The organism is Boseongicola aestuarii, from assembly GCF_900184815.1.
Classification (GTDB): domain Bacteria; phylum Pseudomonadota; class Alphaproteobacteria; order Rhodobacterales; family Rhodobacteraceae; genus Boseongicola; species Boseongicola aestuarii.
Window position 1 is genome coordinate 112,868 of sequence record NZ_FXXQ01000011.1, and the last position, 56,234, is coordinate 169,101.

Genomic DNA, 56,234 nt, shown 5'->3' on the forward strand with positions numbered 1-56,234 from the left:
GACGGTGGCGAACTGGCTCATCATTCCCTGCCCGAGGAAGCGCAGCAGAAAGATGATGAGTATCAGGCCGATGATCGTCGTGTTGGCTGCCATCGCCAGACAAACAAGGGCCAAACCGGGGATAACGCCCCATGCGAGGGTTCGGACGCGATAGTTGTCGGTGAGTGCGCCAGCCCAGAACATGACGATGGCAGAGGCCGTGGTGGACAGCGTGTAGATACCTCCCCATTGTCCGTCGGTGAGGTTGTAGGCGGCCATGATCTGAGCGGCGAACAGGGCGATGAAATAGGTTTGGCCGTAGGAAGACGAGAACGTCAGAAGGACTCCGGCGGACAATTGGGCGCGGTTTTCGCGGAGGAAGTTCGCGAGGGACATGGAGTGGTTTTGTGCCTCTTTTGGCCGAATGGAAAGCGCGGATTTCGCAACGTTCGATGTGTTGCGGGGCCGCTTCTGCGCGCGGTGGTCGATTCGGCGTTATTAATCAGGGAAAACAGGCGAAATCGCACGTCGGTATCGCGTCGGTATGACGTCGGTATCACGTCGGTGCGACCGTACGCTGCCCGCTATGGTTAACGGGGCGAGCGCCCGTTTTGTGAAGAAAACCCTAACGGATAGAGGCGTGGGCCAAAGACGTTGATCGCGAGGCCGCTGAGAACCAGGGTTGCGGCGACGAACTTCCAGGGCTCGAGGTTTTCACCGAGGACAAGCGCCGAGGAGAGCATGCCGAAAATCGGTACCAGTAGCGCGAAGGGCGTGACGGTGGCGGTCGGATAGCGGCTGAGGAGTGTGCTCCAGACTGTGAAGCCGATCCATGTGCTGAAGTAGACGATGTAGGCGAGGGCCGCGAAAGTGATCCATTTCATGCCGGTGAGCGCGGCGAGGGCCTGTGCCGGGCCTTCGAGGACGAGCGACAAGACGAGCAGTGGCGGGAGCGTGGCGAAGCTGCCCCAGACAATCAGGGCCAGCATGTTCACCGAACCGATTTGCTTGGAAAGCAGGTTAGCGGTGCCCCAGGACAACGCGGCGAGCAAAACGAAAGCGAGGCCTGCGGCGGTGATATCGCCGCCGCGCTGGGTGGCGACGAAGGCGATGCCGGTGAAAGCAAGGGCTGCCCCGATGATTTGGAAGATGTTGGGGCGTTCGTGCAGGAAGATCACCGCCAGCATGATGGTAATGAAGACATGCACTTGAAGGATGAGCGAGGCGAGTCCGGCCGAGAGCCCTGCCCTCATGGCGATAAAGAGAAAGCCGAAATGGCCGGCAAACATGAAGGCTCCGTAGAGGATGACGTTGCGGACGGATGTTTTGGGCGGGCGGATGAAGAAGATGGCGGGAACGGCAGCGAAGAAGAACCGCAAGACGGTCGCGAAGATGGGCGGGACGTCGCGGAGAAGGATGTCGATCGCGACGAAGTTCGTGCCCCAGATTGCGGCGACGAGGAGGGCGGCGAGAGTGTGGAAAGGGGTCATTTCGGGTGCGCCGCCGAGTGGTTGATCGGGCAGAACATTGGGGGTTGGCGGGGGTTTGTAAAACGAATGTTTGTGGGGCGCAGGATCACGGGGCGTGATCTTTAAGTTTCCAGGACCAGTGGGCAGTGGTCGGAAACCTCGGGAGAATAGATGACGTCGAAGCTGCGGACTTTGGTGACGGAATTGACCATCATGTAGTCAGCAAAGCGCGATTGCTTCTTGTAGAGCGAGCTGCGCGTGCCGGGGAAGTCACGGGTGGTGACGAGGTCGGTGAGGCCTGCGTCTGCGAGGATGTCGAAAGTTTCGCTGCCGGGTTCGACATTGAAGTCTCCGCAAACGATGAGCGGATCATTCGGTTCGGCGACGCTGGTGGCGAGGTCTTTCAGGCGGCTCGCTTGCGCAGCACGGTCGGGCGTGTCCATTTTGCCGGCGAGATCTCGCAGCCCGTGCATGTGGGCGATTGCTACAGGCGTGTCGTTTGCGAAGTCATAGACTCGGAACGCGTGCGCCGAGCGGGATCGGGGATGGTCGCCGTAGCCGTCTGGTGAGAATTCCTTGTGAACGAAGGCTTGGCGCTGGGCGATGATCGGGATGGACTTGTGAACGAAGGTTGCGAGACCCCATTGGGATGGGATGCTTTGATCGTCGTCCCAGAGAACACCCCGGGCAGCCGGGCAGAAGGTTGCAACGTGACTCGGGAGTGCTTGCGCAACATCGCGAAAGAAGTTGGCGCGTTGCGGCAGCACGTGATCGCCGTCGCGGTAGGTCAGCCAATCTTTGTCGGTTGCGGGCGAGTGGACGACTTCTTGCAAGCAGAGGACGTCTGGGGTTGTGTCATGCAGAAAAGGGATGAGGCGGTCGTGAAGTTTGCCGCCCCATCCGTTGAGACACATGATCTGCATTTAGAGTACGTAGCGCGACATGTCCGCGTTTGCGGTGAGTTCGCCGAGGTTTTGATCGACGAAGGCCTTGTCGACGGTGACCTTTTCACCAGCCTTGTCGGGAGCGTTGAAGCTGAGTTCTTCGAAGACGCGTTCCAGCACGGTGTAGAGGCGGCGCGCGCCGATGTTTTCGATGGACTGGTTCACGTCGGCGGCGATCTTGGCGAGCGCTGCGATGCCGTCCTCGGTGAAGGTGACGGTGACGTCTTCGGTGCCCATGAGAGCGGTGTATTGCAGTGTCAACGCGTTGTCGGTTTCGGTGAGGATGCGCACGAAGTCTTCCTCGGTGAGCGCGCGCAGGTTCACGCGGATCGGCAGGCGGCCCTGAAGCTCGGGGAGGAGATCCGAGGGTTTCGCGATGTGAAACGCGCCGGATGCGATGAAGAGGATGTGGTCAGTTTTAACAGGGCCGTATTTGGTGCTGACGGTGGTGCCTTCGATGAGCGGCAGCAGATCGCGCTGGACGCCTTCGCGGGAGACGTCGGCGCCGCGCGCGTCGGAACGCGCCGTGACTTTGTCGATCTCGTCAAGGAAGACGATGCCGCTTTCCTGAACGGCCTCAAGCGCCTTTTTCGTGACTGTTTCGTCATCGAGAAGCTTGTCGGCTTCTTCGCCGATCAGGATTTCATAGCTTTGCGAAACGGTCATGCGCTTTTTGACGGTGCGCCCGCCGAAGCCTTTGCCAAAGAGTGCGCCGAGGTCCATGCCCATGCCACCGCCCTGCCCCGGCTGCATGCCGGGCAGTTCCATGCCCTGGAATGGGTTGGATGTGTCCTGGAGTTCAAGTTCGATGACGGTATCGTCCAGTTCGCCACGCTTGAGTTTGTCGCGGAACATCTGGAGGGTCTGTTCGCGGGCGTTTTCGCCTGCGATGGCGGCGATAACGCGGTCTTCGGCAGCTTTGTGTGCGTTTGCCTTGACCTCGTCGCGCATCAGTTCGCGGGTCATGGTGATGGCGGATTCAACAAGGTCGCGGATGATCTGTTCGACGTCGCGCCCGACGTAGCCGACTTCGGTGAATTTCGTGGCTTCGACCTTGAGGAAGGGCGCTTTGGCCAGCTTCGCGAGGCGGCGCGAAATCTCGGTTTTGCCAACGCCGGTAGGGCCGATCATCAGGATGTTTTTCGGATAGACCTCATCGCGCAGGTCGTCTGCGAGTTGCTTGCGGCGCCAGCGGTTGCGCAGAGCGACTGCAACGGCGCGCTTGGCGTCCCTTTGGCCGATGATAAAGCGGTCGAGTTCGGAGACGATCTCGCGGGGGGTCAGGTCGGTCATTTGGGCAGGCTTTCCACGGTGAGGTTGCCGTTGGTGTAAACACAGATGTCAGAGGCGATGGCCATGGCTTTGCGGGCGATGGTTTCAGCGTCGAAGTCGCTGTCCATGAGGGCGCGACCAGCAGCGAGGGCGTAGTTGCCACCCGAGCCGATGGCGGTGACGTCGTGTTCGGGTTCGAGCACGTCCCCTGCCCCGGTCACGACGTAAAGGTCGGTGCCGTCGGTGACGATCAGCATGGCCTCGAGTTTCTGGAGGTATTTGTCGGTGCGCCAGTCCTTGGCGAGCTCAACAGCGGCGCGCTGAAGCTGGCCGGGGGTGGCTTCGAGTTTGGCCTCCAGGCGCTCAAGGAGCGTGAAGGCGTCGGCGGTGGAGCCTGCGAATCCGGCTATGATGTCGTAGCCACCGGGGCTCAGTCTGCGGACCTTCTTGGCGGTGCCCTTGATCACGGTTTGGCCCAAGCTGACCTGACCGTCGCCTGCGATGACGACTTGGCCGCCTTTACGGACGCCGATGATCGTGGTGCCGTGCCAGCCGGGGAATTGGTCGTCGGCCATAGTGGACTCCTGCCGTTTGGTGTTCGGGGGTATATGATTGTCTGTCGCCCAGACTGCAAGGTTTTGGGGGCGCTGCCCCCAAACCCCCGGGATATTTACGGGCCAATAATGAGCATTGGGCAGGAAAAAGGCCGCCAAAGTGGGGCGGCCTTGCTCAATGGGCGTGATGTCCGGTTCAGATCGACTCGTCGATCCAGCTTTTCAGCGCGGCCTTTGGCGCGGCGCCGGTCTTGTTTGAGACGACTTCTCCGTTCTTAAACAGGAAAAGCGCCGGGATGCCGCGCACGCCAAGTTGGGCTGGCGAATTCGGGTTTTCGTCGACGTTCACTTTGGCGATCTTGACGTTACCGCCGTATTCCTCGGACAGCTCTTCAAGAGCGGGGCCGATCATTTTGCAAGGGCCGCACCATTCGGCCCAGAAATCTACGACAACCGGGACGTCCGACTGGCGGACCTCGGCGTCGAACGTGTCGTCTGTGACGGCGGTAGTAGCCATGTCTTTCTCCTTGGCAGCGGGTCAGTTCGTGAACCTAGGAAGCCTTGTGGCTGAGGTCAAGATGTAGTGGCTCTGGCGAGCGCTGGCCTCACGATGCCGTGTGGAAGGTGCGTGAGCGACGGAGTTGCGGTCCAGAGGATTGCGAGGTCGATACGGTGGGACGGAAAGATCTGTTCGAGGGCTTCGAGATAGGCGGCCATTTGGCGCAAAAGGCCGTCCGGCGTTGTTTCTGCGGTGTCGGGGACGATCTGGTTGGTTTTGAAGTCCACCGCCAGAACGTGGTCTTCGGCGATGATAAGGCGGTCGACGGTGCCCGCGAGTGTTCCGTCGAGAGTGGGAAGAGAGGCGGAAAGGTCAACTTCGGCGAGGCTGTCTGGGGCGAATACTTCGGGAAAACTGAGGATTGACTGGCGCGCCTCGTTCAGGAGGTCGCCGCGATCTGCGGCATTTGGCAAGAGGCGGAGCGCGGCGGCTTCCCAGGTTTCCTCGGGAAGCGCAGGGAGTGCTTCGAGCAGTAGGTGGATGTCGGTTCCGCGCTGCATTGCGGCTTGGCTGAGGGCATCGTCGACAGTGCCGCCGACGATCTTGGCACCACCCAGTTTGCTGGGGTTGAGGGGTTTTGGCTTGGGGGTGCGCGGCTTCACCGGTTCGTAGAAAAGTGCGGGCGTCTGGGCAAAAAAAGTCTCTAAATAAAGCTTTTCGGATGGTATATGCGCGGGCCAGGCTCCGAATTCGAGACGCAGGATTTCGGCTTCGTCGTCAATGACGCGCTTGGCTCCCGCAGCCAGGAGGCCTTCAGCGACCGCTTTATGCCAGCGGTTGTCCCCTTCCCCGGACGCCTTTTCGACACCGCCTACGATCAGCCAGTTCTTGGCGCGGGTCATGGCGACATAGAGAAGCCTCTGGCGTTCTTCGGCGTCGGAGGCTTTCTGGGCGTCCTTTGCGTCGGCAAGGCCATCGGGCGCAACGTCCTGAGCGACGTTCCAAACCGGCATGTCCGAGCTGTCAATCACGAAGGCGTCGCGGCTGGCGCGATCGTCGCGCATCGTATCGGGCAGGATAACGATCGGCGCTTCGAGGCCTTTGGCACCATGTACAGTCATGACCCGGATGAGGTCGCCGGATGTTTCTGATTGTCGTTTGATATCAACGTCGCTTGCGCTTGCGCGGGTCACGAAGCCGGTCAGGCTTGGAACGTCCTGCTGTTCATAGAGGATCGCCTGATTGAGAAGCTCGTTGATGCCGTCCTCGGCTTCGGGGCCAAGGCGGGCCATGAGGGCTTTTCGCCCCCCGTGGCGCGTCAAGATGAGTTCGAGTAGTTCAAACGGGCGCTGAAAGTCAGCGTCCTTCCGAAGTCGGTCAAGGCGTGCGTGGGTTTCGGGGTGGTCTGCTTTGTTTTCGCGCAGGGCCTGCCACAAATAGCCTTTTCGGGGCTGCGCAAGCGAGAACAGGTCTTGTTCGCCCCATCCGAATAGGGGTGATCGAAGGGCGGTTGCCAGCGAGAGGTCGTCTTCGGGAAGCGCGAGGAACGACAAGAGTGCCAGTAGATCTCGGACCGCGAGTTCGGCGCTGATCTTGAGACGATCCGCGCCGGCAATGGGCAAGTTGGCTGATTTGCATGCGGCGATAATGTTGTCGAACAATTGCCCGCGCCCCTGGACAAGGATCAGCACATCGCCAGCGGTTGCGGGGCGTATCTTGCCGTTTTCTTCCTGTATAGAGACTGTTTGTGTGATTGCCGTGATCTTTCTGGCGATGCGCTCGGCCAGTTTGACGGTAGGTGAATCGGCGGACAGACGGTCAACGGGATTGTGCCAGTCATGATGCTCGGGCGTATTGGGGCGCGGCTGAAGATCCCACAGATCGACCCGGCCGGGCAGAGTTTCGTTGAACGCCCTGTGCTCGATTGCGCCTCCGAGACCGTCGGCGCCGTCCTGAAATGTATGGTCCACCGCGCTGAGTATGGCGGGCGATGAGCGGAAGGAATAGACGAGCTCTTCGCGCACGAGTTTGCCTGCGTCTTTGAGCTTGGTGGCGAATTCGGCGGCGGTGGTGTCGAACCGGCGGGCGTCTGCGCCCTGAAAGCTATAGATTGACTGTTTCTTGTCCCCAACCGCAAAGATTGTGCGCGATCTGTCGGGGCGCGCGCCTTCGCCAGCGGTGATTTCAGCGGAAAGGGCCTTGATGACCTGCCACTGTGTGGGGCTTGTGTCCTGCGCTTCATCGACAAGGATATGGTCAATGCCGCCGTCGAGTCGGTAGAGAACCCAGGCAAGGCCTTCGTCGGTCAACAGATCGCGCGCCTTGGTGATCAGGTCATCGAAATCGAGTACGCCGCGGGCGGTTTTCGCGGCGGTATAGGCGGGGATCAGGTCGGCGGCGAAGGCGTGGAGGGCGTGGGTCTTGTTGGCGGCTTCGAAGGCAACACGCGCGGGGCGGTTTTCTTCCAGCGTCTCCATGATGGACTGGAGTTGCGACGCGTGGGGCGCGAAGGGGCCGTTTCGGAAGCCCTTGGTGGGAAGCGAGCTGGTTTTGGCGGTGAACGGTGCTTTTGTTCCCGGGCCAAAGAGGAACTTGGATTCGAGGGCGGAAATCAGGCGATAGCTTGGCGTTTGTGGCAGGTCGGCGAGCCATTCACCAAGCTTCGTGTCCGTGGGTTTTGCGGATTGGGCAAGGATGGGCGGCAGCGACTTCAGGAATTGCAGGTCGGCCAAAGTCAGGGTCGCGTTCAGGATGCTTGCGTGGGTTGCCTGTGGATCGGCGTTCATGTGCTCGAAAATGTCTTGTCTTGAAGGCGGTGGAGCGTGTGCAGGAAGGAAGTTCTCGGCTGACCCGGCGATTGAGACGGCCAATTCAACGAGGGATTCGCCAGTAAAATAGCTTATTAGAGCCTTTAACGAGGGCGCGTCACTTTTGGCGAGACCATCGAGAACGTCAGAGAAGATCTCGGCACGGGCGATATCGTCAAGCTCGCGAAATTGGGTTGAGACGCCAGCTTCTACCGGGAACTGGCGCAAGAGGGCCGCGCAGAAGGAGTGGATTGTCTGGATTTTCAGGCCGCCGGGGGTTTCGATGGCGCGGGCGAAAAGCGTACGCGCCTGATCGAGGCTTGGCGGTGAGTCTTCGCCAAGGTCGGAAAGTCCCGCGCGCAGGGCGTTGTCGTCGAGCATTGACCATTCGCCGAGGCGCTTGAAGAGACGGTTCTGCATCTCGGTTGCGGCGGCCTTTGTGTAGGTCAGGCAGAGAATGCTTTGGGGGTTGGTGCCGTGGAGCAGCAACCGCGCCACGCGGTCGGTGAGAACGCGAGTTTTGCCGGAACCGGCGTTGGCCGAGAGCCATGTCGAGGCGTTTGGATCGGCGGCCCTGTTTTGCGCGATGGAGGCGTCAGTGAGCTTGGTCATTTGAGGGTCACCTTCACCGGATCCTGTGTTTCGTCCCATTCGCCGAAACGGGCAAGGTGGTCAAAGTCGCCGCTGAAGCGGACGCGCTCCATGGCGCGGCGGGACATGTAGCCTTGGGATTCCTGCTGGAAGTGCTCGAGGAGTTGTCGCAACTCAGCTTCTACTGTGGCTGTGCGGTAGTCGATCTGTTCCGTTTTGGACGCCTGATAGAAGTCGAGAGCCACCCCGGTTTGCTTCAGGGCGCGGTTCATGCCGATGTGATCGACGCGCGCGACTTTCGCTGCGGGAATTCCGTCAAACGCGCCGTGTTCGGCCATGACGGCCTCCACCAGGAGCTGGCGCTTGTAATAGCGCATTTCCTTTTCGGAAGGGGGCGTGCCGGTTTTGTAGTCGTAGATGACAAGCTGGCCGTCAGGTTGTCTGTCGATGCGGTCTGCTTTGCCTCGGAGGCGGAAGACCGAGCCGGGGAGCGTAACATTTCCAATGATTTCCTGCCCAAGCGGCGTGGCCAGGGACTGGCGATGGTTTTCGTCCGCGATGAATTGTTCCGCAATGGCTGACAGATGTCCCAGCCATTGCGCGCGGACAGATGGCCAGGGGACAGTTTTCGCGAGTTCGTCGGACGCAATATCGAGAAAACGTTTGGTATCCGAGGCTGCGTCGGACAGCGGTTGCGACAGGAAGACCTCGGCGATTTCGTGGAAAACGGTTCCGCGCAGGGCTGCAGTCGGTTCGGGGCGCAGCGGTTGAAGGGCCTTAAGGCCGAGGGTGTAACGGGCGTAGATGGCGTATGGGTCGCGGATGAGTTTTTCGATATCGGTGACGGTGTAGGACCGCGTTCGTGTGTTGAGAGGCGGCGCAGGCGCTGGGCGTTTGGCGGGCGCTGGCTTGGTATCAGGCGCGTCCAGTTCGGCCGCGATTTTCAGGTAGCGTGAGCCGCGTGCGCGCATCTGTGAAATGGGCGCATCGAACTTTTCGCCAGCCAGACCTGTCAGGAGGTTCGTGAGACGGTTTACCCAGCGGGCGGGTACCGTTTCTGCATCGGCATCCCTGCGGGCACGCGACAGGATAACGCGCGGAGCGGCGATGGCTTGTTGGTAATCGTGGGCAGAGAGCCCGATTTCGCGTTCGGGCGACAAAAGCCCGACGGTCCGGCGCATCTTGCGGGACAACCACGGGTCCGGGTCTGGTCTGGCGGGCCAGACGCCTTCGTTCAGGCCGCCGAGTATGGCCAGATCGACGCCCATTACGCGGGCTTCGAGCGTTCCCCAGATAAGAACGTCGGGGTGGGATGTGTCCGTCGCGCGGGTATTTCCCGCCGCGAATGTCGTCTCGAATAAGGCGCGGTAGTCGTGAAGGCTAAGCGCTGTTTCGGCGATGACGGGGTCCTGGAGTGCCTGGATAGCCTCAAGCGTGTCGCGACCCGCCTCTTTTTCCCAAAGCTCGCCTGTTCCGGTGCCGTCGGGACCCTGAGCGATGCTTTCCGCAATGGCGATATGAGCGCTGATCGCATCACCAAGTGCTTCCGGGATTGGCGTGGAAAGCTGGGTGAGAACGGACTTGAGCCATGCGGCCCAGTCAGTGAATTCGGGCTTTCTTTTGGGATGTGTGAAAGCGTCAAGGACTTCGTCTGTGATCGTGACGGACGCCCTGCGGCGCAGGAAAAGCTCTAGCTCGCGGGTGGCGCGCAGATGGACGCCCCGATCTGTTCCGTCGGTTCGGGTGATCGGGTGTTTCAAAAGGGCAATGACGTCTTCAGATGTCGATTCCGCCACCATAAGAGACAAAACGTGGCGCAGAAAACGGCCGGGAGGCGTCAGCGAAAGGGGGCGTCCGGCGCTGTCATCGGGAATAATATCCCAACGCAAGAGCGCGGCAGCAACGCGGCGGCCGAGGGTCCTGTCCGGAGTAATCAGAGCCGCTGTTTCCCCATTTTCAAGGGCTTCGCGTAGAGCCACAGCGATGGCAAGAGCCTCTTCGCGTGGCTGCGGGGCTTCGATGAGGGAGAGGTTGGCGGTGGCTGCTGCGAGATCTTTGAAGTCCGGACCTTCGGTGCGCCACTGGCTTGTGACGGGCGCAGGGCGCAGGGACAGCGACACCAACTTGTTGCGAAGCGGGTCAGGGGCTTGGCCAGACCAGTTGGGGATGTCGGTTTTTGGATTGAGATTCAGTGCTTTGGCCAGAACGGCAAAGCGGTACTGGGGATGGTCCTCAAGGACGAAGCTGGCGGTGTCGTCGGCGCTATCGGTCAGAGTTTCCCATACGCCATCTGGCAGATCGGGGTCGAAGCCTGGGAGAACGACAGCCCCCTGGGGCAAACGGGCAACGGCCGTCATCAGGTCGAACGTGGTGCCGCGCGATCCTGTCGAACCTACGACGAGAACCGGAGTTTGGGGTGGCGATTTGGTCCAGTTATCGACCAAAGTCCGGGTCGCGGCCCGAAGACGGGCATCGGGATCGGCCTGCGCGGTGCCGCTGAGGTCAACATAGGTTTTGACGATCTTCAGGAAATCGAGGCTTCGGCGCCAGTAATGAGATTCGTCCTGCACTTCGAGGGCAAGGAGCTTGTCCGGGTCGACGGATTCACCGTGCAGCTCATCAAGAAGCCCGGCGAGACTGTCGGCGAGGTCGAAAAGGGCGCTTTTGGGGGCGGGTGCACCGGGTGCATTCAGAAGCGGCTGGATCAGGCGGGCGAGTTCCAGTTTGCGGTGGAGCTTAGGCGTCACGGCGGGCAGGGGGGCGCCGAGGATCAGGCGGTCAATGGCCGTGACGGGGTTGATCCGGGGCAGGAGGCGGGGCGCGCCGTCGGAAAAAAGCTCGACAAGGCGGCGGCGCATCCGTTCGGTATTCACGATGATTTGGAGGTGCGCGAGCGCCTCGGGGGGCTGATCGGCGTAGGCTGCGAGGCAACGCTTGACGATTTCGGCTGGAAAATCCGCGCCGGGCGGCACTCCTAGGACGCGGGGTTTGTCCGATGGGTCAAACATCAGGAGCCTCATTTGCCCTTATTAGGGACTGTTTTGTGCCGATATCCGCCCAATGACCGGGATAGATGGTGCCATGGAGATCGCCCGAGGTGGCGAGATGGTCCCAGTAGGCATTGAGAGAGAACACGCGATCCTTGATGGCGTCGAGCCTTCCGGTTCGGACGAGCTGTGCGCCGGTGTAGATCATATTGCCGCCGCGCTTGAGTTGGGTGCCGGAGAGAGTGAAATCACCAGGCGGAGATCGATTTTCCGCACGTCCGATAGGGACAAGAAGCAAAAGCGCCTGCATATCGTCCTGCCAGTGATTGAGCAGGTGGGTCAGTGGGTTTGGACCGGTCCAGTCACAGTCAGGGTTGAGCGTGAGTGTGGGGCTGGTGAGACGGTTTCGCGCCGCTTTCAGGCCGCCGCCGGTGTCGAGGATATTGGGGGTTTCGTGCAAGACCTCGACTCCGTGGCTTTTGAGATGAGGCGCAATGTTTGCGTGGAGGTGATGAGTATTGGCCAAAATAGTCTCTAAACCGGCGCTTTTGGCGATCTTCAGGCTGTGGTCGATCATTGGCTGACCGCGAAGCGACAACATCGGTTTTGGTGTTTCCTTCGTGAGATCGCCCATGCGCGTGCCAAAGCCTGCCGCAAAGATCATCAGGGAGACATTGGCGGGGATCATGTGGTGAGGCCTTCGAGGCGTTCAGGAGAGGGCGCGGGCAATCCCGCCGCGAGGTCATCCGCAAGGTGGGCTAGGGTCGCGTGCCGGCAGCAGTCGTTCAGATAGCGATAGACGCGGGGGAGGGCAGGCACGTGGTGGGCCTTGCCCTCTCGGCGGGCGGCGCGGGCGAATATTCCAAGGATGCGGAGGTTGCGTTGGACGCCGAGGGCCGCGAAGGCGGCCCCGAGGTCTGCAGGGTCATCGCCAGTTCTGCGCGCGTAGGCGCTGATGAGGTCGTGCTGGAGTTGGGGCGCTACGTCGGTGCGGGCGTCGGTCAGGAGCGACATCAGATCGTAGGCCGGTGAGATGAGGAAAGCGTCCTGATAGTCGAGCAGCCCGGGTTGACGGAGGGGGTGTCTGTCGGCCAGCCACATGATGTTGTCTGCGTGGAAGTCCCGCAGACTGACGGTGCGGGGGCCTTGTAAGAGCTGTGCCAAAACAGGCTCTAAACCAGCTCGAAAAGCGTCTAAGTGAGCCGGTTTCGCATTCGGGTACCACTCGTCTGCGAGCGTCGTCGCGTCGCAAAGATCTTGAACGGTTGGTTCGGGAAGTTTTGGTGCGGGGGCGTTGCGGATTGCAATGAGCGTGTCCAAAATCACTTCGTAGTACCGTCTTTGGCTGGCCGGGTCTTTCGAGATGAGCGTTGTGAGCTTATCGGTTCCGAAGTCTTCAAGAAGAGCGAAGCCGCTCTCAGTGTCGACTGCGAGGATATCCGGGGCAGAGAGAGACTGATCTTGGAGCCAGCGGGTCATCTTGAGGAAGGCGGGTAACGAAGTATCTGTAGCCGGATCGCAGGTCATCAGAATTGCGGTGGCGTTCGACTGGGAGAGCCGGGTGTATTGCCGCGTGGAAAGATCGCCCGCGACGGGTGACGGCGTGGCGTTTGCCCATCCCGCATTGGCCAGAAATGATACGCGCGCGCTATCCATTTTCGGCACCGAGCAAGGAAAGGCGCGGGTCGTCCCAAGTTGCCGTCAGGGTGCGGGCGTCGCCGTCCATGGCAAGGGTGATCTGAAGTGCGCCGTCTGGCGTGAGATTTGCTAGGCGGTCAGGCCATTCGATCAGCGTGATTGCGGTTTCAAAGGCTTCATCTAGGCCAAGTTCGATGATCTCGTTTGGGTCGGTAAGACGGTAGAGATCGGCGTGCCAAATCTCGCTGGTTTTGTCTTCATAGGTTTGGACAAGCGTGTAGGTGGGCGATGGAACATCTTCCCAAAGCCCTGAATCCGATAGTCTTTTCTGGATCAAGGCGCGTGCGAAGTGGGTCTTGCCCGTGCCAAGCGTTCCGGTCAGCAAGATGCAATCGCCTGGGCGCAAGTGCGGCGCCAGACGCACCGCCACGGCGGCGGTGTCGTCGGGACCCGGAAGCTTGAGATGCAGGGGCATTTGCGCTGGCATAACCCCACTTTGGCGACGCGGGCGCGGAGCCGCAAGCGTGATTAGCCCACTTGGCGCAGTCGTTCGTCCTGAAGGGCTTCGTCCGCACGCGCGACCTGGAAAATGATCTGCGTGCCGCCCCCGACTATGGGAATGAAGCGGCAATCGACAACCCTCCCATCGGTGAGGATAATCGGAGCGGCCCATTCGGCACGGTCTTCGGCTTGAAGCGCGAATTCGCGGAGATCTCCCCAGACCGGCGTTGGCAACGAGCGTTCGTGCCAGAGGTGGCTTTCATCAAGAATTGAGGTTTCGGTGAGGAGCGAATCGGAATCGACGCCCCAGAGGTTGCGGTAGGCGCTGTTGGTCTGAAGCAGGACGCCGTTGGGAGAAAAGAGCGCGGTGGCGTCTTCCATATTGTCGAGCAGGGCCTGACTGAGTTCGATTTCCTGTCGAAATTGTCGTGTGAGCGACATCTCGGCGGAGATGTCTTCGAACAGAAAGGCAATTGCGCCGTCAGGATGCGGTCGGCCTGTGACGCGATAGGTCAGGCCACCGGCCAACGACCATGTTTCGCAGTAGTTCCCGTCTTCTGCGGCGGATTCGAGGTCAGCAATGGATTTGCGCCATGCGCGGTAGTCGCGCGGTTCCGGGATGGCGCGGGTTTCGCGGAGTTTGTCGAGGACTTCGACAAGGCTTGGCCGTGAGGCGAGGAAGTCGACAGGCAGGCGCGTCAATTCGGTAAGCGCCGGATTGAAAAGTGCCAGGTTGCGGGATTTATCGAAGACCGCGAGGCCCGTTGCGAGCTGTGCGAAAGTTTTCGCCAGCGTTTGCATCAGGTCTTTTAGCTGGGTTTCGGCGTGCACCGTGGAATTGGCGTCATAGGCGGTAAAAAGTGTGTCTTTGGTGACAGGTATGCTGGTGATGTCAAACCAGGTGGAGGGTGCGCCGGATCTTTCGGGCAGGGCGAGCCGCGACTGACCGCCAGGCGCCAGATCAGGGAAAAGTCGGGGAAGAGGCCACTGGGTTGCGCGTTTGTCGCCGAAGACGGCTCGAACCGCTTCCAGATAGGCACGATTCACCCAAAATCGGCGTCCCATCGCGTGTCTCCCGCCAGACCAGATATGGTGCAAGGTCGGCGGTTTCGCGCAGGGTCTCAAGCTCGGCATCCATGGCGGAGAGGCGATGAATGTCCTCGGCCTGAAGCCTGGCGGCGTCGAGGCTTTGAACTTTGAGCCGAAGTGCGTCGGAGGTATGCTCGGCGATGATTTGGAACATGCCATCGCGTGAGACGAGCCGCTGGTCTTGTTTGTTCTCGCTGTTGTCAAACAGAGAGGCCACGTTGTCGAAGGCGCTGTGGAGGCCTCGTGAAAGTGCCTCCAGTTCAAGCCCCGTTGCGCCGAAGTGGGAGAGGAAGCGTTTCCCGGGAAAATTGGCGTCAACGACTGTATTATCGCGGATCAGGAAGATGAGCGTATCACCGTAGAGATCAGTTGCATTTGCTTCGGGCGGATTTTGGTGGCTTGCATTGCGCCGGGCAATGATCGAGATGGCGGCGAAGGCTGAAAGAAAAGCGCTCGATCCATAGAGAAGCGGCGAAATTAGGTTGAGACTGAGCAAAAGCTATCCCCCTATAACACAGCCTCAATGATCATCCGAAGAGAGTTAATGGCAGGTTAACGATTGGGGTTTTCGAGCGATTATGCGGTTTCGATGCGGATATTTTCGCCAAGTGCGGGGCGATCACTTTCGGTGGTTGCGCCAATCCGGTCCAGCGGCCAACGGGCCTGAACGATGGCGCCCGAGCGGATTTCGTTCTGTGGAGCTTCGCTTTCCGCATTGGCGCCGTTGGCAAAGCTGAGCTCCGCCCCGGAGCGTTCCAGAAGGGTTTTGGCGATGAAAAGCCCGAGGCCCATGCCTTCGTATCCGGGGCGACGAATGGATGAGCTCTTGCGGCGTTTGCGCACGAAGGGATCGCCGATGCGGCCGATCACCTGTGGCGAGAATCCCGGTCCGTCGTCCGAGATCGTCAGAACGACGCTCTTGTCGTCCCAGAAAACGTCGATCCAGACATTTGCGTTGGCGAAATCGACGGCGTTTTGAACAAGGTTGCGCAAACCGTGGATGATCTCTGGTCTGCGGTCGATTGTGGGCTGTCGCGGACCTTCCGCAGTTTGCGGAGCAATATCGTAGTGCACTTCCTTGCCGCGATTCTCGTGGGGTTCGGCGGCTTCGCGGACCACCGCAGAGAGCGGTGCTCGGCGCATGTGAAGGTCATCTTTTCCAGCCTGACCCATCGAGCGCAGGATATCGCGGCAGCGGTCGGCCTGGTCACGGATCAGGATCGCGTCTTCTTTGAGGTGCGGATCGTCCAGTTCGTCGATGAGTTCGGCGCTGGCGAGTTTTATCGTGGCAAGGGGCGTACCGAGTTCGTGGGCGGCGGCGGCAACAACGCCGCCGAGGTCGGTCAGCTTTTGTTCGCGCGCCAGTGCCATTTGGGTCGCGGTCAGGGCGTCGGACATGGCATGCACTTCGGCAGTGACGCGGCTTGCGAAGATTCCGAGAAACATGACGCCGATCACCAGGGCGGTCCAGAAGCCAATCACGAAGTCCTGCGGCATCCGCATGATGAAGCCTTGCTCGGTTCGCAGCGGCAGGTGCCATATCGCGACGATGCTGATGGAGGCGATGGTCGCTGCGCCGAGGAGTGCTGTGGTGCTGGGCTTGAGCGCGGTTGCGGAGATTGTCACCGGCGCCATGATCAGCAGGGCGAAGGGATTATTCAAACCGCCCGTGAGAGACAAGAGGAAGGCAAGTTGCGCAATGTCGAACAGCAGCATCCAAGCGACCTCGCCTTCGTTGAGGCGTTTGTTTTCTGGAAAGACGAAAATTGCCACGAGATTGGCGACGATGGACGCGCCGATGGCCAGAAAGCACAGTCCCAGGTTCAGGTTGAGGTCGAAGAGCCGCTGCGCGACTGTGATGGCGGCTAGCTGGCCGCCGATGGCCACCCAACGCAAGACGATCAGGGTTCTGAGCCGAACCCAGTTCGAGCGATTGATTTTCGGGTCGAAACCCTGTTGTTCGACCATCACGACCTCGTGTGTGCGGCAAGCTACCTTCTTGTAGGCAGCTTTGGCATGTCGGATCAATGCGGCCGAACGGCCCCTAGGAGTTAATCAGATGAATCGAGTGTATGTTGGTGCAACGTCGGCGGTGTTGGCCGTTTTGATTGGCGGTGCGGCGCTTTGGACCACGCTTCGAGAAGAAAGCACCTGCGGCGGCAATGCGATAGCGGGTGGAAATGTTGCGATTGGTGGGCCGCTTGAATTGTTGAACGGGACGGGCGAGCTTGTGACAGATCGGGACGTGATTGACGGGCCGACGCTGGTCTACTTCGGATACACATTCTGCCCGGACGTTTGCCCCTTTGATGTGGCGCGCAATGTGATCGCCGTCGATATGCTTGAAGAACAGGGTTTGGATGTCACCCCTGTTTTCATCTCGATTGATCCCGAGCGCGATACTCCGGAGGTTGTCGCGCAATATGCCGAGGACATGCATCCGAAGATGATCGCCCTGACCGGGAGTCCCGAACAGGTCAAGGCGGCGAGTCAGGCTTACAAAACCTATTACGCGCGTGGGACGGGCGAGGGTGAATTCTACCTGATGGATCACTCGACGTTCACTTATCTGATGTTCCCGGAAACCGGTCTTGCCTCGTATTTCGGGCGTGATGTGTCTCCGGAGGAGATGGCCGAGGAGGCAGCCTGTCATATCGCGGCAAGTTGAGCGCGTTGACGGTGCGTGGTGGGCGTCCTACGTTCGCCTTAGGCGGGGCAGGAGGACGACATGGTCGATCAACCACTTAAAGGAATTGGCGCGGACAAATCGCTTTTGATCGTGGACGATGATGAGCCGTTCCTGCGGCGATTGGCTCGGGCAATGGAAAAGCGTGGTTTCGAGGTTGAAACGGCGGAAACCGTGGCTGCCGGGACCGCAATCGCGACTGCGCGTCCGCCCGCCTATGCGGTTGTCGATTTGCGGCTCGGGGATGGCAACGGATTAGATGTCGTCGAGCGTATCCGCGAGCGGCGCGAGGATAGCCGTGTTGTTGTACTGACAGGGTATGGCGCGATTGCGACCGCAGTGGCTGCAGTGAAGATCGGCGCGACGGATTACCTTTCGAAGCCAGCGGACGCGAATGATGTGACGGCTGCCTTGTTGGCGACCGATGATGAATTGCCGCCGCCGCCGGAAAACCCGATGAGCGCGGATCGTGTGCGCTGGGAGCATATTCAACGGGTTTATGAGCTTTGCGACCGCAACGTCAGCGAAACGGCGCGTCGCCTGAGCATGCATCGTCGAACGCTTCAGCGGATACTGGCCAAGCGGTCGCCGCGATAGGCTATAGCCCGTCGAGCAAGGACTTGTGGCGCGCGACATAGGCTTCGCGGACTTCGACGGGTGGGCGCAGAACGATTTTCAGGCCTTGGGCAACTTCGTCGTCTGGCGTTCCGAAAAGCTTGTTTGCTTCAGTCAGAGTGAAGCCGGCAAGTTGGACAGCTTCAAGCCATGCCGAGATTTTATCGGCTTGCTTGATCTTTTTCTTCACCCATGCCGGGATCGTGGCGGGCAATCCAAAGCGAATGTGAACGGCTGCCGCAAGGCGGTCGTCCAGTTCTCCATAACCCGGCCCAACAGCGGCTTTGACTGGCGAAATCATGTCTCCGATCACGTATTCCGGCGCGTCGTGCAAAAGCGCAGCAAGACGCCATTTTGCAGGAGCCTCCGGGTGAATTCGGGCAAAGATCTCTTCGACTAGAAGTGAATGTTCGGCAACGGAATAGGCGAAATCACCTTTTGTCTGACCATTCCACCGGGCGACGAAGGCCAGGCCGTGGGCGATATCTTCTATTTCGATATCGACGGGCGTCGGGTCCAGCAGATCGAGGCGTCGTCCTGAGAGCATCCTTTGCCAGGCGCGCGGGGGAGTTTTCTTTGCGGGCATAGGGTGGATGTGCTGCAAGTTTGGCTGGGGCGTCAAGGCGTTCCGGCATGGAAATACCTAAATTCAGATCCGCTTTCGGGCACAATTTGCGCCTATCGAAAAAATTGAGAAGTTAAAATGCCCGATAAAAAGGGCGGCTTCGGTTATCAATTGGAAACAATCAACACCGTATCAGTGATCGAACGACCGGGAGGAGACACAGGCAAGCGCGGCCAAAGCCGCAGAAAGGAGACATGATGCAACGCATCTTGATTAGCCTGACTCTTGTGGCAGCATTTCTGCCAACGACGATCCAAGCCCAGACTGCCTGCGCACAGCGGGAGATGGTGGTGGAAAAACTGGAAGGCCGCTATGGCGAGGTTTTTGCCGGCGGTGGACTGCAGAATTCTTCGTCTGTTTTTGAGGTTTGGTTTTCCGAAGAAAAGGGAACCTGGACGATACTCATGACACGACCAAATGGTGTTTCCTGCATTATGGCTTCGGGAACGAACTGGCGTGACGCCGGTCCGAACTTAAAGACGCCTGCAGGTATAAAAAGCTGACGTTGGTTGCCGGGCGGGTGACCCGGTGCTATCTGGCCCGTTAAATACAGTAAGGAGCGGGTCTGATGGCCAACGACTACATAGTAAAAGACATTAAGCTTGCGGAGTTTGGCCGTAAGGAATTGGATATTGCCGAGACGGAAATGCCCGGCTTGATGGCGCTTCGCGAAGAGTTCGGCGAAAGCAAGCCATTGAAAGGCGCGCGGATTGTCGGGTCATTGCACATGACCATTCAAACCGCCGTTCTGATTGAGACACTTGTCGAGCTTGGCGCGGATGTGCGCTGGGCGTCGTGCAACATCTTTTCGACGCAAGACCACGCGGCTGCCGCGATTGCCGCAGGCGGAACGCCGGTTTTTGCGATCAAGGGCCAAAGCTTGGTCGAACACTGGGATTATCTCGACAAGTCATTCATGTTCGAGGACGGACCGAACCTGATACTTGATGATGGCGGTGACGCTACGCTTTACATCTTGCTTGGCTCACGGGTTGAGAACGGTGAGGAGAACCTCATTTCCATCGCGAAATCCGAAGAAGAAGAGGCGATTTTTGCGCAGATCAGGAAGCGGATGGCACAAAGCCCAGGCTGGTTCACCAAAATGCGCGGGCAGATCAAAGGCGTTTCCGAGGAGACAACCACGGGCGTTCACCGTCTTTACGAATTGGTCAAGCAGGGCCAGCTCCCTTTCCCGGCGATCAATGTGAATGACAGCGTCACCAAGTCGAAATTCGACAACAAGTACGGCTGCAAGGAATCGCTGGTGGACGGTATTCGCCGCGCCACGGATACGATGATGGCCGGCAAAGTGGCTGTGGTCATGGGCTATGGCGACGTTGGCAAGGGCTCTGCGGCATCGCTGCGTGGAGCAGGGGCGCGCGTCAAGGTGACCGAGGTCGATCCAATCTGTGCGCTTCAGGCCGCCATGGATGGATATGAAGTCACGCTTCTTGAAGATGAGGTGGCCAAGGCAGATATCTTCATCACGACTACTGGCAACAAGGACGTCATTCGCATCGAGCATATGCGCGAGATGAAAGACATGGCGATTGTCGGGAATATCGGCCACTTCGACAATGAAATTCAGGTGGCGAACCTGAAGAACCACAAGTGGACGAACATCAAGGAACAGGTCGATATGATCGAGATGCCGTCAGGCAATCGTATCATTCTTCTGTCGGAAGGGCGTTTGTTGAACCTCGGAAATGCGACCGGGCACCCGTCTTTTGTGATGTCGGCAAGCTTTACCAATCAGGTCCTTGCGCAGATCGAGCTTTGGACGCGCGGTGATAAGTACGACAACACCGTGCATATTCTGCCAAAGCATCTGGATGAGAAAGTCGCGCGACTTCACCTTGCCCGGATCGGGGCGAAGCTGACCGAACTAAAGCCGGAACAGGCGGAATATATCGGCGTTGCGCCGACTGGGCCGTTCAAACCCGAGCACTACCGCTACTGAGTTGAAGGGCGCCCGCTGGGCGCCCTTTGCATTTGATGCGTATTCCATTCTTTTCAGCTTTTCTCACGGCGAGCGTATTGATAGGCGCGCTCTCCGTTGTTGCTGTCACGCATCCGGACACGCCATTGCCGCGGGCGTGGAACCCGACCGTTCCCTTGAAAGTATCAGCTCCGTACTCTGCGCTGACACTGTGGAAGGCCTCGGTTGCGGAACGGAGTTTGGCGACCTGTCTTGCCGCGCTGGACACGCCCAGTGTTGTGCCACTGGAGCCATTTCGAGAAAGCGACAGCTGCGGAATTGAAGACCGGGTCCGTATAGACGGGGTTGGGAGCGCTGAGTTGGCGGCGGTTGAAACGGATTGTGCCATCGCCTTGCGGCTTGCACTTTGGGAGCGGCACGACCTTCAGACGCTGGCCCGTGTTACGGTTGGAACGACGGTTTCCCAGATACGGCATTTCTCCAGCTATGCGTGTCGCGGCATTCGGACGCCAGAGGGAGAGGGGCGGCGGATGTCTTTGCATGCCATGGGCCGGGCAATAGATATATCGGGGTTTGGGTTTAGTGACGGGCGGACACTGGCCGTTTCGGATGACTGGAAGGGCGATCCGATTGCGCAGGCCTTTCTGAGGGGCGCGTGGAAGTCGGCCTGCCGATGGTTCGGTGGTGTGCTTTGCCCGGATTACAACGCGCTTCACGAGGATCATTTTCACCTTCAGGTGCCGGGCCGTGGCTTTTGCAGGTGAGGCCATTGTCTCGGGCAAAGTCTCGGTGCAAGAACGGTCGATGTGGAGTTTCCTGCCATGAGCCGACGCGAAGCTGTACGACTGAAACTGCTGTCGAAAATGCCGAAAGGTGGCGTTGCTGCCGAAATAGGCGTTTGGAACGGCGGATTCAGCGCGCTCATTCTGGAGCAGACCGAGCCCAGCAAACTGCATCTGATCGACCCGTGGCTGTATCAGCCGGATTTTCGCAACACCGCCTTTGGTCGGCCGCGTAACGAAACGCGCATGGACGAGATGTATGAAGAGGTGGCGGCGAAGTTTCTGGACGAGCCAAGGGTCGACTTGCATCGTGGGCTTTCACAGGAAGTTCTGGCCACATTTCCCGACGATTATTTCGATTGGGTCTATATTGACGGAAACCACAATGCGCCGTTCATTGATCGGGATGTGGCGCTTGCATTCCGCAAGGTGAAGCCCGGCGGCATCATAAGTGGGGACGACTATCTCTGGACCACCGAGGATGAGCGCCCGGTAAGATCTGCCGTCACGCGATTTCGGGAAGCCTTTGAGGTGGGTCCCGATTTCCGTCTGTTTGGTCAACAGTGGATGGTCCGGTTGCCGGGCGAAAAGCCCGATGCCCTTGACTTCGAAGTCTAGTTTTAGAGAAGCGTCAGGACTGCGCCCATCAGCGCCATGCCCACGGTTGGATAGACGCCGTCCATCCAGATCAGTTCACGGTCTCGCTGTGAGAACATGACGTTGGTCGCAATCCACGGAGCCGCGACGAAGAGACCAAGACCGAGACCGGTGAGCAACCCTTTTCCGACCGTATCCACGCCCGATGTCACAAGGACATGCCGGGTCATTCCCGCGACGAGGAGCGTACAAAGAAAGCTGACGATATAGGGGGCCGGATTGCTGCGGTTGACGGTTTCTTCGGTCAGACCCGAGGCTGCCATCCACTGCTTGCCAATGATGCCATACCAGACGGCGCCGAAGATCCACGCGGCGACCGCGGCCGCAATGACGCTGAGAAGTCCCATTTCTCTTGCCTCCCTTGGGTGAGTTTTAGGAAGAGTATCCGGTTTTTTCCCGATTCCGCCTAGTCTTTATTGCCGTGTGTCGTTTCAGAGGCCGCCGAGCGCAATAATCGTCCGCCACTCGGAGTCCTGAACCGGTTGCACCGAGAGGCGGGAATTCTTGACGAGAACCATTTCGGACAGGCGTTCATCGGATTTGATCTGATCAAGGTGGACGGGTTTTGGCAGGGCTTTGACGGCTTTGATGTCGACGCATTCCCAGCGGTCGTCATCGGTAGTGCTGTCGGGGTGAGCCTCGGCGATGATTTCGACGATGCCGACGATCTCGCGGTCTTTTTGCGAATGGTAGAAGAAGCCCAGATCGCCGATCTTCATGTCACGCATGAAGTTGCGCGCCTGGTAGTTTCGCACGCCGTCCCATTCTTCGCCGGCGTCGCCTTTGGCAACTTGCTGGTCCCAGCTCCATGTGGAGGTTTCGGATTTGAAGAGCCAGTAACGCATCGCGGTTACTCCTGTTTGACGGGTCGCGCGAGAAGGGTGCCGACAGCGTCGTGAACGTCGATTTTTCCGGTTGTGACGGCGTGGATCGCGGTTGTGAGCGGCATGTCGAGCTGGTGCAATTCTGCCTCGATTGCCAGCGCTTCGGCGGTCGCGATGCCTTCGGTGGTGGATGTCATATCGGGCGTTTCGCCGCGACCGAACGCGACGCCAGCCGAGAAATTCCGCGATTTTTCGGATGTGCAGGTCAGGACGAGATCACCGAGGCCCGAGAGGCCTTGCAGGGTTTCGGGTTGCGCACCTTTCGCCATGGAGTAGCGGGTCATTTCGGCGAAGCCCCGGGCGATGACGGCAGCGCGGGCGCTGTCTCCGAAGCCGGCGCCGATCGCCATTCCGGCGGCCAGAGCAATGACGTTCTTCAGCGCGCCGCCGAGCTCCGCGCCGATCGTATCGGTGGTTCGATAGAGCCTCAGGGCAGGGCGGGACAGGGCATTCTGGAGGGCCAGCCCTTCTGAATCGGTTGGTGCGGCGAGTGTCAGGGCGGTGGGCAGTCCCTTGGCGATGTCGGCGGCAAAACTGGGGCCGGTGAGGAGGGCAGCGTCGGCAGAGGGTGCTCCGCCTTTCACAGTGGCGAACGGGCCAAGGCCGGTCTGGCGGTCAATGCCTTTGCAGCAGGCGACGAGAGTACGCTGTGACCAGTCCGGCGCAGCTTGAAGGAAGTTGGCGAGCGATTGCATCGGAACCGCGAGAAGGAGTGTTGGGGATTGAATCTGTGTCAGGTCGTGTTCGACAGACAGTGTTTTGGGCAGGTTATGGCCGGGCAGGCGGGGTGGAGAAGTGCGCGTATTGCGCATGTTTTCGGCGACTTCGGGGTTTCGGCACCAAAGCGTTACCGCAGCGCCATTGAGCGACAGGGCCATAGCGAGGGATGTGCCGAAGGCTCCGGCGCCGAGGATAGCGATTTCACTCATGCTTTGGCCCCTTTCTTGCCGGATCCGAGCATGGCCGGACTGGTGGCGTCAAGCGGCCATCTGGGGCGGGCGACAAGTGGGGTGAGGCCGGGATGCTGGATGGCGTCAAGTTCGAGGCCTGCCCAGGCGATCATCGCGGCGTTGTCGGTGCATAGTGAAAGTGGCGGGGCGGTGAAGGCAACGCCTGCGCTGTCGGACGCGATTTGCAGGGCTTTGCGGATTTGCTCGTTTGCGGCGACCCCGCCTGCGACCGCGAGGGTCGGTTGCGAAGGGTTGAGATCAAGGTAGTCATTTAGGGCGCGACTCGCCTTCGCAGCCAGAACGTCAGAAACAGCAGATTGGAAGCCCGCGCAGAGGTCAGCGCGATTTTGTCGGGTGATCCCGCCCTGTGCATCCACGAGCTTGTCGCGCTCTCGCAGCACCGCGGTTTTCAGGCCGGAAAAGCTCATGTCGCAGTCCGGGCGGTTCAAAAGCGGGCGTGGCAAGGCAAAGGCAGAAGGATCACCGGTTTTCGCTTCGGCTTCGACTGACGGGCCTCCGGGTTGGGGCAGGCCGAGCAGGCGCGCGACCTTATCGAAAGCTTCGCCTGGCGCGTCGTCGATGGTGCCGCCAAGGCGGGTAAAGCTGTCGGGGCCTTTTACGATGAGGAACTGGCAGTGACCGCCGGACACCAGAAGCATCAGGTAGGGGAAGGGCAAGTCATCGGTGAGCCGAGGGGTCAAAGCATGACCGGCGAGGTGGTTCACGCCAATAAGGGGCTTGCCTGATCCCGCGGCCAGACCGCGGGCCATCATGACGCCGGAAATGACACCCCCGATCAGGCCTGGTCCGGACGTAACGGCAATTGCATCAATATCGCTGAGCGATTTCCTGGCTTCGGCCAGTGCCCTGGCGATGGTAAAGTCCAACTTTTCGGCGTGGGCACGTGCTGCGATTTCGGGGACGACACCTCCGAAAGCGGCGTGAAGGTCTGTCTGCCCGGCGACCACGTTTGACAGAATGGTTCTGTCGTTTTGCACTACAGCCGCCGCCGTATCGTCGCAGCTGGATTCAATTCCGAGGATGGTTCGCTTGGCTGTCATCTGAGTTGTCTTGCGTGAGCGTCGCTCGGCAGGTAACACCGGGAAGCCTATCGCACAAGCAACGGTCCCAAATGGACGACGCGTCGCCTACCCTTTTGCTGACACGCCCGGACGCGCAGTCGCGTGAGTTTCTTGCCGAGTGCGAGGAAATAGTTGGCAGACGGATCCCAGTTGTCATCGCGCCCGCGATGAAGATCGTCGATGTCGGGGATATTCCGGACCTTGATCGGTTTGAGACGATCATCGCGACATCGTCCCACGCGGTTCGCAGGCTTGGTGCGGAAGGTGCGTTGCGCGGGCGGAAGGTTTTCGCGGTGGGTGAGGGGACGGCCGGGCTTGCACGCGAGTTTGGCGCCAAAGCCGAGGCGCTGGGGCAGGATGGCGCGGAATTTCTGGAGAACTGCGAAGCAATCGAGGGGCCGTGTCTTTACGTGCGGGGCGCGCATGTGCGCGTGGATTTGGCGTCGGCGCTGGTGGGCCGGGGCGTCGCTTGCGAGGATGCTGTGGTTTACGATCAGTTGGCGCAGCCCTTGGGGTGTGCGGCGGACGCATTGCTGGCGGGCGCTTTACCGGTGATCGCTCCGGTGTTTTCTGCACGGACCGCTGAATTATTAGGCAGAACGACGGACATTCGGGCGCCTTTGACGATGATTGCCATGAGTCCTGCGGTGGCGGCGGCCTGGAACGGTGCCGGGGACATTCGGATCGTGGCTGAGCCGACCTCAAGCGCTATGTCAAAGGCCGTGGCGGCGTGCTTCTGAGGCGTTTGCTTGTTGTCCTCTGCGTGGCGGACTAAGCTTGAAGGAGTGAAGAAATCGCGCCCGGATCAATGGGTGAATGATTGGGAGTTATCGACTTTGGCCAACGGTAAAAATTCGTCCAAGGTGTCAAAAGGCAAGGACAATTCACCTCAGGAGGTTGAGCCGGAGGAGGAAATATCTGTCGACGAAAACGCGTCTGACGAGTCCGAATCGCCGGATGAGGCTGGAACTGGCATCGATGAAGACGATGCGCCGGCGCCGTCAGATGTTGAGAGCGGCGATGAGCCTATTGAAGAAGCCGAAGCGATTGCCGAAGATAGCGAGCTTCTGGATGCCTTGAATGAAACTCAAGAGGGCACGGATGCACAACAGCCGGTGGTGAGTGAGCCTCGGCCCGCTGCGCCCGTGGAAAAGGGGCCTTCGACTTTTGGGCTGGTGTTCGGTGGTTTGCTTGCAGGTGCGATTGGTTTTCTGGTGGCGACCTTTGCCGTTCCAGAGGGCTGGCCGAACCCGCCTGCCGATCCGAATGAAGCGATGCAGGCCGTACTTGAAAGCCAGGCGGTGCAGATTGAGGCATTGGGCGTTCAGATTGCGGGGCTTGCGGGCACTTCAAGTGAGGTGGATTTGAGCTCTGTTCAGGATGATATTGCGGGTCTTTCGGATAGATTCGATGCTTTGTCTGCACGTATTGAAGCCATTGAGAACGCGCCTGCGCCAGCGATCGTGACGACCCCTGCTCCGAATTTGGATTTCGACGCCGAGATGGAAGCCTTTCGCGCCGAACTTGAAGCAGCGGCGGCGGCTGCGCGCGCAGAAGTCGAGGCTGCGCAAGCGCGCGCGTCCCAGATCGAAGCCGAAGCGGAGGCTGCCGCGGAAGTCGCGATGCAGCGCGCTGCCTTGGCTGAAGTTTCCGCCGCATTGGAAAGCGGCGCGACGTTCTCTGAGGCTTTGACGATATTGCCTGATGCGCCGGAAGCTCTGACCTCGGTGGCGGCTGAAGGTGTGCCCACATTGGCAGCTTTGCGGTCGGCGTTTCCCGATGCCGCGCGGAACGCATTGCGAGCTGTCCACGATGTACCTGCGGATGCCAGCGCGACCGACCGGCTGGCTGCGTTCTTGAGAAAGCAGACGAATGCCCGGTCCCTGTCGCCGCGCGAGGGCGATGATCCGGATGCCGTTCTGTCACGTGCAGAAGCGGCTTTGAATGGCGGAGATCTGAGTTCGGCTTTGTCCGAGCTTTCTGGCTTGCCCGATGGGGCGATATCGTCGCTGGCCGACTGGATCGGGCAGGCTGAAACGCGTGCGGCCGCAACCGCAGCGGCGCAGTCTCTAAGCAATGAATTAAACTGAGGAAGGCACATTTGAATGGTCTGGTCTTTACTGAGAATCTTCCTCTTTGTTGCGCTGGTCGGCGCAGCGGCCTGGGGCGCTGGAATGCTTTTGGAGGCCGAAGGCGGCGTCCGGGTGTCGATCGCCGATACGGAATTTACGCTGGGCGCGTTGGAGTCGGTGATCGCGCTTGTGGTGCTGGTTTTCCTGACCTGGGTGGCATTCAAGCTAGTCGGGTTGGTCGTGGCTTTTCTGAAGTTCTTGAACGGCGATGAGACGGCACTTACCCGGTATTTTGCGCGCAATCGTGAGCGGAAGGGATATGACGCTCTTGCGGAGGGCATGATGGCTGTCGCGTCGGGCGACGGGCGTTTGGCTTTGACGAAGGCCTCGAAGGCCGAGCGGTATCTGAAACGGCCGGACTTGACGACTTTGCTGACCGCTCAGGCGGCAGAGATGACGGGTGACCGAGCGAAGGCCGAGGAGGCGTACAAGAAGCTGCTGCAGGACGACCGGACCCGGTTTGTCGGTGTGCGCGGTATCATGCGGCAAAAGTTGTTGGATGGAGACACGGATACGGCGCTGAAGCTTGCCGAGCGTGCCTTTGCGTTGAAGCCGAAGCATGAGGAAACACAGGATATTCTGCTGGGTTTGCAGGCCAGTCAGCATGACTGGTCTGGCGCGCGCAAAACGCTGAGCGCGAAGCTTAAGCACGGAGCATTGCCGCGCGACGTGCATCGCCGCCGGGACGCAGTGCTGGCATTGGGAGAAGTCCGTGACATCGTGGAAGAGAGTGCGTCGATAGAGGCGCGGGAGAAAGCGATTGCGGCAAACAAGATGTCGCCAGATCTGGTGCCTGCGGCTGTGATGGCATCTGACAGTTATGTTGCTGAAGGCAAACCCAAATATGCGACGCGCGTGATCCGTAAGGCGTGGGAGGTTGCTCCGCATCCTGATCTTGCGGCGGCTTTCGCACGAATTGTCCCGGATGAAAGCCCCGGAAAGCGCATTTTGCGTTTCGGTGTCTTGACGAATATGCACCGCGATCACCCGGAGACGCGCCTGTTGCAGTCAGAACTGCAGATCGCGGCTGAGGATTTTCCAGCGGCGCGCAAGGCGTTGGGGGACTTGGTCGAGACCGACCCGACTGCGCGGACCTTGACGATCATGGCTGCGATCGAGCGTGGTTCGGGTGCTGACGATGCGGTCGTCAAGGGTTGGTTGGCGCGTGCACTGACCGCGCGGCGTGATCCGCAGTGGGTTTGCGAGAAGTGTCAGACGGTGCATGGTGTCTGGTCACCGATTTGCGATAACTGCGATGGTTTCGACACGCTGGCCTGGAAGCGGCCTCCGGAAGGGTCCTCGTCGATGCTGACAGGTGCCGAAATGCTGCCGCTTATTGTCGGCCAGATCGAATCGGCTGCCTCGAAGGACGAGGTCGAGGATGCAGAAACGATTGATATTGTGCCGGAGGACTCGGACGCAGGCACCAGCGAAAGCGAGACTGACAAGCCAACGGCTAACGCTGACGCTCCGCCCGCTGATTACGCGCTCGATGAGGGCGACGCGGAGAAGAAAAAAGACGCGACTTAGCTCTATCCTTCGGCGCGAAAGGTTGCTAAACGCCGCGCCGGAAAGCCTCAATAGCTCAGCTGGTAGAGCAGGTCCTTCGTAATTAGCGGGTCCCCGCGAGAATGACTTGCAAAACCAACGGGTTCGCGGCAAGTGAGAAGAATTAGTAGGGCCATAGTAGGGCCCGCGATGCCTCAATAGCTCAGCTGGTAGAGCAGGTCCTTCGTAAGGACAAGGTCGGGGGTTCGAGTCCCTCTTGAGGCACCACTTTCCATAAAATTCAATCGCTTAGCGTTGCGAAACGCGTGTTGGCGATGTGGAATGACGCATTGGCCAACAAAAGAGGAATCTTGTTGCTGCTGCAGCATTGGCGCGAAAGCTGCCATTCGCTCGTTGTAAGCCAATGTCTCAGTTGCGGACAAAAGAGACCTTCCCTTTACGGACTTCAATGTCTGCTAACCCGCTTGATCTTTCGGCCTTTGCTCGGGGATGTTTTCCGGGGTTAAGACCTGAACAGCGGAGACCGGAACATCCATGGGTTCGGTTAACAGTCGGTGATAAGAAAGGAATGCGTCAAACGTGTATTTTATGTCTGACTGCAAATCATGGTGCAGGATAAAATCAAGCCTCTGATGTAGGATAAGGTCTCGATTTTCTTGATCGAGATCGTGGGCCACAAATACGCTGGGCCTAAGTGCGTTATGCTCAAGAGTGTCAAGGATCAATCGATTGCTAGCTCCAATCGAATACACGGCGCATAGATCAGGTTTGGCAGCCAAAACATTTGTCATCACTCGAGACATTTCGGAAACCGAGCCGCTCCCAGCTTGCAGTTTTACAGTGCGCAGCTGCGGGCTTCGGTCTGCCAGTGCCGTGAGAAATGCGGTCTCACGCTGGTATTCACCTAGAGATCGCTCATGACTGCTGGTGAGCACGACCGTCCCTGCGCTATCCTTGACTGTCTTGGAAATCAGGTACGCAGCAGTGCGTCCTGCTCCCTCGTTGTCCAGCCCCCGGTAACACAGCCGCTTGGTCCCAGGAATGTCCTTTACGAGTGTCGCCACCGGAATTCTAGCTTCAGAAAGCGTGTTCACAGCTTCCCTAATCTTAGGGGTATCCCAGGCCTTGAGGCAGACCCCGTTGCTGCCCCGCCGCAAGATGCGTTTCAGTGTGAAGACAACCTCCTCCTCTTTCATGACTTTTTGTTGAAAAAATCGAATACGGCATATCGTTGTACCGATTTCTGGCAAGACGGCTTCTGCCGCTGTCTTCACCTCATGATTGAAATGGTCTGGCCCCTCCACGACGAAATCAAAGAACAGGCGCCTGCTTCGGGCTGGGAGCTGGGCTTCTTTTGCCGTTAGCTCTTCAATTGCAGCCGTCACACGTAGCCTTGTCTGTGGGCTCACATGCTCCCGATTGTTCAGGACCCGATCGACGGTGGCTAGTCCCAACCCGGCTTGTCTAGCAATCTCTTTTATTGGGAAGCGATGAGTCATTCGACAAGTTGACCGCAATGGACCCCAACGGTGATGGCGTTTTTCACTTTTTTGAGCCTGTCACTGAAGGAATACTGGGCACGCTTGGGGTGTTTTGCACGCGCGCGGCAACAGCCAAAGCGATGGCCTGTGCCAAGCAAATAGGTGCGGTCACGGATCGCGACAACGGTCCGGGATGTTCATGAGCCGCAAGGAGGACATGTGCTGACTTGGCCAAGGGCGACAGTGTGCTGTCTGACAGGGCAACGATTTTCCGCTCTTGCGCTGCGACCTCTTCGACAATCGACACCACTTCGTTTGCATAAAACCTGAATGAGACAGCCAGCAGCGCATCTTTTGGCCCTATGGTACGCGCGATATGCGTGGCAAGGCCACCGCTGGGATCAAGCATGACGCATTTCTTGCCGGCCATCGTTAGAAGGTAGCGAATTAATTCGACCACTGGTGCAGATCGCAATTGACCCAACAAGAACACCGTTTCTGCATCGCTCAAAATCTCGGCGGCTTTGGCCAGATCATTGGCGTCAATCTCATCAAGCAGGCTTTGCACGGAGGCGGCATCGCTGACGACCATATCCCGCAACAACTCCGCCTCGGAGAGATCTTCGCGCGATTTCAGTTCCCGTTTGAGCGCATGGACCCGCGCCTCAAATCCCGGGGCAGCTGTGGCAAGGCGTTGCTGAAACAACGCCTGCAGGCTTTTGAATCCATCATAGCCCAGCAACTGTGCGAACCGCACAAAGCTGGATGCGTGAATACCACAACTTTGCGCGATCGCACTCACCGAACGGACCGCCACATCGTTGGGGTTTTGAGTCAGAAATACCGCGATCTGGCGATGTGTTTTGCTCATGTCGTCGTGACGATCATGGATCAAACGGATCAGGTTTTCATAGTCCTGAGGGGGCGGCGATTGCGTCATTTGAGAATGTCCCGGCGATCAGATCATGGCGGTCATACGACAACCCAGTTTTCGGAAACCGAGGACTTTTGGATGCTTTCAACAAGATGCTGAATTCGCAGGCCCTCTCGGAATGAAAATGGCTCGGGGCCATGTCCGGCTATTGCCAGCATATAGCCAGCGACTTCGATGGCCTTCAGATCGTTGAACCCGATTTGATGGCCTGGAGCCACACAAAAATTGCCGTAGGGTGCATGGTCCGGAGCGGCTTCGATTCGGCGAAAACCGTGACGACCAGGCGCGTCTTCGGTCGAATAGAAATGCAGTTCATTCAGGCGTTCGCCCGAAAAGACAAGCGCGCCCCTGGAGCCGTAGACCTCGAAGTCGTGCTGCATCTTGCGTCCCGTGGCGATCCAGTTGCCTTCGATTGATCCACTGACACCACTTTCAAACCGCAGGAAGGCGCGCCCTATGTCGTCAACCTCGATGGCGCGGCGTCCGCCCTTGCCATCAGGACGCTCAGAAATGGCTGTCACGCGATCCCCCATCACTTTGGCAATCGGCCCGAGCAGAAATTCTGCTGTCGCCAATGCATGACTGCCAAGATCCGCCAGTGCACCGCCGCCCGCAGGGTCATGGCGGAAGGTATAAGGACCATCCGCGTCCACCATGTAGTCTTCGGCATGCACCCCGCGATAGCTTCGGATTTCACCCAACTCGCCACCCACGATCATTTCGCGCGCAAGTTTTAGCATCGGGTTGCAGATGTAGTTAAAGCCGAGTTGTGTCTTGACGCCTGCAGCCTCGGCTGCCTCGGCCATTTCGGCTGCGTCTGCAGCCATTGGGGCAAGTGGTTTTTCACAATAGACATGCTTGCCTGCGGCTATGGCCTCCAGGGCCATCTCTTTGTGAAGCGCATTGGGCGCCGTGATGTCGATCACGTCGATTTCGGGGTTGGCCAACATCGAGCGCCAGTCAGATGTGGCATAGCGGAACCCAAATTCATGGGCTGCGCGGGCTGCGGCCTCGTCGTTGATATCGGCAACCGTGTGCAGATCAATCTGCATTGGCAGGTCAAAGACCTTCTGCGCTGTGGCAAAGCCGAACACATGGGCCTTGCCCATGAAACCAGAGCCAATCAGCCCGATTGAGAGTTTGGGTTTTTCAATCATGTCAGCGCATCTTTGTTTACGAGTAGATCCGGGTCAATTGTGCCGTCAAGGACGGCCAATGCATTGTCAATGCACGACAAGGCCATGCGTTCGCTTGCCTCTTCCGTCAGCCCCGCGATATGGGGCGACAGAATGACATTGTCATGATCCGCCAGCACCATGCCGCCGGTCGGCGGCTCGACATCGAACACATCCAGCCCCGCCGCATGGACACGCCCATCGGACAAGGCGGCGGCCAGTGCGGTTTCGCAAAGCACGCCACCACGCGCGGTATTGGCGATGATCATGCCCGGCTTCATTTGGGAGAATGCGACGGCATCGAGCAGCGGCTTGTCCCCGCGCGGCACATGCAGCGACAAACAATCCGCCCACGCCAAAGCGTCGTCCAGCGTTTCGATCGGTTTGACCGGGCCTTCAGGCCAGCGTGTCGATTGCAGATAGGGGTCATAGGCGCGGACTTCCATATCAAAGCCCACCGCCATCCGCGCCAATTTTTGCCCGGCGCGCCCAAAGCCGATGATCAGCAGGTTCCGACCTGAAATTTCCCTTTGTTCCAACCGGTTGCGCCATCCCCATTTGGTCGGGTCGCGCACTGCATGGTCTGCGCGGATCGCCTGTTTGGCACCCGCCAACAATTGCATCATCGCCTGTTCCGCAACCGAGACCGAGTTCACGTCACCAACAATCGCCAGTGGAATGCCTCGCGCATTTAACGCTGCCACATCTACCGCATCGTAGCCTACGCCATGGCGCGAGACGACTTTCAGGTGTTCGGCACGGGCGATGGTCGCCGCAGACAGCGGCTGTGTTCGGACGACCAGCGCATCTGCCGTTACTATGTGATCGGCGTAGCTCGGCTCGTTGATCTCTTCAATATAGGTGACGGTGACGCCTTCAGCCTTCAGTGCTTCAAGTCGTGCGACGCCTGTTGGATGCAATTTCCCAGCAACAAGTAGATGCGTCATCAATACATCCCCTCGTCGCCATCCGTGTCGCCATCACGACCATTAAGCTCGCGCCACACTGCAACAGAGGCCCCGGCAGCCCCGGCGAGCAGACGGGTATCTCCACCAACGGTCGTCAGGTTGTATCCCCAGCCAATTGCCTGCGCTGCATAGTCCGTGGAACCACAATGCAGGCAGGCGGCAATTCCATTCGCCTTGCAGGCCTCTGTGATCTGTTTAATCAGGGCAATCATCTCGGGCTCCTGACGATCAAACCCTGGTGGCAGGCGTCCTTTCTGGGTGCCAAGTGTCAGGTCTGCGGGACCAACATAGATCCCGTCCAGCCCCGGCGTCGCAGCGATCTCGTCCAGGTTTTCCATGCCTTCGGCGGTTTCGATCATGGCTAACGCCAGCACTTCGCCGTTTGCGGCCACGCCATAGCCCGGCATCGCCACCGCCGCGCGGGTTGGGCCAAAGCTGCGTTGCCCAAGGGGCGGATAACGCATGTAGGACACGAATTCCTCAGCCTCGGTGCGGTTATTGATCATCGGGCAGATAATCCCCATGGCGCCTGCATCCAGCATCTTCATGATGTAGCCCGGATCGAGCCAGGGTACCCGCGCCATCAAAGTAGCACCCGAAGAACGCATCGCCTGAAACATCGGCAGGGCGTCGCCGTAGTCCAGCGCACCGTGCTGGATGTCGATTGTCACGCTGTCATAGCCCTGCGCGGCCATTATTTCAGCCGTTAATGGGTTCCCAATGGAGCACCAGCCGTTCATGGCGGGCTTGCCTGCGGCCCAAAGTTGCTTGAGCTTGTTCTTTTGCATCATGTGGTCCTTCAAAATACGATTTGAGACAGCTTTGTCTCGAGATAGTCCTCAATACCTTCGGTGCCGCCCTCACGACCAAGGCCGGAATAATTAGTGCCGCCAAAGGGGGCCTCGCTTGCGGCCAGCGCAAAGGAATTGATCCCGACCATGCCAGCTTTCAGAGTTGCCGTAGCAAGGCGTGCACGCTCCGGGCTGCGGGTAAATGCATAGGCTGACAGCCCCATGGTCGAGGCATTCGCGCGCGCCAGAACCTCGTCTACGTCGGAAAAACGGCTGATTGCCGCAATAGGACCAAAGTTCTCCTTGGCAAAGACACGCATATCATCCGTGACATTGCTGAGCACGGTCGGTTCATAGAAGTGGCCCGCGTTGAACTCTGGGGCAGGCTTTCCGCCGGCTTCCAGTTTGGCGCCGGCTGCGACGGCATCTTGTACGATTGCGTCCACTTCGGTCATGCGACCAGCGTTGATCAACGGACCCATTTCGCTGGCATCGTCCAACCCGTCGCCAAGCTTCAAGGCGGCGGCGCGTTTGGCGAATTCTGATACAAACCTGTCATACAGGCTGTCGTGCACAAAAAAACGGTCGGGTGTTACACAGACCTGCCCCGCATTGCCGAATTTAGATGGCACACAGACGTCCAGCGTTGCGTCAAGGTCGGCATCGTCGAAGACAATGCAAGGCGCATTGCCACCCAACTCCATTGAAACTTTCTTTACCGTCTCGGCCGCGTCACGGATCATTTGCTGCCCAACGCGCGTTGATCCGGTCAGGGACACCTTGCGTACGCGCGGGTCAGCCATGATCGGGTTGTAGGTGTCGGCAGTCGACCCGACGACAAGGTTCACCGCACCATCCGGCAGGTCACCCGCGCGGATGCAATCAACCATCACCATCGCGACGCCCGGCGTCTGCGAGGAAGGGCGCAGGACAACCGGGCAGCCTGCGGCAAGCGCCGGGGCAATCTTACGTGCCGGAAGAGAAGCCGGAAAGTTCCACGCTGTGAAGGCACCGACGATGCCGACTGCCTCTTTCGTAATCTCAAATCGGCCGCCCGGCACTCGGCTTTCGACGACACGGCCATAAATGCGGCGCGCCTCTTCAGCATACCAGCGAAACTGATCAATCGAGAGCACCCATTCTCGTCCGGATTGAACCAGCGGCTTGCCTGTCTCGGCTGAGATCATGCGCGCGGCTTCGTTGCTGCGCGCAGACATTTCATCTGCAATCCGGTGCAATGCGTCAGCGCGGGCAAAGCCTCCCATCTCGCGCAGGGGTGTCAGCGCACTGGCGGCGGCATCAATAGCCGCGGCGGTATCGGCGGCCGTGGCCGTAGCCACATCGCCAAGCGGGGTTTCTGTCACGGGGCTCATGACGGTTGCGGCTGTCGTGCCGCGTTCCCAGTTACCTGCGATGAAGAGGCCGAATTCCTGATACATTAGTTTTCCTCGCTGATGGTTGTCTGACCTGAGTAGTCAATGACTATGCAAAGCCAGGCAAAGCGATTCCATGCATGACTCCTCTCAAAAGAATTTCCGCAATACTTGTTGCAAAATGTTGCCTCCGTCAATAATCATTGCGGAATAAGGTTAGATTCTTGGAGGAGCGACATGGCCGGAGATACAATCAGGTTGACCGTTGGGCAGGCGTTGGTGCGCTACCTTACCAATCAATATACTGATATTGATGGCGCGCGCGCGCCACTTTTTGCGGGTGTCTTTGGCATTTTCGGCCACGGTAATGTGACGTGTCTATCCGAGGCGCTTGAGCAAGTGCAGGACGTTCTACCGACCTGGCGTGGCCAGAACGAACAATCGATGGCGCTGGCTGCAATCGGCTTTGGTAAGGCTAAGCTGCGCCGCCAGATTATGATCGCGACGACGTCCGTTGGGCCCGGTGCCACCAATATGGTGACTGCCGCGGGTGTGGCGCATGCGAACCGGCTGCCAGTTTTGTTGATCTCGGGTGACACTTATAACAACCGTCTTCCCGATCCGGTTCTGCAGCAAGTCGAACACTTTGGTGAGCCATCCGTCACGGTTAACGATAGTTTCCGTGCTGTATCTCGCTATTGGGACAGGATCACGCATCCTACACAGATCATTTCCTCTCTTCCGCAGGCGATCGCAACGATGCTTGACCCTGCCGACTGCGGTCCTGCGTTCATAGGTCTGCCACAGGATATTCAGGAAGTCGCCTACGATTATCCGGTTGAATTTTTTGAGGAAACGCTTTGGACTATTCCGCGCGCGCGGCCTGATCGCGATCAGGTTGCAGCGGCATCAGAGCTTTTGAAAACTGCAAAGAAACCACTGATCATCTCTGGCGGCGGCGTGCGCTATTCCGGCGCAGCGGAGGCGTTGGCCGATTTTGCCAAGGCGCGTGGCATCCCAATGGCTGAAACCATCGCAGGAAAAGGGGCGGTGATGCATGATCACCCCGTCTATGTCGGACCACTTGGCATTGAAGGCACAGACGCGGCCAAGGAACTGGCCGAAGGTGCTGATGTCGTAGTTGCCGTTGGCACGCGGCTACAGGACTTCACCACCGGGTCGTGGACAACATTCAATCGCGACACCCAGTTTATCAACATTAATGCGGCCCGTTTCGATGCACGCAAGCATCGGTCTCTACCAGTTGTTGGTGACGCGCTGGAAAGCCTGTCCGACCTCGATGCGGCCATCGGCGACTGGGCCTGTGATCCTGCACACATGACACAGGCGCAGGCGCTTTATGCAAATTGGAATATCATGCTGGATGCAGGCCAAGCGCCCACAGATGCGCCTGTTCCGAGCTATGCGCAGGTCATTGCTGTGGTGAACAAGGTCGCGACGGAAAAGGACACGATGGTCACGGCCGCTGGCGGCCTACCGGGCGAAACGGTTAAGAACTGGCGCGTGAAAGCGCCCAACACGTTTGACTGCGAGTTCGGGTTTTCCTGCATGGGTTATGAGATCGCCGGTGCTTGGGGTCATGCCATGGCCAAGGATGGCGATGGTGTCCCCATCGTCATGGTCGGCGACGGGTCTTATATGCTGATGAATTCGGACATCTATTCGTCGGTGTTGTCCGGGCACAAGATGATCGTCGTTGTCTGCGACAATGGCGGTTTTGGCGTCATCAACCGCTTGCAAACCGGCATGGGCGTGCCGGGTTTCAATAACCTGCTAAAGGACTCGCGGGTTCTGAACAAGAACAACCCGCTGCACGTAGACTTTGCCAAGCATGCAGAATCCATGGGTGCTCTGTCGTGCCACTGCGACAGCCTCGCTGGTCTTGAGGCGGCGATGGAATGGGCCCAGACCACGGACCGCACCACGGTTATCAGCATCGATTCCGATGCCTACGCTTGGACCCCCGGTGGGGCCGACTGGTACGTGGGCGTCCCTGAAATCAACGAACGTGAAAGCGTCCGCGAAGCTCGCAAGGGTCAGGAAGCCTTCCGCGCCAAACAACGTCACGGGGTTTGATTGATGCTGAAAGCTCAACTGGGGATCGCACCAATTGCGTGGTGGAATGACGATCTGGCCGAACTTTCCGACGATGTCAGCCTTGATGAATGTCTGCGTCAGGCGGCTGAGGCCGGACTGACGGGTATGGAAACCGGTCGCCGATTTCCGATGAACATGGATGAACTTGGCCCGATCCTTGACCGTCACGGCATCTCTGTCTGTGGGGGCTGGTTTTCGGGGCTCCTGCTGGACGGAGACATCGAGGTCGAGAAAGGCCGCATCGCCGAACAGCACGCGTTCTTCAAGGCCGCCGGTGCGCCTTGCATCGTATACGGCGAGACCGCCCGGTCGGTTCAGGGAGAGCGCGATACACCCTTGGCACGAAAGCCGAAGCTGACCGAGGCCGAGATGGCAGCCTATGGGCGCAAGGTCTCGGACTTTGCCGATTGGTGCGCGGTAGAAGGCATGCCGCTTAGCTATCATCACCACATGGCAGCCGCGGTTGAAACCGAGGCCGAGCTTGACCTCTTAATGAAACACTCCTCCGTGCCACTGTTGTTTGACGCGGGTCACATGGCCTTTGCCGGTGGCGACAATCTGCGTGTGATCGAAAACCACCACGCGCGGATTAGCCATGTTCACACCAAAGACGTGCGCTTGCCCGTCATCGATGCGTTAGACCGCACCGTTGAGAGCTTCCTTGATGCGGTGGTCAAAGGTGCCTTCACCGTGCCCGGTGATGGGTCCCTTGATTTCGAAGAGATCGTGAAGGCTTTAGCCGCAAAAGGATATGAGGGCTGGTTCGTCATCGAAGCTGAACAAGATCCTATTGCAAACCCACCGCTGGAGATGGCGATCAAGGGTCGGGCCGAGCTGAAACGGGTGATGGATGCAGCAGGCTACGAGGTCGCGCAATGAACCGCATCGACGGCAAAATTGCTGTGGTCACGGGCGGTACCCAAGGGCTGGGTGCCGCAGTGGCGAGGCTGTTTGCCGAAGCCGGTGCCGCTGGCATCGTGATTGTCGGACGCGGTGTCGAAAAGGGGCAGGCCAAGGCGGACGAGATAGCACAGGCTACTGGTGTGCCTGTGCATATGGTCGCCGCCAATCTGGCTGATATGGATGATGTCCGTGGCACCATGGCGCAGACGGACAAGCTGTTTGGTTGCGTCGATATCCTCGTTAATGCCGCCGGTTTTACTGATCGCGGCAACTTGCTGAATACGACACCCGAATTGTTTGATGAAATGATTGCCGTGAACACACGGGCGCCGTTCTTCTTGATCCAAGATGCGGTAAAGATCATGGACCGCGAGGGGATCGAAGGACGGATCGTGAATATCGGTTCGGTCTCTGGTCAGGTCGGGCAGCCGTTTCTGGCTCCCTACGCCACCTCCAAGGGAGCACTTTCGACGCTGACGCGTCATGCAGGCTTTGCGCTGATGCGCAATCGCATCCATGTCAATCAACTCGATATTGGTTGGATGAATTCCGATCACGAACGAAAGATTCAAACGGCCGAATCCGGCGATCCTGACTTTATCGACAAGCAGGCGGCTTTGTTGCCGTTCGGCCGGTTGTTGGACCCCAAAGAGGTCGCCAAGGCCGTGTTGTGGATGGCGTCCGATGACAGCGGCATGCTGACCGGATCGGTTATTCACTTTGATCAATCAGTGTGGGGCGGCTGCGACGCGCAAGCTCCTGTACCGGCAGAGAAATTGGTGCCGTAATCGCGCAAGACAAAGGCAATAGCTTGATCTATTGTTCACAGAATTCCTCAATGATGGAGGAAATGGGCCTAACAATTGGCTTCCGGATTTCAAAGGTGCGCCGGACACCATCCTATGGGAGGAAACTATGAAGAAAATACTTATGGCGGCCATGACGGCTTCTATGGTCGCGGGTGCGGCATTTGCCGAAGAGCGTTATGTCATGATCACGCACACGCAAGGCACAGATCCGTTCTGGCCCGTCGTTGAAAAGGGTGGTCGTGACGCTGCAGAAGACGTTGGCGCGACATTCGAATACAACTTCGACGTCTCCGGCGATATGTCTGCAATTGCTAAGCTGATCGAAGCCGCAGCGGCAACGCAGCCTGATGGCATTATCGTATCGCTGCCCGACGCTGATGCGCTTGGGTCGGCAATTGAGGCTGCCGTTGCTGACGGCATTCCAGTTGTGACCATTAATTCCGGTCTCGAGCATTCTGCTCGTCTGGGTGCATTGATGCATGTCGGTCAGCCCGAGAGCCTTGCTGGTAAGAGCGCTGGAGAACGTGCTGCTGCCGAAGGTGTGACCAATGGTCTTTGTCTGAATCAGGAAGCATTCAACACAGCGCTCGTTGACCGTTGCCAAGGTTACTTCGATGGTCTCGGTGGCGATCTGAACATGATCGACGTGTCGAATGACCCGGCTCAGATCGAAACCCGTACAGCAGCTGCACTGCAGGCCGATGAAACGATAGACGGTATTCTGGCTGTTGGACCGCATGTTTGCGAAGCTGCAGCCAGTGCCATCGAATCCGTTGGCGCCGATGTACACTTGGCTTGCTTTGACCTGAGCCCAGGCGTGATGGACATGATCCAAGACGGCCGCGCTGCCTTTACCATCGACCAGCAGCAGCGTCTTCAGGGCTACATGCCCGTGATCGTTCTGCACCTGTACAACAACCACGCTGGTCTGTTGCCTGGTGCAAACATCCCTTCCGGTCCAGGCTTTGTGGATGCATCCAACGCCGCTGGCGTCGCGGAGCTGGCAGGCATCGACCGCTAAATTCGGACGACATGATATCAGAACAGGCGGGGTGCTTCCGCCTGTTCTACCAATATTCGCAAAAAGATGATGTAGGAGGCACGAAGTGGCCAATGCAAACGAAGCCGACAGGCTAAAACAGGAAACTGGACTCCAAAAATTACTCCGGCGACCCGAGATCGGGTCGTTTGCCGTGATGCTGGTTATAATCGTAGCACTCGCAATTGCGTCGGAAGGTAAATCCTTCAACGCATTAGGCTTGAAAAACAATATAGCTATCATCGCGCAGTACGGCATCATTGCCACAGGTGCTGCCGTTCTGATGATCGCGGGTGAATTTGACCTCTCCATTGGCTCTATGATTGGCTTCGCGGGCATGTCGATGGCAATGATGCTGAAATGGGGCTTGCCGTTTGGATTAGGCGAAGCGACGCCGTTTTTGGCATTTATCATTACGCTGGCCATGACACTTGCCGTCGGGTGGCTGATAGGTACGGTCGTCGTGCGCTCTGGCTTATCCAGTTTTATCGTGACGCTGGGGTTCCTTTTCTTCTTGCGCGGCGTGACCGAGGTCAGCTTTCGCCTGATCAACAAATCCACGCAAATCTCGGGCCTGCCTGATTACAAGGAAGAAAGCTGGTTCGCTAATATAATGGGCGGTGACGTCTTCGGCTGGTTTTATGATCTGTGGTTCATGCTGGGTGGCAATCTCAATCGCCGAGGTGAACAATGGGTCGAAGGTTTCGACGCGCGTTTCCTCTGGTGGCTGGTGATCGCTGGCGTTGCCTATTTCATACTGAGCCGCACACAGATCGGCAACTGGATCTACGCCACTGGCGACAACAAAGAAGCGGCGCGCGCTAACGGTGTACCTGTCAACCGCGTAAAAATTGGCCTGTTCATGTTTACTGCTTTCTGCGCCACCATGTTCGCAGCCTGTCAGGTTTTCGACACCAACACATCGGACGCAGCCAAGGGTAATTTGATGGAACTCTTTGCGATTGCGATCGCTGTTGTCGGCGGAACATTGATGACAGGGGGCTTCGGTTCCGTCATTGGCGTTGTTTTCGGTGCGATTACCGTCGGCCTGGTGGCCAACGCGGTGTTCTTCATACCGGCAATCGACGGCGCATGGTTCCGTGTATTCCTTGGCGCAATTCTTCTTGCCGCCGTGTTCGCCAACGAGCGCATCCGTAAACGTATTACAGGAGGAATTTGATATGGCTGAACCGTATCTGCGCGTCGAAGGACTGGTCAAACGGTTTGGTCCGTTCACTGCATTAGGCGGAGTCGACCTCGAAGTTTACCCTGGCGAAGTCCACTGCCTACTTGGCGACAACGGCGCTGGTAAGTCCACCCTGATCAAGACCCTGGCTGGCGTTCACCAGCCGACCGAGGGCAAGATCTATATCGAAGGCAAGCCGGTTGCGTTTCGCACACCGCGAGATGCATCCGATGCCGGGATCGGCACCGTGTATCAGGACCTGGCGGTCAACCCGCTCCTCAGTGTGACCCGCAATTTCTTCATGGGTCGCGAATTGAAGGGCCTATTGGGAACACTTCGCATGGACGAGATGAACAAGATCGCCCATGACGAAATGCTTAAGATCGGGATCGACTTTTCCGATCCGACCCAAGCGGTGGGGACCATGTCAGGCGGCCAACGTCAGACGCTGGCCATCGCGCGCGCGATCCATTTCGGCGCAAAGGTCCTGATCCTTGACGAACCGACATCTGCACTTGGTCAAAAGCAGCAGATGGGCGTTTTGAAGACGATCAAGAGGGTTCGCGCCCGCGGCGATATCGCGATCATCTTCATCACCCACAACGAGATCCACTCGCGTCTCGTCGGTGATCGCTTCACGTTCCTTGCGCTTGGCAAAACAATTGGTGCTGGCACCAATTCAGAGATCGGCGACGAAGAAATGCGTCGCTTGATGTCTGGTGGTGCTGAAATGGGCGATCTGAAACAAGAACTGGCTGCAATCTAATCCTCCCCGAATTGCAGCTTGCGGGTCCGATGCACGGACCCGCTCTCCATTGGCATTCCAGCTCGTTTGACCGGCTTGGGCAGGAAGATGAGCAGGAAGGCTAGCGGTATCAATTCATTTAAAAAGCTATTTCTGAACCAACGGAGGCTGCCTAAACCGCATGACACGCAGGTTTCTTCCTAACGAATGCCCAAACGACCTGGCTCTTTGTCTTTTTGATTTCCGTCTCCAGAAGACTACGAAGCCTATCGTATCAAGAGTGCCAAGAAGCTTTTACGTTTGCTGAGAAAATGGACTTCATAAGGCGGCTTGATCGCAACTATTCGCGATCCTTGGATACATGACAATGCAACCTATGTTGCCATGCTGCTTAGATGTCAAAATACAAATAAGCTGCCGTTCGTGCAAGTTGCAGCATTTGTTAATAATGGGCTCGAAGCCGCCATTCGCTGCAGAAAGCACGAATGACTGCTTTGAGCATGACGCTGGTTATTGGCGCGAACGCCTGAGTGTTTCCTGTTGCCGCTTGGGCAGACTTTTCAGAGCCTGGCTTCCGCAATACCTAGTTGTAAGCATCTAGCGCTCATATGGGCGGGCAAGTATTCTGGAAGCCTCATGGTTTTCGGATACTTTCGATAAATGGCCTTTGTATTCTACGATACCGAAACCACCGGCACGGACACGACGTTCGACCAGATCTTTCAGTTCGCTGCGATCTTGACCGATGCGAACCTGAACGAGCTCGACCGTTTCGAAGTTCGTTGCCGCCTTCTGCCACACGTGATCCCAGCGCCAGGCGCTCTGCTGGCCACACGGGTGACACCGACGATGCTGACTAACCCCAGCCTACCTTCGCACTACGAAATGATGCTTCAGATCGCGGAGAAACTGCACAAATGGTCGCCGGCGATCTTCATCGGATACAACACCCTCGCCTTCGACGAGCCGCTGCTGCGGCAGGCGTTCTATCAGACTTTGCAGCCGATCTACCTGACCAACACCAGTGGCAACAAACGCGCGGATGTGCTGCGCCTAGCCCAGGCAACAGCAGCACTATCCCCAAACGCCATGGCTGTGCCCATAAGCGATAAGGGTAAGCCGACCCTACGCCTCGACACATTGGCCCCTGCAAACGGGTTCGCCCATGAAAACGCCCACGACGCTTTGGCAGATGTGGAAGCGACCATTTATATGGCGCGGCTGATCCGCGATCGCGCGCCTGCCGTTTGGAATTCTCTGATGCCTCTGGTGGACAAGGGCGAAGTGATGGCGGCGCTGGCGTCAGGCACACCGAAGGGCCTGGTCGAATATCACATGGGGGTTCCGTCACTGCGCGCTGTTGTCGGGTGCGGCCATCACCCAAAGAACTCGACCATGCAGGCTGTATTCGATCTCAGCCGCGACCCCGCAGAGGTTTTGAACTTGAGCGAGGAAGACCTGGCCGAAGAAACCAAGGGAGCCAACCGGGCGCTGCGAACAGTCTACGCCAACAAGATGCCCGCGTTGGTCGACCTAGGCTTGGTGGGGGATGTGCAGGGCGCAGTGGGTCTATCTCCGGCTGAGATCGCCCGCCGGGCCGCTGTGGTGTCCGCTGACGGTCAGTTTGTCGCGCGGGTGGGTTGGGCAATGGAACAGCGCTACCCGCCCTTCGAGCCCACGCAGGTGGTCGAGGGCCGGATGTATGAGGGCTTCCCCAGCCGAGCTGACGAAACCCGAATGAAGGATTTTCATGCCGCATCATGGCCAGAACGCGCGGAGATCGCCGAAACCTTCGAGGACGATCGGTTTCGGGAACTCGGGCGGCGCATCGTGTTTCTTGAACAGCCTGACGTGCTGCGGCCGGAGCTGTGCCACGGGCTCGAAGCGTGGCTCGACAACAGACGTCACGGGCGCGACGCGGTAGTTGCGGGGCGCACACTCATGGATGCACGCAAAGAGCTGAAGGAGTTACTTGCCCAAGAGAAAAAAAGACCGGAACTCAAGGATATAGAGGTTTGGTTGGCCGAAACGTGAAACATAGAAATACCCTTAAAAGAGGCATGGGGTAGTAAGCGGATAACAACAAGGGCCAGGGAAGAATGCCCTGGCCCATGTTTCACGTTTCACCTCTGGTTGCTCGCTACTCAAAATGGAACTTGATCGTCCGTTTGCGGCTCGTCGGTCGGTGAAATCAGTTCGCCGTTCTTGCCAACCAAAGCGACGGTCAACTTGCCGTCTTTGGTCTGCCGGGCGGCAACCTCTGGGCTCGATTCGTCTGCATCGTTTGCCATGAAGCCTCGAACGGGTCGACGTTCGCCTCTGGCAGAAACCCACAGACGAAATGTGCCGTCCCGCCAATCCAGTGTTTCCATGACAGCCTTGATACGGCGTGAGTCATGTGGGGTTAGTTTCGCCGTCGGCAGACCAAGAATCAATTTGATTGAGTCCATCGAAACCTTAGCGACCATGCCACCAAGCGTGCCGGACAGTGCATCCATGTAGGGATCTTCAGCGACACGTTCTGCCTGTGCGTCGGCTGCTGCATTCCAAAGGTGTTTGGGCAGGGTCGCGCTTTCGCCGACCGCCTCGCGATGCGCTGCCTCTGCCCACAGCTGTTCGACGACTCCGGCGAAGCCCTTCACATCGATTTGCTTCACTTTTACAGGCCAGAAGCGACGGTTGCCGGTTAGGTCTCTCAAGTAGTCAAACTCATTTGTCGTACCTATGAGAATGCTGTGCCGAGGATACTGACGGGCGTTCTTATCGTAGGGCTTGCGATAGGTGTCTGTGCTCTCCGACAAAAACTTCTTCAGGTTCTCGTGGGTCATCTTGTTCAGGCCATCCAGCTCTTGGCATTCGGCAATCCATGCGCGGGCCAAAATTTGCGCGCGTTCTCGGTCGCCCGCTTTTAGGTTCAAGCTTTCGCAAAACCATGCGTCGCGAAGGGCCAGTTTGCGAACGAGGCGTGATTTCCCGACGCCTTGATCGCCCTCAAGCACCAACATGGTATCGAACTTTGAGCCCGGCTTTCTGATACGGCGAACGGCACCAATTAGTGTCTTGGCCGCGAATGCTCTATGAAGTTCGGTGTTTTCAACACCAGCATAGTCGCTCAACCAGGTATCCAGTCGCTTCACACCGTCCCAAACTAACCCGTCCAGACATTCGCGAACCGGGTGGTAGCGATATTCATGCGCCGTTGCCAAAAGCTCTCGTTTAATAGCGGCGCTTGACGCGGAGAAATGCAAATGGCGAACAAACTTACTTGAAAGGATATCTGCGATGTCATTGATGTCGCGGTCTTCGAGCCTAAAGCCCTCAAATTCGTCTTCGGCAGTGAATTCATTGCGACGGACAGCCACGCCCAACTTGCTAAGGGCGTGACGAATGTTGTTTGGGTCATTGCTTTTGGGCTGGCCATTATCGGTAGGGGTAGGCCATTCCGATCCTTTCGCCGAAACTACGCCCAGCGCACGTTTGACTTGCCGCTCCGCATAGCTTTGCTGCTCGATGATATCACCCGCACGGTCGCGAATGTGATCACCAATTGCGAAACGTGGAGCGAGTAAAACGGCTAATACCGTGCCAGGCTGCATGCCATTGGACAACATCCAAACTGTGGCCGCGAACATCAGTTCCGAGCGACTAGAGTATGATTTTCCCTTTGGTGTTTTGCCATCTCTTATTGCCGCCCGCCACTCGGTGTCATCAGGTAATACGTCGTCGGCTTTTTCGGGAAGAGGCAGAGGCGCGATTGACGTGACGTTTGCCACTTTCGGGCTCTTTGCATCTCCTCCGCTAGAGAGCAAATGGTCAGGCGGTACAAAGTCGTCCACCTTGTACGACGACGGCGGCGCTTTAAAGGTCGTTGGATAGGCAAGATGGCCAATAGCAGGTTCGCGACCGTCTTTACGTTTCTTGTCGTTCAGCCAATTGACGGTGCTGGGGATGCGCAGCAAGCGACTGACATCGTGTGTACCAGGGCCACCTTCGAGTCCTTTGAGCAGCGCCATGTTGAGTTTTTCCGCAGTATCAGGACCGATCGGTTCCTCAAGGCGCCAGATCGCCTGATAACCACCTCCCGTCATCCAAATACTTGTTGGGTGAGGTATCCATGACGGACGATTGTCGCTGTCAAAAAGAAATGCTTTGACACGGTCGACCTGTTCAGCCGGTTTCCCCGGATAGTCTTTGAAGTCAAGATCGACGTGCAGAAAGCGTACGGCCGAAATATTCGCCTTGTTACGTTTGCCGTCCAAGAACTCTGCGTTCGGCACATGGTAAATATTGCGACGCTGGTTGCCGTTATGCTTCTCGATGAAGGCTGCAAGATCAGTGGTGGCGCAACTGTTAAAGGTCTGCGAGCGAGGATGGGAAGGACCCTCGCTGGCCATGTGTTCAAGGTAGGCTGGCGCATTAGGGTTTATCCAGTAAAGATACTGGGCACCGCCATTGGAGTCGGGTTTCAGGTTCGTTTTCATTTGATGATACTTCGATCTATTTTTTTGCCAAAACTTTGGGGCTTGGGTGGAGAGCCATGGCTGTGGTGCTAATAGAAAAGGGGCGCCTTAGAAGAAGCGCCCCAGGCTCTATTTATCCAAGGTCCAGAAAGTCATCCGAACCGAGCTGCCCGATTTTGAACCAAGCCGTACCGAAATCTCCGCGGTTGTATTGAGATACAAAGACCTCGACGGTTCCTTCGAAGCCTCGCAGGCCCATCACGGCACCGACGAGAGGGTGCTTGGTATCCACGGCTTTGATCCGTTTGTAGCTTGGCAATTCAGAGAATAGAATGCGACCGAGCTCCGCGGCTTCGGGGCAATCAAAGTCAAGGTCGATCAATCGGCCAAAGCGGTCGCCAAGGGCGATTCCGACATTGCTATCGTCATCGAACTCTTGGCTGATTTGGTCCGTGGACCATTGAACCGGTACTTTCCATTTTCCTGCCGGCGTTTTCTTGGATTTTGGCAGCTTCAGGGGCTCCCAACCGAACTCAAAGTAGAGCAATGCGGCCTTCTCGGCACCTTGCTGGGACTTGTTGATGAATGAAGACATCACTGAGCCCCTTGGGTACGAATTTCATTTGAATCCAGCCAAGCCTCGATATCTACATTGCGATACAAAACGCGGCCATGAACCTTAATATAAGTAGGCCCCATTTTGTTCATACGTGCTTTTTCGAGAAAGCTTGTGCTAACGCGGAGATAAGTTGCGAGATCCTTTGTTGTATAAAACTTCGGTTGGATCAGGTCTGAGTTTGACATGTTAAGCGTTCCTTTCCGTTGATGTAGGAAAGGTCTGCTTGTTGATCCCTAATCTCTATTCCCCAAAACTGGAAGTTTTTGGAGGCCGATAAGCGGGTAGCTCTTGTGCCACCTTGTGCATGACGCTGATCGATGATCGCCGCTCTTTCGGAAGCTGGGGTTCAGTTTCAACAAGGTGCTTTTGGAATTCTTCGAATAAGTTTTCAGCCCAGACAGCAATCATTGGCTTTTTGGGCGCTTTGTAATTGAGCCTAGTTCCGCCACTGCCATACATATACCAAAAAACTTGGCATGTACGGCAAAAGGTTTCGACCCATCTTGGGCGTTTTGGTCTGCCCGGTGTTCCTGAAAACATTGATGCGCGCTCTACGGTAGCAGCGAAGGCTTTGAACCCTGCATATTCCTGCTGCAGCTTTGATAAGTCTGGTTGAGCAGACCACATAGCTTTAAGAATAATTCCATTCCGTTCTCCTTGCGCATCATCAATTATCTTTTGAGCTCGTCTAAGTGCTGTGCGAAGCGGATAAAAGTGATCCTCGAAAGTATCCTTGACGTTTTTATTGTCGGCATATGCCGTGATAATTCCATTGTCGAAGTCTACGGGAGATTCTTCTGTAGCGTGATTCCAAAGGAAGGCGATTAAGTGAAAGTGAGCGGCTTTATTGGATATGCCGAATTTCTCTGCGATAGGATCACCGAATGCTCGAAAGCGATCAAGGTCCTTCTCGGTTAAATCCTCAAGAGTAGATTCATTTCCCCAGGAAAATACCATGTTGTATTCTAATACATCGCGGAAGTTCGCCAAGTCAGAGTCATCTGGCGCATTATCGCTATCACTCTTCATGCCACGCCTACTTTTTCGACAGGTATACCTTTAAGTTCGAAGATCCTGTTTGCCACGACCTCAACCGGTCTCCGCAGCCTTTCCGGCTGGCTAACAATATAGCCTGCCGTGACGTCGCCGGACAGCCGATGGTTCAAAAGCCGCTTCAATGCGTAATGCGGGATGTCGAGACTTTCCGCGATGGTGATGAAGGTCCGACGTAGGTCATGCAGTGTAAATTGGACACCGGACCGCGCTGCGACGCGGGCGGTGAACTTCTTTGTTTCCACGATGTGTCCTGTCTTGCCGTTGCTGGGAAAAACCCAAGGTGACGCACCTGTCCATGCGCGGCGAGCTTTCAGCAGGTCAACGATGAATGCCGCCAGGGGTAAGTCGAGCGGGTCACCGTTCTTTGTCTTAGGGATATGCAGAGTGCCTTCCGCTAAATTGATGTAATCCCAGCGCAGAGACGCGATCTCGCTTCTCCGCATCCCGGTGAACACAGCCAAAAGGAGAAAGTCACGCGAGTAGTGGGGTTCTGTCATAACCGCCTCCCACCACGCCGGAAGGTCATGAACCGCCACCGCTCCACGACGACGCCGTTCCGGGAACCAGGCGCGGGCTTGGGTCAGAATAGCAACTGGGTTGGGTGGGAATTCGTCGAATGCCGCAGCTGTCACATTGTAGACTGACCTCAGGTGCCGCATGACAGTGTTTGCGGTGACCTGGCCATGATCCTTTGCGATGCGCTGGTGCCGCTTCAGGATCATCTGTCGGGTGATTGAGGTGATGGGCGACCGCTTCCAGTCTCGTAGGTATAGATTGCAAGAGCGGCGGTAACGATCGACGCTACTGGCCGCCATCGTCGATCTTGTTTCGAAAAAACGATCGAAGGCATGCCCGAGTGATATTGCTTCATGTGCCACCCGGCGCTTTTCTTGGTTTGGGTCTACACCGCCAGCCATCTCACTCAGTACTGTCAGCGCGCGGCGCCGCGCTTCTTCTACGTTCAGCACATCGGCACGACCGATTGTAACGCGCCGGGTCCGGCCGCTCACCTGACCTTCGACAAAGAAGACTTTCGAGTTCGCCCCAACACGGACGCCAAGCCCGCGCATGGCCGTGTCACGGTAGAGTTTTTGCCCCCGCTCTGCGAAGGGCAGCGCTTCGATTGCGCGTTTGGTGAAATGTAACTTTGGCATGAGACCTCCTCTGGCCTCAACTCAACTTATGTCGAGAGTTTCGAAAATACAATCATTATCAGAGGCTTATCTGGTTTTGTCCAACACTGTCACGCGTGCGCGTACGTGGTACAAGGCAGCAGGAACAGTAGTTAAAGAGATATCCGCCGTTGATCGCTTTCCGTTTTTTTTTGGTCGTAGCTCTATAGGGATCATAATAGCTCACAATCGGCCCTGGACCGAGGGAGCTTGCCCGGTCCCTCGGCCGAGACCCGTCGATGGGGTGGGGTGCACGTTTTCACCGGTACTATTCTCAGGCTGGAAGCAAGGCTAAGACCCGATAATCCAGCGCCGATGATAACAACGTCCAAACTTTGCCTCATAAGATGTGATCACACTCACGACCCGGTCCATAGGGTCCGAGTGAAGTAACTGGGCTCTAGATACAATTTGTGAAGGGCAAAAGCTGACTACGTGACGGAGCGCAAGGAGGCTTCAATCTGACCGCCGCACCAAGCGTCGCCGTATTCAACCTTACTCCGGCGCCAAAGCGCCTGTTGGGCCGCGAAATTTCCAATACGATCCGACAGCCCTGCAATTGCAGGGGCAGCGCGATCCAGTATCGGCCTAATCGATGGCAATTGTGCCGTCATGACGCCCCAGAGGCTGTAGGTCACGAGGTCCGCGAGGCTCGGTGTTTCTGTGCCAAGAATGTAGCCTTTCTCTGCGGACAGTCCGTGCTGAGTCCCGAGTGCTTCAAAGATTGCCATCCAACGCTCCAAGCGGGGACAAAACGCATCCCACGAACTCTGAGTCCACATCTGCGCGCCGTTGTGGAGGGTCATTTCGTACAGCACGTCATTTGCATCAGCGATGACTTTGTGGGTTAGAGCGGACTTCGCGAGATCGTCAGGAATTAAACCGTACTTGGCACCGAGATACGCCAGTATCGCCTGAGTTTGCGCCAATGACTGATCTGTGGAGTGATCGACAAGAACAGGCGGTCCCATGAAGGGAACAGCTTGCTCCGAAGGGTCGGAGTTCTTCAAATGGACAAGATCGTCGACGTCCGCCTCCACCCAGGAAGTCCCGACATGCGCAAGTGTCGAGCGTATGAATTGGCCGCGAAACGGAATCGGCCAGTAATAGAGCGTGTAGTCTGCCATTTGGGCCTCATTTGGAGGTGGACATGCAGCTGGGTCCGTATGGGATCAGTATAGCGCCCAATCCGCCCTGGACCGAGGGGGCTTGCCCGGTGTGTACGTCTCGACCCGTTGATGGGGTGGGGTGACCGGCGGGTCTAAGGCGTTTGCGTGTTGTGTTGCCACCATTTCGTACCAAGGCGATCAAAGCGGTTAGGGCCGCCGACGCGCACCGCGGCTGTAGACCACAGGCAAACGCTTGTTTTCAGAGCAATCTGCGTGAGCTTAAACAACTGGCTTTTCGGCAACCAGATCGATCAGGGCGGAATGGCCGGAATGACCACGCCCCTCCTGCACTTCACGCTCGTAAGCTGCCAACCGCAGAATACGCCAATCGCCGAACGCATCACTGAGCAACTCTGGAGTGTACATATTCTCGGGAAAAGGCGGACCGCCTGTTCCAAATTTGATTTGCTCGGGCGTGTAGCCATGGAGAACCAATCGCCCGCCTGGGCGCACAGCGCCGCGCAGTGTCTCGAACTGACGGACCCGCTCTTCAGGCCCCATGAATTGCACGAAGACCGCAACGACAAGATCAAATGACTGCGCCCAATCCCAGCCGTCCCAGTCACTGATGTTGGCGTTTATGCGGATACCTGCCTTCGCAGCTAGCGCCTGGGCGCGCTCTACCGCCGTGGGAGACAGATCAAAGCTGGTGACCGCAAGTCCCTGCCCGGCGAGCCAGACGCCGTTCCGACCTTCGCCATCAGCAACGCAGAGGCAGGTGGTCGCGCTGCCCGTTACCCAGGAGTTTTCAACGAGCATCTGCGCCGGCTCTTCCCCAAAAAGATATCCGCCTGCGTCTGCGTACCGTGCTTCCCACATTGTCGGCTTCTCCAAATAATCCTTGGACAATTTAGCGATTAAAACTCCTCACGTATCGTGAAATATGGAAGTAACCACGCCTTTAAGGGATCCCCCTTGGTCCCGGATTGACTTGGACCGAGAGGGGCTTGCCGCCCCTAGCCTCGCGGGCCCATCGATGGGGTGGGGTCTGCTTGGGGTGCGACTGTCTTTCCGCCCTAGTAGATGTGCGTTGTGTAAGCACCGCGTTCCTCATAGCAATAGGGACTATGCCGACTGAATTCCTAGAGCTCGGACCAAAATCAGAAAGCACAACCATTCTGTTTGCCCATGGCGCGGGCGCGCCGATGGACTCTCCCGCAATGACAGCAATCGCGGAGGCATTGGCCGCACAGGGTCGAAGAGTTGTTCGGTTCGAGTTCTCCTATATGGCCGATCGCAGAACCCAGGGTACCAGGAAGCCCCCACCACGCGCTAATGAACTGAACGCAGAATACCATGCTGCAATCGAAGAACTCCAGGTTAATGGCCCGTTGATCATAGGCGGGAAGTCCATGGGTGGGCGTGTTGCCAGCATGATTGCGGATGAACTGTTTGAGGCGGATCGCATCGCTGGGTTGCTCTGCGTCGGCTATCCATTTCACCCGATTGGGAAGCCTGAAAAGCTTCGAACCGAGCACTTACAACACCTGCGAACCCCAACACTGATCTGCCAGGGGACGCGAGACCAGTTTGGCTCAAAGGAGGAAGTCAGCGGGTATGAGCTGTCGTCGACAATCCAGCTGAGCTGGTTTGAAGACGGCGATCACGATCTGAAGCCACGCAAGCGCGTATCAGGTTTCACGCACACGGACCACATAGCATCCATGGGCGCAGCGGTTTCAGCATGGATCAAGGGGCTTGTTGGCTAGAAAGCCCTCAGCGCGCCGGGTTTGCCGTGTTTGCAGGGTTTGGTAGGGCCGCCTGCAGCGCGCTAACCAGTACTTAACATAAGGGCGCTGTCCGGTCTTCTTGAGCTCACACATGGACGCCGGTACGGAAAGTATTGCGAAAGAGATTTGCGTCACTCTCGGTCGTGACGCTGACAAAGTAAAAAAGCTAACTTTGGGGCTACTAGTTAAGGAATTCGAGAAGGTTGACGAGGTCGAAGGTATTCATCGGCTTCTCGCTACAATTGTTCCCATGGGGAACTACGCCTCACATGATCAAAGCGGACGACAGAGTGAAGTTATCAATGAAGAGCTGACAAGATATTTTCTCGCGATTTTGGAGATTGCCATTAAGCATTTTGAATCTTGGAAATTTACCCGTTCCGCTTCTCCCAGATCCGTCCCGAAGGGAAATTAGCACATCGAGTTTGCCTAGGTTCCGCGGGATTCTCACGGGAGCAATGTAATCCGTAGACAACGTCTTCAGCTATGGGCGTCAGCTCCTTGTTGTAGGCTGGTTGCGCTTCCTCTTCCCATTTCACATGGCTTTTCGTCGCGGCTAGGCTAGGCAGCATGTGTGAATATTAGTCCGAATGGATTTTGTGGATGCCGAGGCGACGGGGGCAATCCGTAATATAAAGCCGGAGCAATGCTGGCACAGGCCAATATTGGCAAGAAGAATGCGTCAGATTGCGCATGCTTGGATTCGGACGTGAGAGGTAGACCCCGCCACGTGGAGCGGGGCCCTCGATTTCGTGAAAATTAGTCCTTGGGTCCAGCTTCGCCCGGCAATCCCGGCGCTTGTTCGCTGGAACTGTGCGACTTCGAATTGGCTTTACCGGCGGCACTTCCACTTTTGATTACATCGTGCGCTGTGTCGGTGGGGTTCCCGCCCGGCGCGGCTGAGAAATCGACCTCTCCGTTGACGCCATTGCCGCCATGGGCGAAACCCAACGCCGGTGCAGAGATCAGCGACACAACGCCCAGAAATTTGAAAACGTTCTTCATAATTATACTCCATTACTAAAATACCCGAAACAGCGAGCGGGCCGTTGGATCGTATCAGAACTCACGATTTCGCCAAGTCTGAAGCTGCTGAGCAGTCACTTTGCTCGGATGACAGGAGATGCGAGGCTTGCCTTGGCAACAATGGCCTCAAATTGATCGCTATTGTCTTCGAAAACATCGCCCGCCTGCTCACGTCTGCCAGTAGGTGGAGGCTTTCAGCCAACTCTGGGTTCACCTCGCAGGGCGCCTGAGCGGAATGGCGCATTTGCTGGATAATTTCAAGCGGACCCGAGGCCAGTAGCTTGCTCAAGCACTGTCATTCGGCTCCGGCAAGCGTTCAAAATGGGTCTCATCTTTATATTTCTGAATTGCGTGCAAGTGCCTCAACAAGCTGCGGACAAGCAAGTCCCTCTGATGCTGTGATGTCCCCTCGAAAGCTCCGGCAAACACACGCCTGGTCACCTAAGATTGACACGGTCGCAACGGCCACTCGCGATACCATGTTCTTAGTTTGCCAATAATGCGAGTTCACCGGCCGTCGCGCAGAAGCCGCGTCATGAGATTGATCACCTGCCCGTCCGACAGCCCCTGGTGTATCGCCAGCAGGCGCCAGGTCTCGAAGTTCAGCGCAAGGGCGATCGTGGACTTCAAAAGCGGGTCTTGTCGCTCCTGCTCAGTGAAGGCGGCAAGAAGGGTCTTCCCCGCGGCCTGCCAGTAGCCTTCGTAGGGCGCCATGATCGGACTTCCGCGCAGATCGTCGATCACCGAGGACATCATCGGCTCAGTCTCGCGGTGGAAGGCGTAGGTCGCGGCAAGCCCGTGGCGGAAGCGCTCTTCGCTGCCCTCTACAGTCGCCCATTCCTCGAGATCAGGAAGGGGGTGACGCTCGAAGTAGGTGCTGCTGCAGGCGCCGAGCAGTTCCATGTCATCGGCGAAGTGGCGGTAGACAGTGACCGTGCCGACGCCCGCCTCCTGCGCCACGTCGCGCATCGAGGTGGCGGTCGGACCCTTCGACTGGTGCAGCTTGATTGCCGCCTCGACGATTCGCTGCCGGGTCTCCTCCTGAGCTGCGGCGCGTTTTGTCTGTTGGTACTTCCTGTTCATGATTTGATGATACACGATATTTCACGAAGCTTGACAAGCTTTCTTCTTTCGCGGTACACGTCATTTCGTGAAATAGGATGTTTCACGAAAATTAGGAAACCGTCAGCAAGGAGACCCTGCGATGTCCACACTCACCATGCAGAACCCCGTTTTCGTCATTTATATGATCGCCGCAGCCCTGATGGTGCTGAAGGTGATGGGTCAAGGATGGGTGACAGTCTACCGGATGCTGAAGGCGGGCTCGGGCTGGGCGTCGGCCGAGGACCTGCGCCCCGGGCTCATCAACCGCAACCCGAACCCATCGCAGCTTGAGATCAATGACTACGTCGACCGGTCGCGCCGCATCCACCGCAACGACTTGGAAAACATCCCAGCGTTCCTTGCCGTGGGCCTGCTCTTCGTGATCGCCGGGCCCTCGACCCTGCTGGCGGGCGTGCTGATGTACGGCTTCGTCGTGGCTCGGCTTCTACACACACTGGCCTATACCACAAAGCAGAGCCACGAGGTCCGCGCGACGCTCTACACGGTCGGCTCGCTCGCGGTAATCGTGATGGCGGTCTACGTGCTTTGGGCCACGTTGGCTCTTTGAACTCAGAAGACGACTCGTCTGGTTGCGCTCGCCGGACCCGTGAGCGCTTCCAGATCAGTCAGTGAAGACGAAACCCGGCGCTCTACTACTGGTGTAGTAGTGACCCTGGCCAAGGAAACCCGAGGGATAGCGATATGCCGAAACTCTACGGCTACTTGGCTTGCCCGCGCTCGAGAATGGCGCTTGTTGCCGCGAGCGAAAAAGGCATCGACTGTTCATTGCAGGCTGTCGCGTCCTGGGACGGGCTGGACAAGTTTCCGATTTTCTCCAAACTCCACCCGTTTCAAAAGGTCCCGGTTCTTGATCATGGTGGTCTCAGGATCACTGAGGCGCTTGCAATCCTGATGTATATCGAGACCGCCTTCGAAGGCCCGCCTCTGGTTCCGGAAGAACCGCTCGCGCTTGCCCGGATGTGGGAAATCATTTCCGCTACGACAAGCTATGCGTGGTCGCCGTGGGTCCAGGCATTGGCTATTAACCGAATCATCAGACCCATATCTGGAGAAGGCGCCGACGAGGCTGCTATTGCCGCCTACCTGCCGGAGATGTGCCGGGTCGCAGAGGTAATCGGCGGCTACCTTGCCGCGCGAGAGGAAGCCTTTGACCTGGCTGACATTGTCGTCGCGGGAGCGCTCAAATACGTAACGGAGACCCCCGAGTGGGAGGAGATCGCGCGGTCGGCCCCGGTTCTGGAGACCTGGTGGAACCGAACAAGATTACGGCCATCCATCGCGGCGCATATGCCAAATACCGATCTGAAAAAGCGATCGAATGAGTATTTCGCTAGGCATATGGAGACGTGAATCGGGCAATCGGGTCGCATCGGCCTGGTCGATACTACGGTCACTCATCGGGGCGCCAGGTGCCGACGTGCAGCGGCTTTGTTCGCATTGTGAGTTTCCGGCCCACCCTAGCGCGCTCGCCGAGGCCGTCGCAGCCAATCCGCTCATGCGCAACTCTGCCGGAGAGATTAGCGCACCGGATGCCCCGGGACTCGGCAGTGAAGTCGACATCGAAGCCCTGCGCCCATACCTGCTCGACGCCGAGATACAAGTCGGTGGTCGCGTATGGGCTACCCGCCTGAACGAGCGAAAGGGCTTCAAGAAGGCTGCCGTCGCAGCCGCAAGGAAGATTGCAGTTATCATGCACTGCATCTGGCGCAATGACGCTGTTTTTGACCCAAACATGGAGGGCGTGGCTTAATCAGAAATCACGAATACCTGCCCGAGAGACTAAGGGTGGGTTCAGCGTCCTTCGGGACGGTTGCGGATCAAGCCAGTCTAAAGCGGTAGAGGTGGAACGCTTCCAACCTCGCGAATGACATTCTGGCCGATCAGCTCCCGGACGCCATCATGAAGCGGCCATGCCGACTTCGGAGAGAACCACGACCCCGAAAGACCAGTAACCCAGTTCCTTGACTTCTACGCAAACAGAGAACTGCTCAGAGCCCAGAGTGACGGATGCTGCGCGCGGACCGAATGTCATCTATTGATAAATCCGTGACGGGCGTCGTTTAAATCTATTCAGTGCTAACCCGCAACAAATGCCGAAGGACGTAATTCATGCACCCTACAGAAAAAATTGTTCGCCAGTTTCATGAGTCATGGGGCATGCGCG

At 57.7% G+C, this 56,234-nt stretch carries 56 protein-coding genes and 1 tRNA gene (2 of these 57 running past the window's edge); 23 read left to right on the forward strand and 34 right to left on the reverse strand.

Annotation, left to right across the window (positions count from 1 at the left end; all coding sequences use genetic code 11):
- The 14 genes from BOA8489_RS15400 to regB form a co-directional block, all read right to left on the reverse strand.
- Positions 1-375 carry the 5' end (the start) of an MFS transporter gene (locus BOA8489_RS15400; RefSeq protein WP_093975194.1) on the reverse strand. 846 nt of this gene lie to the left of the window's left edge, so only the first 375 of its 1,221 coding nucleotides appear in the window; the start codon lies at positions 373-375; its stop codon lies beyond the left edge, outside the window.
- Between the two features lie 194 nt (positions 376-569).
- Positions 570-1,469, reverse strand: a complete 900-nt coding sequence (locus tag BOA8489_RS15405) for an EamA family transporter (RefSeq protein ID WP_093975195.1) — start codon at positions 1,467-1,469, stop codon at positions 570-572.
- 101 nt (positions 1,470-1,570) lie between these two features.
- A complete protein-coding gene (locus tag BOA8489_RS15410) occupies positions 1,571-2,371 on the reverse strand; it encodes an endonuclease/exonuclease/phosphatase family protein (protein ID WP_093975196.1) in 801 nt (266 codons plus the stop codon).
- Positions 2,372-3,685: an ATP-dependent protease ATPase subunit HslU gene (hslU, locus tag BOA8489_RS15415; protein WP_093975197.1), complete on the reverse strand. Its 1,314-nt coding sequence runs from the start codon at positions 3,683-3,685 to the stop codon at positions 2,372-2,374.
- Entirely contained in the window at positions 3,682-4,239 is a 558-nt protein-coding gene (gene hslV, locus BOA8489_RS15420) for an ATP-dependent protease subunit HslV (protein WP_093975198.1), read from the reverse strand. Before hslV ends, hslU begins: the two co-directional genes overlap by 4 nt.
- A 175-nt stretch (positions 4,240-4,414) precedes the next feature.
- A complete protein-coding gene (gene trxA, locus BOA8489_RS15425; RefSeq protein ID WP_093975199.1) occupies positions 4,415-4,735 on the reverse strand; it encodes a thioredoxin in 321 nt (106 codons plus the stop codon).
- A gap of 56 nt (positions 4,736-4,791) precedes the next feature.
- Positions 4,792-8,136, reverse strand: coding sequence for a double-strand break repair helicase AddA (addA, locus tag BOA8489_RS15430; RefSeq protein WP_093975200.1), 3,345 nt, complete (start codon positions 8,134-8,136; stop codon positions 4,792-4,794).
- The gene (gene addB, locus BOA8489_RS15435; protein WP_093975201.1) at positions 8,133-11,123 is read right to left on the reverse strand and encodes a double-strand break repair protein AddB; all 2,991 of its coding nucleotides are present in this window, start codon (positions 11,121-11,123) and stop codon (positions 8,133-8,135) included. Before addB ends, addA begins: the two co-directional genes overlap by 4 nt.
- Entirely contained in the window at positions 11,116-11,790 is a 675-nt protein-coding gene (locus tag BOA8489_RS15440; protein WP_281256206.1) for a nucleotidyltransferase family protein, read from the reverse strand. Before BOA8489_RS15440 ends, addB begins: the two co-directional genes overlap by 8 nt.
- Positions 11,787-12,758, reverse strand: coding sequence for an aminoglycoside phosphotransferase family protein (locus BOA8489_RS15445; RefSeq protein WP_093975202.1), 972 nt, complete (start codon positions 12,756-12,758; stop codon positions 11,787-11,789). Before BOA8489_RS15445 ends, BOA8489_RS15440 begins: the two co-directional genes overlap by 4 nt.
- On the reverse strand, positions 12,751-13,215 hold the full coding sequence (gene tsaE / locus BOA8489_RS15450) for a tRNA (adenosine(37)-N6)-threonylcarbamoyltransferase complex ATPase subunit type 1 TsaE (RefSeq protein WP_245813897.1): 465 nt from the start codon (positions 13,213-13,215) through the stop codon (positions 12,751-12,753). The genes BOA8489_RS15445 and tsaE overlap by 8 nt, the downstream gene beginning before the upstream one ends.
- A 53-nt stretch (positions 13,216-13,268) precedes the next feature.
- Positions 13,269-14,306: a PAS-domain containing protein gene (locus BOA8489_RS15455; RefSeq protein WP_176440331.1), complete on the reverse strand. Its 1,038-nt coding sequence runs from the start codon at positions 14,304-14,306 to the stop codon at positions 13,269-13,271.
- Complete coding sequence (locus BOA8489_RS20530) at positions 14,203-14,826, reverse strand: hypothetical protein (RefSeq protein WP_176440332.1); 624 nt, start codon at positions 14,824-14,826, stop codon at positions 14,203-14,205. The genes BOA8489_RS15455 and BOA8489_RS20530 overlap by 104 nt, the downstream gene beginning before the upstream one ends.
- A gap of 80 nt (positions 14,827-14,906) precedes the next feature.
- The gene (gene regB / locus BOA8489_RS15460; RefSeq protein ID WP_093975205.1) at positions 14,907-16,298 is read right to left on the reverse strand and encodes a sensor histidine kinase RegB; all 1,392 of its coding nucleotides are present in this window, start codon (positions 16,296-16,298) and stop codon (positions 14,907-14,909) included.
- 91 nt (positions 16,299-16,389) lie between these two features.
- On the opposite strand from regB, the gene BOA8489_RS15465 reads away from it, so the two are divergent.
- Together BOA8489_RS15465 and BOA8489_RS15470 are read left to right on the forward strand one after the other, a co-directional pair.
- The gene (locus BOA8489_RS15465; RefSeq protein WP_093975206.1) at positions 16,390-16,998 is read left to right on the forward strand and encodes an SCO family protein; all 609 of its coding nucleotides are present in this window, start codon (positions 16,390-16,392) and stop codon (positions 16,996-16,998) included.
- A gap of 60 nt (positions 16,999-17,058) precedes the next feature.
- Positions 17,059-17,613 carry an ActR/PrrA/RegA family redox response regulator transcription factor gene (locus BOA8489_RS15470; protein WP_093975207.1) on the forward strand — a complete coding sequence of 185 codons (555 nt, stop codon included), beginning with the start codon at positions 17,059-17,061 and terminating at the stop codon, positions 17,611-17,613.
- A 1-nt stretch (position 17,614) separates the two neighbouring features.
- On the opposite strand, the gene BOA8489_RS15475 is transcribed toward BOA8489_RS15470, so the two are convergent.
- On the reverse strand, positions 17,615-18,217 hold the full coding sequence (locus tag BOA8489_RS15475; protein WP_093975208.1) for an HD domain-containing protein: 603 nt from the start codon (positions 18,215-18,217) through the stop codon (positions 17,615-17,617).
- A 233-nt stretch (positions 18,218-18,450) separates the two neighbouring features.
- Here BOA8489_RS15475 and BOA8489_RS15480 point away from each other — a divergent pair, with 233 nt between their 5' ends.
- The 4 genes from BOA8489_RS15480 (at position 18,451) to BOA8489_RS15495 (ending at position 21,595) form a co-directional block, all read left to right on the forward strand.
- Complete coding sequence (locus BOA8489_RS15480) at positions 18,451-18,759, forward strand: hypothetical protein (RefSeq protein WP_093975209.1); 309 nt, start codon at positions 18,451-18,453, stop codon at positions 18,757-18,759.
- Between the two features lie 65 nt (positions 18,760-18,824).
- Positions 18,825-20,216, forward strand: coding sequence for an adenosylhomocysteinase (gene ahcY, locus BOA8489_RS15485; protein ID WP_093975210.1), 1,392 nt, complete (start codon positions 18,825-18,827; stop codon positions 20,214-20,216).
- Between the two features lie 77 nt (positions 20,217-20,293).
- Positions 20,294-20,959 carry an extensin-like domain-containing protein gene (locus tag BOA8489_RS15490; RefSeq protein ID WP_176440333.1) on the forward strand — a complete coding sequence of 222 codons (666 nt, stop codon included), beginning with the start codon at positions 20,294-20,296 and terminating at the stop codon, positions 20,957-20,959.
- Between the two features lie 57 nt (positions 20,960-21,016).
- Positions 21,017-21,595 (forward strand): class I SAM-dependent methyltransferase, encoded by a 579-nt coding sequence (locus BOA8489_RS15495; protein WP_093975212.1) that lies wholly within the window; start codon positions 21,017-21,019, stop codon positions 21,593-21,595.
- 2 nt (positions 21,596-21,597) lie between these two features.
- Here BOA8489_RS15495 and BOA8489_RS15500 read toward each other — a convergent pair whose 3' ends face one another.
- The 4 genes from BOA8489_RS15500 to tsaD form a co-directional block, all read right to left on the reverse strand.
- Positions 21,598-21,981, reverse strand: coding sequence for a DUF1761 domain-containing protein (locus BOA8489_RS15500; RefSeq protein ID WP_093975213.1), 384 nt, complete (start codon positions 21,979-21,981; stop codon positions 21,598-21,600).
- A gap of 84 nt (positions 21,982-22,065) precedes the next feature.
- Positions 22,066-22,479, reverse strand: coding sequence for an EVE domain-containing protein (locus BOA8489_RS15505; protein WP_093975214.1), 414 nt, complete (start codon positions 22,477-22,479; stop codon positions 22,066-22,068).
- 5 nt (positions 22,480-22,484) lie between these two features.
- Complete coding sequence (locus tag BOA8489_RS15510; RefSeq protein ID WP_093975215.1) at positions 22,485-23,447, reverse strand: NAD(P)H-dependent glycerol-3-phosphate dehydrogenase; 963 nt, start codon at positions 23,445-23,447, stop codon at positions 22,485-22,487.
- Entirely contained in the window at positions 23,444-24,529 is a 1,086-nt protein-coding gene (gene tsaD, locus BOA8489_RS15515) for a tRNA (adenosine(37)-N6)-threonylcarbamoyltransferase complex transferase subunit TsaD (protein WP_093975216.1), read from the reverse strand. Before tsaD ends, BOA8489_RS15510 begins: the two co-directional genes overlap by 4 nt.
- Positions 24,530-24,600: 71 nt before the next feature.
- Here tsaD and BOA8489_RS15520 point away from each other — a divergent pair, with 71 nt between their 5' ends.
- The 4 genes from BOA8489_RS15520 (at position 24,601) to BOA8489_RS15535 (ending at position 28,458) form a co-directional block, all read left to right on the forward strand.
- Complete coding sequence (locus BOA8489_RS15520) at positions 24,601-25,290, forward strand: uroporphyrinogen-III synthase (RefSeq protein ID WP_093975217.1); 690 nt, start codon at positions 24,601-24,603, stop codon at positions 25,288-25,290.
- Between the two features lie 45 nt (positions 25,291-25,335).
- A complete protein-coding gene (locus BOA8489_RS15525; protein ID WP_093975218.1) occupies positions 25,336-26,640 on the forward strand; it encodes a mitofilin family membrane protein in 1,305 nt (434 codons plus the stop codon).
- A gap of 15 nt (positions 26,641-26,655) precedes the next feature.
- Positions 26,656-28,212: a heme biosynthesis protein HemY gene (locus BOA8489_RS15530; protein WP_093975219.1), complete on the forward strand. Its 1,557-nt coding sequence runs from the start codon at positions 26,656-26,658 to the stop codon at positions 28,210-28,212.
- A 170-nt stretch (positions 28,213-28,382) separates the two neighbouring features.
- Positions 28,383-28,458, forward strand: a tRNA-Thr gene (locus BOA8489_RS15535).
- 188 nt (positions 28,459-28,646) lie between these two features.
- Here the strand turns inward: BOA8489_RS15535 and BOA8489_RS15540 are convergent.
- The 6 genes from BOA8489_RS15540 to BOA8489_RS15565 are packed head-to-tail and all read right to left on the reverse strand — an operon-like array spanning position 28,647 to position 34,979.
- On the reverse strand, positions 28,647-29,690 hold the full coding sequence (locus BOA8489_RS15540) for a LacI family DNA-binding transcriptional regulator (protein WP_093975256.1): 1,044 nt from the start codon (positions 29,688-29,690) through the stop codon (positions 28,647-28,649).
- Positions 29,691-29,733: 43 nt separating this feature from the next.
- Positions 29,734-30,612, reverse strand: coding sequence for a MurR/RpiR family transcriptional regulator (locus tag BOA8489_RS15545; protein ID WP_093975220.1), 879 nt, complete (start codon positions 30,610-30,612; stop codon positions 29,734-29,736).
- Positions 30,613-30,644: 32 nt separating this feature from the next.
- The gene (locus BOA8489_RS15550; protein ID WP_093975221.1) at positions 30,645-31,763 is read right to left on the reverse strand and encodes a Gfo/Idh/MocA family protein; all 1,119 of its coding nucleotides are present in this window, start codon (positions 31,761-31,763) and stop codon (positions 30,645-30,647) included.
- The gene (locus BOA8489_RS15555; protein WP_093975222.1) at positions 31,760-32,728 is read right to left on the reverse strand and encodes a hydroxyacid dehydrogenase; all 969 of its coding nucleotides are present in this window, start codon (positions 32,726-32,728) and stop codon (positions 31,760-31,762) included. The genes BOA8489_RS15550 and BOA8489_RS15555 overlap by 4 nt, the downstream gene beginning before the upstream one ends.
- Positions 32,728-33,540 (reverse strand): HpcH/HpaI aldolase family protein, encoded by an 813-nt coding sequence (locus BOA8489_RS15560; RefSeq protein WP_245813900.1) that lies wholly within the window; start codon positions 33,538-33,540, stop codon positions 32,728-32,730. Before BOA8489_RS15560 ends, BOA8489_RS15555 begins: the two co-directional genes overlap by 1 nt.
- 8 nt (positions 33,541-33,548) lie before the next feature.
- The gene (locus BOA8489_RS15565; RefSeq protein ID WP_093975223.1) at positions 33,549-34,979 is read right to left on the reverse strand and encodes an NAD-dependent succinate-semialdehyde dehydrogenase; all 1,431 of its coding nucleotides are present in this window, start codon (positions 34,977-34,979) and stop codon (positions 33,549-33,551) included.
- Positions 34,980-35,150: 171 nt separating this feature from the next.
- On the opposite strand from BOA8489_RS15565, the gene iolD reads away from it, so the two are divergent.
- The 7 genes from iolD (at position 35,151) to BOA8489_RS15600 (ending at position 43,747) form a co-directional block, all read left to right on the forward strand.
- Complete coding sequence (gene iolD, locus BOA8489_RS15570) at positions 35,151-37,010, forward strand: 3D-(3,5/4)-trihydroxycyclohexane-1,2-dione acylhydrolase (decyclizing) (protein WP_093975224.1); 1,860 nt, start codon at positions 35,151-35,153, stop codon at positions 37,008-37,010.
- A 3-nt stretch (positions 37,011-37,013) separates the two neighbouring features.
- Complete coding sequence (iolE, locus tag BOA8489_RS15575; protein WP_245813902.1) at positions 37,014-37,910, forward strand: myo-inosose-2 dehydratase; 897 nt, start codon at positions 37,014-37,016, stop codon at positions 37,908-37,910.
- On the forward strand, positions 37,907-38,722 hold the full coding sequence (locus tag BOA8489_RS15580; RefSeq protein WP_093975225.1) for an SDR family oxidoreductase: 816 nt from the start codon (positions 37,907-37,909) through the stop codon (positions 38,720-38,722). Before iolE ends, BOA8489_RS15580 begins: the two co-directional genes overlap by 4 nt.
- A 127-nt stretch (positions 38,723-38,849) precedes the next feature.
- Complete coding sequence (locus BOA8489_RS15585; RefSeq protein WP_093975226.1) at positions 38,850-39,764, forward strand: sugar ABC transporter substrate-binding protein; 915 nt, start codon at positions 38,850-38,852, stop codon at positions 39,762-39,764.
- Positions 39,765-39,849: 85 nt separating this feature from the next.
- Entirely contained in the window at positions 39,850-40,962 is a 1,113-nt protein-coding gene (locus BOA8489_RS15590) for an ABC transporter permease (protein WP_093975227.1), read from the forward strand.
- 1 nt (position 40,963) lies between these two features.
- Positions 40,964-41,734 carry an ATP-binding cassette domain-containing protein gene (locus tag BOA8489_RS15595; protein WP_093975228.1) on the forward strand — a complete coding sequence of 257 codons (771 nt, stop codon included), beginning with the start codon at positions 40,964-40,966 and terminating at the stop codon, positions 41,732-41,734.
- A gap of 639 nt (positions 41,735-42,373) precedes the next feature.
- Entirely contained in the window at positions 42,374-43,747 is a 1,374-nt protein-coding gene (locus tag BOA8489_RS15600; RefSeq protein WP_093975229.1) for an exonuclease domain-containing protein, read from the forward strand.
- Positions 43,748-43,857: 110 nt separating this feature from the next.
- Here the strand turns inward: BOA8489_RS15600 and BOA8489_RS15605 are convergent, their stop codons facing one another.
- The 7 genes from BOA8489_RS15605 to BOA8489_RS15635 form a co-directional block, all read right to left on the reverse strand.
- A complete protein-coding gene (locus BOA8489_RS15605) occupies positions 43,858-46,194 on the reverse strand; it encodes a virulence-associated E family protein (RefSeq protein ID WP_093975230.1) in 2,337 nt (778 codons plus the stop codon).
- A gap of 112 nt (positions 46,195-46,306) precedes the next feature.
- Positions 46,307-46,768, reverse strand: a complete 462-nt coding sequence (locus tag BOA8489_RS15610; RefSeq protein WP_093975231.1) for a bifunctional DNA primase/polymerase — start codon at positions 46,766-46,768, stop codon at positions 46,307-46,309.
- Positions 46,768-46,977: a helix-turn-helix transcriptional regulator gene (locus BOA8489_RS15615; RefSeq protein WP_093975232.1), complete on the reverse strand. Its 210-nt coding sequence runs from the start codon at positions 46,975-46,977 to the stop codon at positions 46,768-46,770. Before BOA8489_RS15615 ends, BOA8489_RS15610 begins: the two co-directional genes overlap by 1 nt.
- A gap of 55 nt (positions 46,978-47,032) precedes the next feature.
- Entirely contained in the window at positions 47,033-47,821 is a 789-nt protein-coding gene (locus tag BOA8489_RS15620; protein WP_093975233.1) for a hypothetical protein, read from the reverse strand.
- On the reverse strand, positions 47,818-49,002 hold the full coding sequence (locus BOA8489_RS15625) for a tyrosine-type recombinase/integrase (protein WP_093975234.1): 1,185 nt from the start codon (positions 49,000-49,002) through the stop codon (positions 47,818-47,820). Before BOA8489_RS15625 ends, BOA8489_RS15620 begins: the two co-directional genes overlap by 4 nt.
- Before the next feature lie 449 nt (positions 49,003-49,451).
- Positions 49,452-50,147 carry a glutathione transferase, Atu5508 family gene (gst, locus tag BOA8489_RS15630; protein WP_093975235.1) on the reverse strand — a complete coding sequence of 232 codons (696 nt, stop codon included), beginning with the start codon at positions 50,145-50,147 and terminating at the stop codon, positions 49,452-49,454.
- 261 nt (positions 50,148-50,408) lie between these two features.
- Complete coding sequence (locus BOA8489_RS15635) at positions 50,409-51,008, reverse strand: SAM-dependent methyltransferase (RefSeq protein WP_093975236.1); 600 nt, start codon at positions 51,006-51,008, stop codon at positions 50,409-50,411.
- A 248-nt stretch (positions 51,009-51,256) separates the two neighbouring features.
- Between BOA8489_RS15635 and BOA8489_RS15640 the strand changes: the two genes are divergently transcribed.
- A complete protein-coding gene (locus BOA8489_RS15640; protein WP_093975237.1) occupies positions 51,257-51,898 on the forward strand; it encodes an alpha/beta fold hydrolase in 642 nt (213 codons plus the stop codon).
- Between the two features lie 112 nt (positions 51,899-52,010).
- Positions 52,011-52,334: a hypothetical protein gene (locus BOA8489_RS15645; RefSeq protein WP_093975238.1), complete on the forward strand. Its 324-nt coding sequence runs from the start codon at positions 52,011-52,013 to the stop codon at positions 52,332-52,334.
- A gap of 344 nt (positions 52,335-52,678) precedes the next feature.
- Here BOA8489_RS15645 and BOA8489_RS15650 read toward each other — a convergent pair whose 3' ends face one another.
- Together BOA8489_RS15650 and BOA8489_RS15655 are read right to left on the reverse strand one after the other, a co-directional pair.
- Complete coding sequence (locus BOA8489_RS15650) at positions 52,679-52,924, reverse strand: hypothetical protein (RefSeq protein WP_093975239.1); 246 nt, start codon at positions 52,922-52,924, stop codon at positions 52,679-52,681.
- Between the two features lie 528 nt (positions 52,925-53,452).
- Positions 53,453-54,028: a TetR/AcrR family transcriptional regulator gene (locus BOA8489_RS15655; RefSeq protein ID WP_093975240.1), complete on the reverse strand. Its 576-nt coding sequence runs from the start codon at positions 54,026-54,028 to the stop codon at positions 53,453-53,455.
- A gap of 121 nt (positions 54,029-54,149) precedes the next feature.
- Between BOA8489_RS15655 and BOA8489_RS15660 the strand changes: the two genes are divergently transcribed.
- The 4 genes from BOA8489_RS15660 to BOA8489_RS15675 all read left to right on the forward strand — a co-directional run.
- Entirely contained in the window at positions 54,150-54,617 is a 468-nt protein-coding gene (locus tag BOA8489_RS15660; RefSeq protein WP_093975241.1) for an MAPEG family protein, read from the forward strand.
- A 134-nt stretch (positions 54,618-54,751) separates the two neighbouring features.
- On the forward strand, positions 54,752-55,420 hold the full coding sequence (locus tag BOA8489_RS15665) for a glutathione S-transferase family protein (RefSeq protein WP_093975242.1): 669 nt from the start codon (positions 54,752-54,754) through the stop codon (positions 55,418-55,420).
- Positions 55,389-55,820 (forward strand): hypothetical protein, encoded by a 432-nt coding sequence (locus BOA8489_RS15670; RefSeq protein ID WP_093975243.1) that lies wholly within the window; start codon positions 55,389-55,391, stop codon positions 55,818-55,820. Before BOA8489_RS15665 ends, BOA8489_RS15670 begins: the two co-directional genes overlap by 32 nt.
- A gap of 359 nt (positions 55,821-56,179) precedes the next feature.
- Positions 56,180-56,234: the beginning of an ester cyclase gene (locus tag BOA8489_RS15675; RefSeq protein ID WP_093975244.1), read on the forward strand. 371 nt of this gene lie beyond the right edge of the window; only the first 55 of its 426 coding nucleotides appear in the window; its start codon is at positions 56,180-56,182; its stop codon lies beyond the right edge, outside the window.

Bases quoted from the DNA above. Each gene is read 5' to 3' on its own strand.
- ahcY (WP_093975210.1), top strand. From the start codon at position 18,825: ATGGCCAACGACTACATAGTAAAAGACATTAAGCTTGCGGAGTTTGGC.
- BOA8489_RS15520 (WP_093975217.1), top strand. From the start codon at position 24,601: ATGGACGACGCGTCGCCTACCCTTTTGCTGACACGCCCGGACGCGCAG.
- BOA8489_RS15475 (WP_093975208.1), bottom strand. From the start codon at position 18,217: ATGCCCGCAAAGAAAACTCCCCCGCGCGCCTGGCAAAGGATGCTCTCA.
- regB (WP_093975205.1), bottom strand. From the start codon at position 16,298: ATGGTCGAACAACAGGGTTTCGACCCGAAAATCAATCGCTCGAACTGG.
- BOA8489_RS15585 (WP_093975226.1), top strand. From the start codon at position 38,850: ATGAAGAAAATACTTATGGCGGCCATGACGGCTTCTATGGTCGCGGGT.
- tsaD (WP_093975216.1), bottom strand. From the start codon at position 24,529: ATGACAGCCAAGCGAACCATCCTCGGAATTGAATCCAGCTGCGACGAT.
- hslU (WP_093975197.1), bottom strand. From the start codon at position 3,685: ATGACCGACCTGACCCCCCGCGAGATCGTCTCCGAACTCGACCGCTTT.
- hslV (WP_093975198.1), bottom strand. From the start codon at position 4,239: ATGGCCGACGACCAATTCCCCGGCTGGCACGGCACCACGATCATCGGC.
- BOA8489_RS15565 (WP_093975223.1), bottom strand. From the start codon at position 34,979: ATGTATCAGGAATTCGGCCTCTTCATCGCAGGTAACTGGGAACGCGGC.
- BOA8489_RS15440 (WP_281256206.1), bottom strand. From the start codon at position 11,790: ATGATCCCCGCCAATGTCTCCCTGATGATCTTTGCGGCAGGCTTTGGC.
- iolD (WP_093975224.1), top strand. From the start codon at position 35,151: ATGGCCGGAGATACAATCAGGTTGACCGTTGGGCAGGCGTTGGTGCGC.
- BOA8489_RS15595 (WP_093975228.1), top strand. From the start codon at position 40,964: ATGGCTGAACCGTATCTGCGCGTCGAAGGACTGGTCAAACGGTTTGGT.
- BOA8489_RS15560 (WP_245813900.1), bottom strand. From the start codon at position 33,540: ATGATGCAAAAGAACAAGCTCAAGCAACTTTGGGCCGCAGGCAAGCCC.
- BOA8489_RS15470 (WP_093975207.1), top strand. From the start codon at position 17,059: ATGGTCGATCAACCACTTAAAGGAATTGGCGCGGACAAATCGCTTTTG.
- BOA8489_RS15655 (WP_093975240.1), bottom strand. From the start codon at position 54,028: ATGAACAGGAAGTACCAACAGACAAAACGCGCCGCAGCTCAGGAGGAG.
- BOA8489_RS15605 (WP_093975230.1), bottom strand. From the start codon at position 46,194: ATGAAAACGAACCTGAAACCCGACTCCAATGGCGGTGCCCAGTATCTT.
- BOA8489_RS15405 (WP_093975195.1), bottom strand. From the start codon at position 1,469: ATGACCCCTTTCCACACTCTCGCCGCCCTCCTCGTCGCCGCAATCTGG.
- BOA8489_RS15600 (WP_093975229.1), top strand. From the start codon at position 42,374: ATGGCCTTTGTATTCTACGATACCGAAACCACCGGCACGGACACGACG.
- BOA8489_RS15445 (WP_093975202.1), bottom strand. From the start codon at position 12,758: ATGGATAGCGCGCGCGTATCATTTCTGGCCAATGCGGGATGGGCAAAC.
- BOA8489_RS15455 (WP_176440331.1), bottom strand. From the start codon at position 14,306: ATGGGACGCCGATTTTGGGTGAATCGTGCCTATCTGGAAGCGGTTCGA.
- BOA8489_RS15500 (WP_093975213.1), bottom strand. From the start codon at position 21,981: ATGGGACTTCTCAGCGTCATTGCGGCCGCGGTCGCCGCGTGGATCTTC.
- BOA8489_RS15510 (WP_093975215.1), bottom strand. From the start codon at position 23,447: ATGAGTGAAATCGCTATCCTCGGCGCCGGAGCCTTCGGCACATCCCTC.
- BOA8489_RS15505 (WP_093975214.1), bottom strand. From the start codon at position 22,479: ATGCGTTACTGGCTCTTCAAATCCGAAACCTCCACATGGAGCTGGGAC.
- BOA8489_RS15530 (WP_093975219.1), top strand. From the start codon at position 26,656: ATGGTCTGGTCTTTACTGAGAATCTTCCTCTTTGTTGCGCTGGTCGGC.
- BOA8489_RS15480 (WP_093975209.1), top strand. From the start codon at position 18,451: ATGATGCAACGCATCTTGATTAGCCTGACTCTTGTGGCAGCATTTCTG.
- tsaE (WP_245813897.1), bottom strand. From the start codon at position 13,215: ATGCCCCTGCATCTCAAGCTTCCGGGTCCCGACGACACCGCCGCCGTG.
- addA (WP_093975200.1), bottom strand. From the start codon at position 8,136: ATGACCAAGCTCACTGACGCCTCCATCGCGCAAAACAGGGCCGCCGAT.
- BOA8489_RS15555 (WP_093975222.1), bottom strand. From the start codon at position 32,728: ATGACGCATCTACTTGTTGCTGGGAAATTGCATCCAACAGGCGTCGCA.
- addB (WP_093975201.1), bottom strand. From the start codon at position 11,123: ATGTTTGACCCATCGGACAAACCCCGCGTCCTAGGAGTGCCGCCCGGC.
- iolE (WP_245813902.1), top strand. From the start codon at position 37,014: ATGCTGAAAGCTCAACTGGGGATCGCACCAATTGCGTGGTGGAATGAC.
- gst (WP_093975235.1), bottom strand. From the start codon at position 50,147: ATGGCAGACTACACGCTCTATTACTGGCCGATTCCGTTTCGCGGCCAA.
- BOA8489_RS15495 (WP_093975212.1), top strand. From the start codon at position 21,017: ATGAGCCGACGCGAAGCTGTACGACTGAAACTGCTGTCGAAAATGCCG.
- BOA8489_RS15410 (WP_093975196.1), bottom strand. From the start codon at position 2,371: ATGCAGATCATGTGTCTCAACGGATGGGGCGGCAAACTTCACGACCGC.
- BOA8489_RS15580 (WP_093975225.1), top strand. From the start codon at position 37,907: ATGAACCGCATCGACGGCAAAATTGCTGTGGTCACGGGCGGTACCCAA.
- BOA8489_RS15615 (WP_093975232.1), bottom strand. From the start codon at position 46,977: ATGTCAAACTCAGACCTGATCCAACCGAAGTTTTATACAACAAAGGAT.
- BOA8489_RS15635 (WP_093975236.1), bottom strand. From the start codon at position 51,008: ATGTGGGAAGCACGGTACGCAGACGCAGGCGGATATCTTTTTGGGGAA.
- BOA8489_RS15645 (WP_093975238.1), top strand. From the start codon at position 52,011: ATGGACGCCGGTACGGAAAGTATTGCGAAAGAGATTTGCGTCACTCTC.
- BOA8489_RS15640 (WP_093975237.1), top strand. From the start codon at position 51,257: ATGCCGACTGAATTCCTAGAGCTCGGACCAAAATCAGAAAGCACAACC.
- BOA8489_RS15625 (WP_093975234.1), bottom strand. From the start codon at position 49,002: ATGCCAAAGTTACATTTCACCAAACGCGCAATCGAAGCGCTGCCCTTC.
- BOA8489_RS15665 (WP_093975242.1), top strand. From the start codon at position 54,752: ATGCCGAAACTCTACGGCTACTTGGCTTGCCCGCGCTCGAGAATGGCG.
- BOA8489_RS15610 (WP_093975231.1), bottom strand. From the start codon at position 46,768: ATGTCTTCATTCATCAACAAGTCCCAGCAAGGTGCCGAGAAGGCCGCA.
- BOA8489_RS15620 (WP_093975233.1), bottom strand. From the start codon at position 47,821: ATGAAGAGTGATAGCGATAATGCGCCAGATGACTCTGACTTGGCGAAC.
- trxA (WP_093975199.1), bottom strand. From the start codon at position 4,735: ATGGCTACTACCGCCGTCACAGACGACACGTTCGACGCCGAGGTCCGC.
- BOA8489_RS15465 (WP_093975206.1), top strand. From the start codon at position 16,390: ATGAATCGAGTGTATGTTGGTGCAACGTCGGCGGTGTTGGCCGTTTTG.
- BOA8489_RS15650 (WP_093975239.1), bottom strand. From the start codon at position 52,924: ATGAAGAACGTTTTCAAATTTCTGGGCGTTGTGTCGCTGATCTCTGCA.
- BOA8489_RS15670 (WP_093975243.1), top strand. From the start codon at position 55,389: ATGAGTATTTCGCTAGGCATATGGAGACGTGAATCGGGCAATCGGGTC.
- BOA8489_RS15540 (WP_093975256.1), bottom strand. From the start codon at position 29,690: ATGACTCATCGCTTCCCAATAAAAGAGATTGCTAGACAAGCCGGGTTG.
- BOA8489_RS15660 (WP_093975241.1), top strand. From the start codon at position 54,150: ATGTCCACACTCACCATGCAGAACCCCGTTTTCGTCATTTATATGATC.
- BOA8489_RS15550 (WP_093975221.1), bottom strand. From the start codon at position 31,763: ATGATTGAAAAACCCAAACTCTCAATCGGGCTGATTGGCTCTGGTTTC.
- BOA8489_RS15545 (WP_093975220.1), bottom strand. From the start codon at position 30,612: ATGACGCAATCGCCGCCCCCTCAGGACTATGAAAACCTGATCCGTTTG.